Annotated in this window: 53 protein-coding genes and 1 pseudogene (1 of these 54 running past the window's edge); 23 read left to right on the top strand and 31 right to left on the bottom strand. The window is 57.7% G+C overall.

What is annotated here, in order from left to right; translation table 11 throughout:
- From SLH49_RS09135 to SLH49_RS09125, 3 genes are all read right to left on the bottom strand, one after another.
- Positions 1-195: the 5' portion of a DUF6455 family protein gene (locus tag SLH49_RS09135; protein WP_320268858.1), read on the bottom strand. Its footprint begins 60 nt before the window's first position; the window shows 195 of its 255 coding nt (coding positions 1-195); it begins with the start codon at positions 193-195; its stop codon lies beyond the left edge, outside the window.
- Between the two features lie 72 nt (positions 196-267).
- Positions 268-798, bottom strand: coding sequence for a hypothetical protein (locus SLH49_RS09130; RefSeq protein WP_320268857.1), 531 nt, complete (start codon positions 796-798; stop codon positions 268-270).
- Between the two features lie 75 nt (positions 799-873).
- Positions 874-1,233: a diacylglycerol kinase gene (locus SLH49_RS09125; RefSeq protein WP_320268856.1), complete on the bottom strand. Its 360-nt coding sequence runs from the start codon at positions 1,231-1,233 to the stop codon at positions 874-876.
- 132 nt (positions 1,234-1,365) lie between these two features.
- Between SLH49_RS09125 and trhA the strand changes: the two genes are divergently transcribed.
- Together trhA and SLH49_RS09115 are read left to right on the top strand one after the other, a co-directional pair.
- Positions 1,366-2,004, top strand: a complete 639-nt coding sequence (trhA, locus tag SLH49_RS09120) for a PAQR family membrane homeostasis protein TrhA (RefSeq protein ID WP_320268855.1) — start codon at positions 1,366-1,368, stop codon at positions 2,002-2,004.
- Positions 2,005-2,143: 139 nt separating this feature from the next.
- A complete protein-coding gene (locus tag SLH49_RS09115) occupies positions 2,144-2,440 on the top strand; it encodes a CBU_0592 family membrane protein (protein WP_320268854.1) in 297 nt (98 codons plus the stop codon).
- An 11-nt stretch (positions 2,441-2,451) separates the two neighbouring features.
- On the opposite strand, the gene SLH49_RS09110 is transcribed toward SLH49_RS09115, so the two are convergent.
- Positions 2,452-3,171 (bottom strand): M48 family metallopeptidase, encoded by a 720-nt coding sequence (locus SLH49_RS09110; RefSeq protein ID WP_320268853.1) that lies wholly within the window; start codon positions 3,169-3,171, stop codon positions 2,452-2,454.
- 103 nt (positions 3,172-3,274) lie between these two features.
- On the opposite strand from SLH49_RS09110, the gene SLH49_RS09105 reads away from it, so the two are divergent.
- Complete coding sequence (locus tag SLH49_RS09105; RefSeq protein ID WP_320237596.1) at positions 3,275-3,514, top strand: hypothetical protein; 240 nt, start codon at positions 3,275-3,277, stop codon at positions 3,512-3,514.
- On the opposite strand, the gene SLH49_RS09100 is transcribed toward SLH49_RS09105, so the two are convergent.
- The 4 genes from SLH49_RS09100 to SLH49_RS09085 are packed head-to-tail and all read right to left on the bottom strand — an operon-like array spanning position 3,511 to position 5,636.
- Positions 3,511-4,026 (bottom strand): DinB family protein, encoded by a 516-nt coding sequence (locus tag SLH49_RS09100; protein ID WP_320268852.1) that lies wholly within the window; start codon positions 4,024-4,026, stop codon positions 3,511-3,513. The genes SLH49_RS09105 and SLH49_RS09100 overlap by 4 nt on opposite strands.
- A gap of 44 nt (positions 4,027-4,070) precedes the next feature.
- A complete protein-coding gene (locus SLH49_RS09095) occupies positions 4,071-4,538 on the bottom strand; it encodes a hypothetical protein (RefSeq protein WP_320268851.1) in 468 nt (155 codons plus the stop codon).
- Positions 4,519-5,169, bottom strand: coding sequence for a CDGSH iron-sulfur domain-containing protein (locus tag SLH49_RS09090; RefSeq protein WP_320268850.1), 651 nt, complete (start codon positions 5,167-5,169; stop codon positions 4,519-4,521). The genes SLH49_RS09095 and SLH49_RS09090 overlap by 20 nt, the downstream gene beginning before the upstream one ends.
- A 14-nt stretch (positions 5,170-5,183) precedes the next feature.
- Complete coding sequence (locus SLH49_RS09085) at positions 5,184-5,636, bottom strand: hypothetical protein (protein WP_320268849.1); 453 nt, start codon at positions 5,634-5,636, stop codon at positions 5,184-5,186.
- Between the two features lie 79 nt (positions 5,637-5,715).
- Here SLH49_RS09085 and SLH49_RS09080 point away from each other — a divergent pair, with 79 nt between their 5' ends.
- A complete protein-coding gene (locus SLH49_RS09080; protein ID WP_320268848.1) occupies positions 5,716-6,153 on the top strand; it encodes a MarR family winged helix-turn-helix transcriptional regulator in 438 nt (145 codons plus the stop codon).
- A 13-nt stretch (positions 6,154-6,166) separates the two neighbouring features.
- Here the strand turns inward: SLH49_RS09080 and SLH49_RS09075 are convergent, their stop codons facing one another.
- From SLH49_RS09075 to SLH49_RS09060, 4 genes are all read right to left on the bottom strand, one after another.
- Positions 6,167-6,631, bottom strand: a complete 465-nt coding sequence (locus SLH49_RS09075; protein WP_320268847.1) for a CAP domain-containing protein — start codon at positions 6,629-6,631, stop codon at positions 6,167-6,169.
- Positions 6,632-6,698: 67 nt separating this feature from the next.
- Positions 6,699-8,036, bottom strand: a complete 1,338-nt coding sequence (locus SLH49_RS09070; protein WP_320268846.1) for an 8-oxoguanine deaminase — start codon at positions 8,034-8,036, stop codon at positions 6,699-6,701.
- Entirely contained in the window at positions 8,029-8,832 is an 804-nt protein-coding gene (locus tag SLH49_RS09065) for an inositol monophosphatase family protein (protein WP_320268845.1), read from the bottom strand. The genes SLH49_RS09070 and SLH49_RS09065 overlap by 8 nt, the downstream gene beginning before the upstream one ends.
- Positions 8,833-8,909: 77 nt before the next feature.
- Positions 8,910-9,281 (bottom strand): helix-turn-helix transcriptional regulator, encoded by a 372-nt coding sequence (locus SLH49_RS09060; protein WP_320268844.1) that lies wholly within the window; start codon positions 9,279-9,281, stop codon positions 8,910-8,912.
- 271 nt (positions 9,282-9,552) lie between these two features.
- Here SLH49_RS09060 and SLH49_RS09055 point away from each other — a divergent pair, with 271 nt between their 5' ends.
- Positions 9,553-10,512 (top strand): NADPH:quinone oxidoreductase family protein, encoded by a 960-nt coding sequence (locus SLH49_RS09055; protein ID WP_320268843.1) that lies wholly within the window; start codon positions 9,553-9,555, stop codon positions 10,510-10,512.
- Here SLH49_RS09055 and SLH49_RS09050 read toward each other — a convergent pair.
- Complete coding sequence (locus SLH49_RS09050) at positions 10,502-11,380, bottom strand: LysR family transcriptional regulator (protein WP_320268842.1); 879 nt, start codon at positions 11,378-11,380, stop codon at positions 10,502-10,504. The two genes, SLH49_RS09055 and SLH49_RS09050, sit on opposite strands and share 11 nt — an antisense overlap.
- Positions 11,381-11,494: 114 nt before the next feature.
- Here SLH49_RS09050 and SLH49_RS09045 point away from each other — a divergent pair, with 114 nt between their 5' ends.
- Together SLH49_RS09045 and SLH49_RS09040 are read left to right on the top strand one after the other, a co-directional pair.
- Positions 11,495-11,719: a DUF1127 domain-containing protein gene (locus SLH49_RS09045; protein ID WP_320237583.1), complete on the top strand. Its 225-nt coding sequence runs from the start codon at positions 11,495-11,497 to the stop codon at positions 11,717-11,719.
- 164 nt (positions 11,720-11,883) lie between these two features.
- Complete coding sequence (locus SLH49_RS09040; RefSeq protein ID WP_320268841.1) at positions 11,884-12,621, top strand: Bax inhibitor-1/YccA family protein; 738 nt, start codon at positions 11,884-11,886, stop codon at positions 12,619-12,621.
- 978 nt (positions 12,622-13,599) lie between these two features.
- On the opposite strand, the gene SLH49_RS09035 is transcribed toward SLH49_RS09040, so the two are convergent.
- From SLH49_RS09035 to SLH49_RS09025, 3 genes are all read right to left on the bottom strand, one after another.
- Positions 13,600-14,214: a TIGR02466 family protein gene (locus SLH49_RS09035; protein WP_320268840.1), complete on the bottom strand. Its 615-nt coding sequence runs from the start codon at positions 14,212-14,214 to the stop codon at positions 13,600-13,602.
- A gap of 18 nt (positions 14,215-14,232) precedes the next feature.
- On the bottom strand, positions 14,233-16,215 hold the full coding sequence (locus tag SLH49_RS09030) for an aminopeptidase P family protein (protein ID WP_320268839.1): 1,983 nt from the start codon (positions 16,213-16,215) through the stop codon (positions 14,233-14,235).
- 62 nt (positions 16,216-16,277) lie between these two features.
- Positions 16,278-16,505, bottom strand: coding sequence for a phosphopantetheine-binding protein (locus SLH49_RS09025; protein ID WP_320268838.1), 228 nt, complete (start codon positions 16,503-16,505; stop codon positions 16,278-16,280).
- 50 nt (positions 16,506-16,555) lie between these two features.
- Between SLH49_RS09025 and SLH49_RS09020 the strand changes: the two genes are divergently transcribed.
- On the top strand, positions 16,556-17,353 hold the full coding sequence (locus tag SLH49_RS09020; RefSeq protein ID WP_320268837.1) for a class I SAM-dependent methyltransferase: 798 nt from the start codon (positions 16,556-16,558) through the stop codon (positions 17,351-17,353).
- A 23-nt stretch (positions 17,354-17,376) separates the two neighbouring features.
- Here SLH49_RS09020 and SLH49_RS09015 read toward each other — a convergent pair whose 3' ends face one another.
- Complete coding sequence (locus tag SLH49_RS09015; protein ID WP_320268836.1) at positions 17,377-18,735, bottom strand: aminotransferase class III-fold pyridoxal phosphate-dependent enzyme; 1,359 nt, start codon at positions 18,733-18,735, stop codon at positions 17,377-17,379.
- The gene (locus SLH49_RS09010; protein WP_413785276.1) at positions 18,728-23,065 is read right to left on the bottom strand and encodes a non-ribosomal peptide synthetase; all 4,338 of its coding nucleotides are present in this window, start codon (positions 23,063-23,065) and stop codon (positions 18,728-18,730) included. Before SLH49_RS09010 ends, SLH49_RS09015 begins: the two co-directional genes overlap by 8 nt.
- A gap of 119 nt (positions 23,066-23,184) precedes the next feature.
- On the opposite strand from SLH49_RS09010, the gene SLH49_RS09005 reads away from it, so the two are divergent.
- Complete coding sequence (locus tag SLH49_RS09005; RefSeq protein WP_320268835.1) at positions 23,185-24,879, top strand: thiamine pyrophosphate-binding protein; 1,695 nt, start codon at positions 23,185-23,187, stop codon at positions 24,877-24,879.
- Here the strand turns inward: SLH49_RS09005 and SLH49_RS09000 are convergent.
- Entirely contained in the window at positions 24,876-25,922 is a 1,047-nt protein-coding gene (locus tag SLH49_RS09000; RefSeq protein WP_320268834.1) for a GMC oxidoreductase, read from the bottom strand. The genes SLH49_RS09005 and SLH49_RS09000 overlap by 4 nt on opposite strands.
- A 349-nt stretch (positions 25,923-26,271) precedes the next feature.
- Here SLH49_RS09000 and SLH49_RS08995 point away from each other — a divergent pair, with 349 nt between their 5' ends.
- Genes SLH49_RS08995 through SLH49_RS08975 form a run of 5 tightly spaced genes read left to right on the top strand, consistent with a single transcriptional unit; the run spans position 26,272 to position 33,827 of the window.
- Positions 26,272-27,135, top strand: coding sequence for a phytanoyl-CoA dioxygenase family protein (locus SLH49_RS08995; RefSeq protein ID WP_320268833.1), 864 nt, complete (start codon positions 26,272-26,274; stop codon positions 27,133-27,135).
- A 34-nt stretch (positions 27,136-27,169) separates the two neighbouring features.
- On the top strand, positions 27,170-30,424 hold the full coding sequence (locus SLH49_RS08990) for an amino acid adenylation domain-containing protein (protein WP_320268832.1): 3,255 nt from the start codon (positions 27,170-27,172) through the stop codon (positions 30,422-30,424).
- The gene (locus SLH49_RS08985; RefSeq protein WP_320268831.1) at positions 30,421-31,713 is read left to right on the top strand and encodes a condensation domain-containing protein; all 1,293 of its coding nucleotides are present in this window, start codon (positions 30,421-30,423) and stop codon (positions 31,711-31,713) included. Before SLH49_RS08990 ends, SLH49_RS08985 begins: the two co-directional genes overlap by 4 nt.
- Before the next feature lie 20 nt (positions 31,714-31,733).
- Positions 31,734-32,552: a phytanoyl-CoA dioxygenase family protein gene (locus tag SLH49_RS08980; RefSeq protein WP_320268830.1), complete on the top strand. Its 819-nt coding sequence runs from the start codon at positions 31,734-31,736 to the stop codon at positions 32,550-32,552.
- Positions 32,553-32,570: 18 nt separating this feature from the next.
- Positions 32,571-33,827, top strand: a complete 1,257-nt coding sequence (locus SLH49_RS08975; protein WP_320268829.1) for an MFS transporter — start codon at positions 32,571-32,573, stop codon at positions 33,825-33,827.
- A 23-nt stretch (positions 33,828-33,850) separates the two neighbouring features.
- Here the strand turns inward: SLH49_RS08975 and SLH49_RS08970 are convergent, their stop codons facing one another.
- The 4 genes from SLH49_RS08970 to SLH49_RS08955 are packed head-to-tail and all read right to left on the bottom strand — an operon-like array spanning position 33,851 to position 37,680.
- Positions 33,851-34,927: a Xaa-Pro peptidase family protein gene (locus tag SLH49_RS08970; RefSeq protein WP_320268828.1), complete on the bottom strand. Its 1,077-nt coding sequence runs from the start codon at positions 34,925-34,927 to the stop codon at positions 33,851-33,853.
- Positions 34,924-35,382, bottom strand: a complete 459-nt coding sequence (locus SLH49_RS08965; RefSeq protein ID WP_320269777.1) for a GAF domain-containing protein — start codon at positions 35,380-35,382, stop codon at positions 34,924-34,926. The genes SLH49_RS08970 and SLH49_RS08965 overlap by 4 nt, the downstream gene beginning before the upstream one ends.
- Positions 35,383-35,442: 60 nt before the next feature.
- Positions 35,443-37,038, bottom strand: a complete 1,596-nt coding sequence (locus tag SLH49_RS08960) for an ABC transporter substrate-binding protein (RefSeq protein ID WP_320268827.1) — start codon at positions 37,036-37,038, stop codon at positions 35,443-35,445.
- 21 nt (positions 37,039-37,059) lie between these two features.
- Positions 37,060-37,680: an XRE family transcriptional regulator gene (locus SLH49_RS08955; RefSeq protein ID WP_320268826.1), complete on the bottom strand. Its 621-nt coding sequence runs from the start codon at positions 37,678-37,680 to the stop codon at positions 37,060-37,062.
- An 85-nt stretch (positions 37,681-37,765) separates the two neighbouring features.
- Between SLH49_RS08955 and SLH49_RS08950 the strand changes: the two genes are divergently transcribed.
- The 4 genes from SLH49_RS08950 to SLH49_RS08935 are packed head-to-tail and all read left to right on the top strand — an operon-like array spanning position 37,766 to position 41,221.
- Positions 37,766-38,779: an ABC transporter permease gene (locus tag SLH49_RS08950; protein WP_320268825.1), complete on the top strand. Its 1,014-nt coding sequence runs from the start codon at positions 37,766-37,768 to the stop codon at positions 38,777-38,779.
- The gene (locus tag SLH49_RS08945) at positions 38,776-39,678 is read left to right on the top strand and encodes an ABC transporter permease (protein WP_320268824.1); all 903 of its coding nucleotides are present in this window, start codon (positions 38,776-38,778) and stop codon (positions 39,676-39,678) included. The genes SLH49_RS08950 and SLH49_RS08945 overlap by 4 nt, the downstream gene beginning before the upstream one ends.
- Positions 39,675-40,496, top strand: a complete 822-nt coding sequence (locus SLH49_RS08940; protein ID WP_320268823.1) for an ABC transporter ATP-binding protein — start codon at positions 39,675-39,677, stop codon at positions 40,494-40,496. The genes SLH49_RS08945 and SLH49_RS08940 overlap by 4 nt, the downstream gene beginning before the upstream one ends.
- Positions 40,493-41,221, top strand: coding sequence for an ABC transporter ATP-binding protein (locus SLH49_RS08935; protein ID WP_320268822.1), 729 nt, complete (start codon positions 40,493-40,495; stop codon positions 41,219-41,221). The genes SLH49_RS08940 and SLH49_RS08935 overlap by 4 nt, the downstream gene beginning before the upstream one ends.
- 71 nt (positions 41,222-41,292) lie before the next feature.
- Here the strand turns inward: SLH49_RS08935 and SLH49_RS08930 are convergent.
- The 7 genes and pseudogenes from SLH49_RS08930 to SLH49_RS08900 form a co-directional block, all read right to left on the bottom strand.
- A pseudogene (locus SLH49_RS08930) lies at positions 41,293-41,525 on the bottom strand (IS5/IS1182 family transposase); the annotation flags it as partial.
- A gap of 170 nt (positions 41,526-41,695) precedes the next feature.
- Entirely contained in the window at positions 41,696-43,309 is a 1,614-nt protein-coding gene (locus SLH49_RS08925) for an ABC transporter ATP-binding protein (protein WP_320268821.1), read from the bottom strand.
- Positions 43,306-44,370: a hypothetical protein gene (locus tag SLH49_RS08920; protein ID WP_320268820.1), complete on the bottom strand. Its 1,065-nt coding sequence runs from the start codon at positions 44,368-44,370 to the stop codon at positions 43,306-43,308. The genes SLH49_RS08925 and SLH49_RS08920 overlap by 4 nt, the downstream gene beginning before the upstream one ends.
- A complete protein-coding gene (locus SLH49_RS08915; RefSeq protein ID WP_320268819.1) occupies positions 44,370-45,203 on the bottom strand; it encodes a hypothetical protein in 834 nt (277 codons plus the stop codon). The genes SLH49_RS08920 and SLH49_RS08915 overlap by 1 nt, the downstream gene beginning before the upstream one ends.
- Positions 45,204-45,205: 2 nt before the next feature.
- Positions 45,206-45,808 carry an aspartyl/asparaginyl beta-hydroxylase domain-containing protein gene (locus tag SLH49_RS08910; protein ID WP_320268818.1) on the bottom strand — a complete coding sequence of 201 codons (603 nt, stop codon included), beginning with the start codon at positions 45,806-45,808 and terminating at the stop codon, positions 45,206-45,208.
- Positions 45,809-45,987: 179 nt separating this feature from the next.
- Complete coding sequence (locus tag SLH49_RS08905; RefSeq protein WP_320268817.1) at positions 45,988-46,671, bottom strand: winged helix-turn-helix domain-containing protein; 684 nt, start codon at positions 46,669-46,671, stop codon at positions 45,988-45,990.
- Between the two features lie 613 nt (positions 46,672-47,284).
- Entirely contained in the window at positions 47,285-49,720 is a 2,436-nt protein-coding gene (locus SLH49_RS08900) for an FAD-dependent oxidoreductase (protein WP_320268816.1), read from the bottom strand.
- 182 nt (positions 49,721-49,902) lie between these two features.
- Between SLH49_RS08900 and SLH49_RS08895 the strand changes: the two genes are divergently transcribed.
- On the top strand, positions 49,903-51,429 hold the full coding sequence (locus SLH49_RS08895; protein WP_320268815.1) for a trimethylamine methyltransferase family protein: 1,527 nt from the start codon (positions 49,903-49,905) through the stop codon (positions 51,427-51,429).
- On the opposite strand, the gene SLH49_RS08890 is transcribed toward SLH49_RS08895, so the two are convergent.
- Positions 51,426-52,400: a LysR family transcriptional regulator gene (locus tag SLH49_RS08890; RefSeq protein ID WP_320268814.1), complete on the bottom strand. Its 975-nt coding sequence runs from the start codon at positions 52,398-52,400 to the stop codon at positions 51,426-51,428. The genes SLH49_RS08895 and SLH49_RS08890 overlap by 4 nt on opposite strands.
- Before the next feature lie 170 nt (positions 52,401-52,570).
- Between SLH49_RS08890 and SLH49_RS08885 the strand changes: the two genes are divergently transcribed.
- From SLH49_RS08885 to SLH49_RS08870, 4 genes are read left to right on the top strand one after another with little or no spacing between them, the layout of a single operon-like run.
- Positions 52,571-53,914, top strand: coding sequence for an ABC transporter substrate-binding protein (locus SLH49_RS08885; RefSeq protein WP_413785291.1), 1,344 nt, complete (start codon positions 52,571-52,573; stop codon positions 53,912-53,914).
- Positions 53,915-53,974: 60 nt separating this feature from the next.
- Positions 53,975-55,216: a sugar ABC transporter permease gene (locus tag SLH49_RS08880; RefSeq protein ID WP_320268812.1), complete on the top strand. Its 1,242-nt coding sequence runs from the start codon at positions 53,975-53,977 to the stop codon at positions 55,214-55,216.
- Positions 55,213-56,421, top strand: a complete 1,209-nt coding sequence (locus tag SLH49_RS08875; RefSeq protein ID WP_320268811.1) for a carbohydrate ABC transporter permease — start codon at positions 55,213-55,215, stop codon at positions 56,419-56,421. The genes SLH49_RS08880 and SLH49_RS08875 overlap by 4 nt, the downstream gene beginning before the upstream one ends.
- Complete coding sequence (locus SLH49_RS08870) at positions 56,421-57,668, top strand: MGH1-like glycoside hydrolase domain-containing protein (protein WP_320268810.1); 1,248 nt, start codon at positions 56,421-56,423, stop codon at positions 57,666-57,668. The genes SLH49_RS08875 and SLH49_RS08870 overlap by 1 nt, the downstream gene beginning before the upstream one ends.
- The last annotated feature ends 3 nt before the right edge of the window (positions 57,669-57,671 follow it).

The raw sequence follows: 57,671 nt of genomic DNA, 5'->3' as shown, positions 1-57,671 counted from the left end.
CAAGGTCGGCATACGGCTGAGTTTCCGATCGCATTTCTCGACCTGCGTGCAGCCACGGCAGCCATCAATCATGTCAGCATAGAATTCCACATCGATCTCGCCCTCATCAAGCGCGGTCGACAGATCCACTTCGCAGGCTTTGGCCATTTTGATGACCCGCCAGAAATGGTCGCGTGGTTTTCCCAGGGTTTGCATGACACCTCTCCTCGTGAGCAGATAGGTGTCAGCTACCAAAGGGCGCGGATCGGGTCTTTGCGCTAGATCAAGTCAGTGGGCATAACCGATGCCGGTGGCAATCGCCTGCGCCAGCGCCAGCTCGGCCCAAGTACCGCGCCCGCCGCGCATGCGGATTTGCGTCAGTTGCACCTGCGCCAGCGCGACCTCGCCTGCCTCCACATGCCCCTGCCCCATATAGGAGCGGACAAGCAGGTTATCGGGATCAGCAGCAAGGGCCGCCCGGTAATAGGCCATGCCAACAGCAACGCGCCCCGCCTTGCGATGCGCGAAACCGTAATAGGTCAGGGCCAGCGGCGCATTGGGGTTTTCCAAACTGTCCAGCACATCGAGAGCAGCTACATATTGGCCCGCATAGGCCAGCTCGCGCACGTCATTCAGACGCGCATTGTCGTCATTTGTGCTGTCTTCGGGGGCGGTGCAGCTTTGCGTCGCGATGTCCCAGACCTGCCCATCGCTGCATGTCTCTGTGGTTTCCGAAGGTGCCGGCGGGTCATAATCATCACCCCCCACTGCCAAAGCAAAGGTCGGGGCCAGAACAAGGGCCATGGCAGCAAAGCGCATCACACTCTCCGTCTTGTCAGATTAGCGGAAAGCTAGCGCGCGATTGGCGTGAAGAAAGTCCTTATCCATGACCATTCACACGATCAGCCCGACAATTACGCAGACCCAGGCCACGCCCACTGCCGCAGCCGTGACCGCCACTGCGGCAGAGCCGCAATCCTTCGCCTGTTTCGCCGCCTCGCGCCGTTCAGTGCTGATATCATCGACGATGCGCTCTATCGCCGTGTTCATGCATTCGGCCGCCAACACAATGATCCCGCCCATCAGCAACAAGGCCCGCTCACCCGCGCTCAGCGGCAATACGAATGCAAGCACGGCAAAGACCGCATTCGCAACAAGCCACTGGGCCAATGACCCTTCGGTGCGCGCGACGTGGAGAAACCCCTCCCACGACCAGATGGCCCTTTGGCGCACGCGCATAATCTGTTGCCACATCACTGCTATCCTTTTGGGCTATCGTCACGATCAGCGCAGCTTGGGGGATCGCGGCACGCCTGCCAAGTGACCTAACGAAACAATTGACCAAAGGTCACACAGGCTTAGCCTTTCAAAAATATAGGAGCGTCCATGTACCCGGAATACGCAAGGTCTGAACGGATTGCCGACGGCACAGTGCATGCAATTGGCGTGATCGGGGCCATTGCGGGTGCCGTTGTTCTGATTGTGTGGAACGCAGGCATGGCAACGCCGGGGCAGATCACCGCGATTTCCGTTTACGGTGCGACGCTGATCGCCACCTTCGTGGCCTCGGCCCTTTATCATTTCAGCCCGTCAGAGGCTTGGCGCCCGACCTTTCGCCGCATCGATCACGCCGCGATCTACCTCAAAATCGCGGGCACATATACACCGCTTGTCATGATGATCGGCAGTTGGTTTGCCTATGCGATCCTTTGCATCGTCTGGGGCATGGCGGTCTTAGGCATGGCGCTCAAATTATTTTTCTGGCGTACACCCGGACGCCGCGATCCGCTGCTATATCTGGTGATGGGCTGGTTCAGCCTCGCGCTGATCTGGTCGCTCTGGCCCGTTGTGCCAGGCGCTGCCATGGTGCTGATCGGTCTCGGCGGGCTTTTGTACACGCTTGGGGTCATCCCATACTCTTTGGAACGACTGAAATACGCGATGGCGATCTGGCACGGCTTTGTGCTCGCCGCCTCTGCCTGTTTCTTTGCGGCGATCTTTCTGGGGATGTCCGCAATTCTGTAGAGGTCAGGAAAGCCTGACCTGACAGACCGCACATCCTGACCTAACGTCACCATCATTATTTGGAAGAAGCCATTTCATTCAGGCAAAAAGTATGTCGCGGCGATTTTCGCGGCGGGTGAGTAAGCGTTTGGATAGTTTATTGAGCATAGGGCAACAGGGGGTCGCTGACGCTATTGGCGTTGCAGGGTTTGGACTATACGTCCTTAACTACACCCTGCTGACCTTCCGGCGCATTCGGACCGAGCATGTGGCCTATTTTGTCATAAATGCCACCGCAGCTGGCATGGTGCTAGTCGGTTTATCGGCATCGTTCAACCTCGCCTCGGCACTGATCCAGATATTCTGGCTGATTATTTCACTGACCGCGATTGTCATCCGACTGCGCGCGCAAACGCCGCCCGGTGGCCTTCAAACCTCCGGCGACGCGCCACACTAGGTGGCGCCGCGCTAAAGCCCCGCAGCCGTCCGCTGGACAGTGCGTAGGCGTTCGGCATTCGGCGGATGGGTGCCAAGGAACTGGTTGCCCGGATCAGGAATGCGGAAAAAGAACTGCGCACCCCGCAACGGGTCATACCCCGCCTCAGCGGTGATCCTGGTGCCCAACGCATCAGCTTCCAGCTCAAAGTTCTTTGAATAACTGCGCGCGCCAACCGTGGCCCCAACCCGCTGCAACGTATCGGTCCCACTTGCATCGACGCCAATGGCAGACGCCGCAATCCCACCCAGCAAAACGCCCAGTGTCGCATTGCTCTGCGAGCGCGGGATATGGCCCGCAATATGATGCGCTGCCTCATGGGCAAAGACAAACGCAACCTCATCCTGATTGCGCGCCTCGGCGATCAGCGGCACGTTAAAGCCGATGATCGGGCGGCCATCTTCATCAAGCGTCTGGAATGCATTCGGACCCGGCGCAGGGCGCTCATCCACGACGATCTTGAAGTCGCAATTCAGATTGGGCGCCTCTCGGCGACAATACCGTTCGGCCACGGGTTCCATCCGCCGCACCACAGCATTGAAATTGTTCATCGCCTGCCGGCTTGAAAGCCTCGGGCCCGCGGGCACCTGCTCAAGCGGGGCGATCTCGGGCCCGGTATCCACCGGGACAGGCGCATCACATGCCGCCAAAAGGGCCAGCGCCAATGCACAAGTCACAGACACAATCCGCATTCAAAACTCCATGACGTCCAAATTGCCGATGTACCATATCATCTGGCCAAGATCGGGCCAGCCCCTGATTGCACCTGTGGCGGGGCGTCGCTAGGCTACTGGTATGTTTACCATTGAACACGACTATGATGCGACAGTGATCACCCTTGTTGATGAGGGCAAAGCCCCTTTGAAAGAAGACGTGATCATCAACGGGTTCGACGATTGCATCACCCTGACGCAATACGATCCGCGCATCGACGATGTGGTGCGGATCACGCTGTCCTTCAGCCAGGTGCGCGATCTGGAGGCGGCGCTGGACCTGCCGGAAGGCATTTATCAGCTGCGCAAGAAAGAGCCCTAGACGGTATCCAGTAGCAGCAGCATTTGCAGGTCGGTCGGTTCCGGCGTGGCCCCCGCTGCTGTCAGCATGGCATGGATCTGGCCGCGATGATGGGTCTGATGATTGAACATATGGGCTAGGTTGAAGCCGAGATTGGTCTCAACCTCATCATCGCCACGTCGCCAGGACACGGCGCGCTCAAGGTCGGTCTGGGTCAGTGCATCTGTGAATGACAGGATGTCCTCATCCAGCGCCGCGCGTTCGGCAATGAATTGCGGCCAGTCATGCGGTGCGTCGGTATAGGGATGGCGCGCATTGATCTGCGCCTCGATTTCACGATCACCACGCAGGCGCGCCAGCCAGATGCGATCATCCCAAAGCACGTGGTTGAGTGTTTCCGCAATCGAGCCAAAGAAGGCACCGCGATCCTGCCAGCGCGCCGCGTCCGACAATCCGTCAGCCGCCGCAACCAGCGAACGGTTTTGCCAGTGATTGTAGCGCGCCATCATACGGGCGAATTCCAAGGTGATCATCGCAGGCTCCGGTTATTCTGGGTCAACGTCTACGCCCAGCGCGGCTAATGCGCCACAAACTTGAGCAAGCTGACCAATCCCGCGATGCCGCCGGTCACGGCGACCCCTACAGCCATGCCAAACATGGTGCCACTGACGCTCCATCCAATCCGCGCGCCGAAATAGGCCAGCAGCCCAAAAACCAGGATCTGCGCCAGAAGGAGCGCCATATCACCGCTGATCACGCCTGCCGCCGCCAGCACAAAGGCCAACGTCGGCCCATTCGCGGCGATCAGCACCGTTTGCGCGTGCTGCCAAACCTCTCCGATGTCCGACCAGTTGGCAGACTGGCCCGATTGCAGAACCCGCTCACAGATTTCCGCAAAAGCCTTGGCGAGGGCGACTGCAAATACCGCGAGAAACAGCATGATCGCCTGCCGTCCCGGATGTTCGATGGGCGGATGCACCGCCAGAACGGTTATGGAACCATAGACAACGCCAAACGCAGCCTGATCAATCTGCCGGGTTGTCATCCGACCATTTTTCGTCGTGATGGGTTCCGTCGCAAAACGGTTTGTTCTTTGACAACCCACACCGGCAAAGCGTGTATTTCGCGCGGCTGGCGCCTGCACCGTTGAACTCCGCCTCGAGCGGGATGTTCCGGATGCGGTAAGGACCGTCTTTCTCAATCTCAATCGCGACGTCGCCAGTGGTCATGTGCTGCTCCGGCACCTGGCCCACAGCGACGCGCAGTGCGCCTGACGGGCAGGCCGCGATAACGTCGAGTATCTCGGTCAGTTTGCCATTTCCCGGTTGGATCCACGGTTTGGCGCTGGGGCCGAAGACCGCATTGGCGCGCGCCTGGCATTCTGCCGCATGGGTGCAAAGAACCGGCGTGTAGCTGATGGTGACCTCGGTCCCATCAACATCGCCGGAATACGCAATCGGCGTGTTTCGCAAAGCACTGCGGTCAGAGGTGCTGGAAAACGCGATCTTGGTATGAGTGCCATCGCAGAACGGTTTGTTTGACGAGGCACCGCACCGACACAAGGCAATGCGGGGCTTGCTCTCGGCTTCTTGCGTGAACGCCCCAGTGAGCGCTGGTGGGTTTTCAACGATAAGCGGCCCGTTTTCAGCGAGCGTTACTTTTGAGATATCTGTCATTGCTGCCTCCCCGATCAGGTTGAAGGTTTCGTCGCGTTTCTGTTCGTCAACCATACCCAAAAGCTCAGCAGAATCGCAGTGCCAGAGACAAAGGTCATGACCGTTCCGGGAAAGAAGTTCACATATCCGGGCAGATCAACGAACAGAAGATATCCAACATCGGCCAACCCACCGACCATGCCTGTCACCCAGATCGCTGTCATGTTCCGCCGCCAGATCAGGACACCGCCAATGATCGTGGCGATGCCGAACCATCCCAAATTCCAGCCATGCTGGTTCAGGATGCCGCCCACGGCGGGATGATAATCGGCCGTCAGCGCGTCTGCGTCTACCGCATCGGCAATGGCCGAGAACCCACCCGAGGCATCGCTCATCAACACGATCACACCCGCAAGAAGGTGGACGAGCCCCCAGATGACCCACAATATCGCGGCGATCTTGAGGGCGGTGGCTTGGGCATTTCCCATGTCGCATCTCCTCTGGAATGTTTGCAGCCAAACGCGGCGTCCGCTACGTTCCCGCTCTCTGATAAGACAATAAGTGGACATGGTCAACAAATTGAGCGAAATGCAGGATACCGAACTCGCACTTGTCATCGACCGCTTCATGCGGCGGATCCATTTCGGCCTGCAAAGACGTGCGCCCGATTTTGATCGCAAGGCCGTGGGGCCAGGCGGTGGCATTGTTCTGATGACGCTGGCGGACATGGGATGCACCAGCATGCATGCGTTGACCGATCGCGTTGCACGGGACAAATCGCAAATGACCCGGACGATCCGGTCGCTAGAGACCAAGGGCCTTGTCAAACGCGAAAACTCGCAGGCAGACGGGCGCGTCAGCCTGGTATCGCTGACAGCCGAGGGCCAAATGGTCGTGAACGAGTTGACGGAAACGGTTGCCGAGGTCGTCAATGAAATCCTTGAGCCGATTTCAACGGACGAAAAGCAAACGCTCAGAAAACTCTTTAGCCAGATCGATTGCTAGGCGCGCATGCGGTCTAGCAGTCGCTAGAGAAAAGCAGCACCCAGGTATTTCCACTGCGCCCGAGCCCGTATTCGGTGTAGCGTGCGCCCAACATGTTCCGGCGATGCCCGGTCGAGTTCTGCCATGCTGCAAAAACGGCCGCCTCCGACGTTTGTCCCTGCGCAATGTTCTCGGCACTTGCGCCGGGCTGGCATCCGCTTGCCGCCATCCGCTCGGTCATCGTATTACCATGCGGCCCGCCCGGCGATTGGTGCGAGAAATATCCTCGCGCCTGCATATCCTCTGCATGGCGCCGCGCAGCCTGCTGCAACTTCGGATCGGGCACAACGGCCCCCCTGCCCTGCGCCGCGCGGAACGCGTTCAAATCCGTTGCAAAATTTCCAGTGGGCCCCATCGCATCAGACATCTGCGTCGTCGCAGGCGCTGTCTCACAGGCGGCCAGCGCGCAAAAGGTCAGTGCGACAATTGATCTTTTCATGCGCGGCTCCATTCATCATTTCAGGCAGCTTACGCGACAATGGCCGAAGAGAAAGGTTGCGCGCCCCTCAATGGGCAAGACCTTGCGCAAGCATGCTCTGCCGGGCGATCACCTTTGGCAGATCAAGCGTCTGTAATCGGCCATCGCGCACGATCTGCCGCCCTTCGACAAACAGGTCGCGCACCTTCTGCGGACCTGCCAAGAGAAGTGCCGCAGGATCCCAGGACCCCGCGTTTTCAATGGTTTGCGCATCCCAAATAGCAATGTCCGCGCGTTTGCCTACCACAATCTGTCCGCAATCGTCACGGCCCAGAACAGCCGCACCACCCCGCGTCGCAATCTCCAGCGCTTCGCGCGCCGACATCGCATCAGCCCCCAGCGCCACACGCTGCAACAACATCGCCTGACGCGCCTCGGCTGCGAGATTACCGTTATCGTTGCTGGCCGATCCATCCACGCCCAAGCCCACCGATACACCGGCATCGCGCATGGCGCGCAAAGGCGCGATGCCTGACCCCAGCCTGCAATTCGAACAGGGGCAATGGGCCACCCCAGTCTGACCGCGTGCAAAAAGGTCAATCTCCTGCGCGTCCAGCTTCACGCAATGGGCATGCCAGACGTCATCCCCGATCCAGCCGAGCTCCTCCGCATATTGGCCCGGCCTGCAGCCGAATTTCTCCAGCGAATAGGCCACATCTTCATCATTCTCGGCCAGATGTGTGTGCAGCATGACGCCCTTGTCGCGCGCCAGGATCGCCGCATCGCGCATCAGGTCAGGGCTGACCGAAAACGGGCTGCAGGGGGCCACGCCCACGCGGATCATCGCGCCCAGCGATGCATCATGATGGGCGTCAATGACGCGAATGCAATCCTCCAGAATGGCCGCCTCTTTCTCGACCAGCGTGTCAGGCGGCAAGCCACCATCACTTTCGCCGATGCTCATCGCACCGCGCGTGGCGTGAAAGCGCAGGCCGACCTCCTGCGCGGCAGCGATGGTGTCGTCCAGCCTTGCGCCGTTAGGATAAAGATAAAGGTGGTCCGATGTCAGCGTGCAGCCCGACAGCGCCAGTTCCGCGAGGCCAATTTGCGCCGAGACAAACATCTCTTCGGGGCCAAAGCGCGCCCAGATCGGATAAAGCCGCTGCAGCCACCCGAACAGCAGCGCGTCCTGCGCGCCGGGCACCGCGCGGGTCAGGGTCTGGTAAAGGTGATGATGCGTGTTGACGAGGCCGGGCGTCACGATGGCCCCGCTTGCCTCCACGATCTCTGCATCGGGCGCGATGATGTCCGGACCGATTTCCGCGATGATCCCGTCTTTCAGGAGAATATGTGTGTCCTGCAATTCCAGCCGCGCATCGTCCATCGTCAGGACATGGTGCGCATTGCGGATCAGGATGTCAGGCACGCAAAGTCTCTTGCAGGATCGCCATTGCGGCGGCGTGCAATTCCGGCGTTGCCGCAGCAAGCGCACGCCCGCCATCATGAACCGGGCCACCCTCCCAGTCGGTGACAATCCCACCCGCGGCGTGGATCACAGCGATCGGGGCCTGAATATCATAAGCATTCAGCCCGGCCTCAATCACAAGATCGACCTGACCCGCCGCCAAAAGCGCGTAGCCATAGCAATCCATGCCATACCGCGTCAGTTTCGCGCGGCCCGCAACGGTGTGAAAGGCGCGCCCCTCGTCCGCTGTGCCAACCTCAGGAAAGGTTGTCAGCACCGTCGCCTCTGCCAGCGGGCGGCTTCGCCGCGTAGCAAGCGGGCGTGTTCCAAGCGGCCCGGCGCATTCGGCCACGCCAAAGCCGCCGGCAAACCGCTCACCGATATAAGGTTGATCAATCAATCCGAATAAAGGCCCGTTCGCGTCAGCGACAGAGATCAGCACACCCCATGTGGGTGTGCCGCTGATATAGCCGCGTGTGCCATCAATCGGGTCAAGCACCCATGTCAGACCACTTGTGCCCGATACGGCTCCGAACTCTTCGCCCAGGATCGCATCATCTGGCCGCTCCTGCGCCAACACTGCGCGCATCGCCTCTTCCGCAGCGCGATCTGCAACCGTGACCGGATCATATTCTCCGCCGCCTTTGTCATCAGGGGCGAGTGATGCACTCCGAAAATGCTGCAAGGTCTGGGGCCGCGCCGCATCGGCCAACATATGGGCGACACGGATCAGATCAGCCTTCAGGACGTCATCCATCACCATTGCTTGCAACCCTTTCTGCGCCACCGCACCCATTCGCGGTAAGCGGCACAGACAAAAGGGTCAAGCCCGGATCAGGCAGCCTCGCTCAAAACGCGGGCCAGATCGAACAGACGACGACGTTGATTTTCGGGGATTGCATAATAGGACCGCAACAGCTCAAGCGCCTCTTTATCCGTCAGGATATCACCGGGCATGTCACCGTCGCTTTGATCCGCTGGGGGCTGCGTATCAAGACCTTCGAAAAAGAACGACACAGGCACGTTCAGAACCTTGGCGATATCCCACAGACGGGAGGCACTCACCCGGTTCATGCCGGTTTCGTATTTCTGGATTTGCTGGAACTTGATCCCCACATTTTCAGCCAACTGCTGCTGCGTGGTTCCGCTCATCCAACGGCGATGGCGAATACGCTTGCCTACATGAACGTCGACTGGATGTTTCATATTACTCTTTCCTTAGTTTGGAAGCTTACGGCAAGTGTGACGCCGGTACTGGTTGCAAACTGCTTACGCGATACACGTGCGTCATTTCTTGCCACACATCGCGTGCATGGCACTATTCCAACTTAACACGCAACGGTTGCAGCCACTGACCTGAACTAAAGGATAGGTTCGCAGTGCAACTTTTTGCGGGACGCCTAAAATGCAGCCCTTTCGCCGTCACTAACGATATGATGATAAAGGTTAACAAATTCATACCAAAAGGAATCCCCTGATGCGCGCCTTCCAAGTGCAGTCATTTAATACTGATCCGACCGTTGTCGATGCCACGCGGCCCGAACCGCAGCGCGGTGAGGTTTTACTGGACATTCAGGCCTGCGGGCTGAACTTCGCAGATCTACTGATGGCGCAAGGCAAGTATCAGGACACACCCGAGCCGCCCTTCACGCTCGGCATGGAGGTTTGCGGCACCGTGATCGCCCAAGGCCCGGACGTGACAACACCCGCAATCGGCACAAAGGTCGTAGTTTTCGGTGGGCAAGGCGGCATGGCGGATCAGGGCACATTTCCCGCAGTCTTATGTCGTCCGGTCCCCGATGATATGGCGCCCGAGGTCGCCGCCGGCTTTATGGTCGCTTACGGCACCTCGCATCTTTCGCTAGTTCGGCGCGCGCGATTGAAGGCGGGAGAAACGCTGCTGGTGCTAGGTGCCGCTGGTGGTGTCGGGCTGACGGCGGTCGAAATCGGCAAGGCGCTGGGGGCCACGGTGATTGCCGTGGCGCGCGGTGCGGACAAGCTGGCCATTGCCAAGGCAGCAGGCGCCGACCACCTCATCGACAGCGAGAGCGATGATATCAAAGCGAAGGTCAAGGAACTGGGCGGCGCCGCTGTCGTCTACGACCCGGTTGGCGGTGACGCGTTCAAAGCCGCACTTGGCGCCTGCAACCGCGAGGCGCGGGTGATCGTGATCGGCTTTGCCAGCGGCGACGTGCCGCAAATCCCCGCCAATATCCTCTTGGTCAAGAACATCACCGTGATCGGTTTCTACTGGGGCGGCTATCTGAAATTCAACGCCGCGACGCTGACCGACAGCCTGTCCGAGCTGATGCAATGGTATGCCGATGGCCGCCTGAAGCCGCATATCAGCCATGTCATCCCGCTGGATCAGGCGGCGGAAGCGCTGGAACTTATGCGCACGCGCAAGTCGACCGGAAAAGTGGTCGTCACCCCATAGCGACCGCGCGCAAGGGTGGCGGGCTGACATAAGTTTGCCGCACGATCTCGGCCAGTGCCGCGCTGACCGCATCGTCCTGCTTCAGCCGATACATGTTGATCTTTTGCGAGGGTAAAGGCGGCAAGGCGCCACCGTGATGGATCACCTCCGTGTGGCGCGGCAGGCATCCTTCAAGTGCGACATGCACACCCAGATCGGCACTCACTGCCGCCTCAACCGCATTGTCGAGTTCCGATTCGACGGCCATTTCCCAATGGACGTCATGCGTGTTCAGCGCTTGCAAAACCCCACTGCGGAAGATGCAATTGCTGCAAAACGCAATCGGCAATGGCTTGCGGCGCCAGGCAGAGCCACCAATCGCGCCAATCCACAAAAGCGGCAATTCCACCAGCACCTGACCGCCCGGACCGCTACGTTCTTCTGTTGTCAGGATCAGATCAATCTCGCCCCGGCCCAACATGTTCAAAAGCCGCCGCGTCGGGGCTGAGACCAGCTTCACCTGCATGCGCGGAAAATCCGCCGCAAAGCGCCGCAAAGCCTGCGGCACCCACGGATAGATAATGTCATGCGGCACGCCCAGCTTGATCTCGCCCTCGTATTCGGTAGCGGTCAAGCGGCTGAGCGCCTCGTCATTGACCGACAGGATCTTGCGCGCATAGCCCAGCAATTGCTCACCCGCCGGGGTCAGCCCAATTGTACGGGCGCTACGGTCAAGCAGTGAAAGGTCAAGCGACTCCTCAAGCCGTTTCAATTGCATCGACACCGCCGACTGCGTGAGGTTCAGCACACCTGCCGCGCGCGTCACACCGCCCATCTCGGCTACGGTGACAAAGGACCGAAGGGCCGTCATATCCAGATTTCGCAACATATCACATTCCCTGATATTTAAAATATCAATCATTCATTTTCATTATGCACTTCGCTGCTCTACATATCAAGCATCAAGATGATTCAAGACAAACATATCACGAAAGGATAGGTTATGACTGTTACTGTCACGCATACACGCGCCACTTGCGCAACCACGACCAAGACACCTCGCGGCCTGTTGGCCCGCGTCGTCGGCATGATCGCCGTCCGTCGGCAACGCAACGCATTGAAAAGCCTTGACGATCACTTGCTGCGCGACATCGGCCTGACCCGCGACGAAGCCCGGATCGAGGCGGAAAAGCCGCTTTGGGACGCGCCACAATACTGGTCAAAATGATCCCGTTTCGGGCCATAAAGACGACCGCCTGCGACATTCCCGCCCAAAACAATCGGAAATGTGGCATTTGAGCGATGAAAGGCTTGAAAAAACAGGGGCGCACGCCAATATCAGCACCCAAGGATGCCGATATGCGGCGCCGCTGTTTTTAACTGGAGGTTTACATGGCTCAAAATGAGGCAATCAGAACGGTCGGCGGGGTCCGCGCGGCCGCAATCGACGAGGGTCTGCGCGCTCATATGAACAAGGTCTACGGCATCATGTCCGTAGGTATGCTTGTAACATTTGGTGTGGCATGGGCAGTTGGTACTGCACCCGCCCTGCTCGCGATCTTTCGTGATCCGATCACACTTCAGCCCAATATCCTTGGCTGGATCGTGATGTTCGCGCCGCTGGCAATGATCTTTGGCTTTGGCGCCATGATCAACCGGTTCTCTGCCGCAGCAGCGCAGACGTTCTTTTACGTGTTCGCCGCTGTCATGGGTCTTTCTATGGCCTGGATCTTCGTGGCCTTCACCGGATTCTCGATCGCACAGGTCTTCCTGATCACATCGATCGCCTTCGCCGGTCTTAGTCTTTATGGCTACACGACCAAAAAGGACATCTCGGGTTGGGGCGCGTTCCTGATCATGGGTGTGATCGGCCTGATCGTGGCAATGATCGTGAACCTCTTCCTGCAATCGCCAGCGATCATGTTCGCGATTTCGGTGCTTGGCGTTCTGATATTTGCAGGACTCACTGCTTATGACACGCAAAAGATCAAGAACGACTACATCGCGCATGCCGCGCATGGCGACCAGGAATGGTTGGCAAAGTCGGCGATCATGGGTGCCCTGAACCTGTATCTGGACTTCATCAACATGTTCATGTTCCTGCTACAACTCTTGGGGAATAGAGAATAACGTTCTTCCTAGCTCGGCTTTTGAAATGCCCCACCTAACAAGAAGTTAGGTGGGGCATTTTCTTTTTCCAAAGCGGCTCACGAATATCTCAGTCGCGCTTACAGGCTCACAGAACAAATGAGGTGTGCAGTCCAACGAAAACACAGAAAACTACTTCGCTTAAACATTAAGTAAAAACGCGCACCGGCCTAGATCCTACTTTTGATTTAGGTTGCTCGCCAATGGTTGAGCTACATCAAAGGCACGAATGAGCCATGTAAGCCAACGGCTCGATTTCATCGCGACAGAGTCTAACATCACAAGCCAACTGATAGTAGCACTAGCATAGGAAAAGTGCGCAGCTTTCTTTAGCGAGCCTATAGGTTATCCGGACCTAATGGCTGAAAGAAGACGGAAAGCACGGAGACCTCATCTATCTCAGCGGTCCTCACCCTCGGGCAACAAGCGCTTCGATCGGATCGGGCGAATTCAATACTTTCGGGAAGGCGACGATGAGATGGGTCGTAGAGTCGATGCTGGTCAACGGACGCCACCGGTCCGAGAGCATCTTCGACTTCGTGCAGAGGATCATCGCCGTCGCACGATCGAAACAGAAACGGGACGCGCAGTTGGTGAGAGTAAGGTGTAAGGATGTTCAAGCGAGGTGATGAGTTCACGCTAACCTGCTCCGGTTGCCCCGAAGAACCCTTATAAGCTAAGCAACGAGGCTTGCCGATAAAGCTGATCATCTAGATCAGCACATTCGTCAACCAGGTTTTGAGGGAATGCTGGAGAGGAGCTGACAACAGCCATCAACGTCAAGCCTACAGGGAGGTATCACGAAACGCTATAACTAGTCATCGGCCCTCATCACCGAGGACACGGCTATCATAAGCGACTAAACTAAGCACTTGAGGACTGCGGCCGGTTTGTCCGTCATATTCTAGAGCCAGGTGATTTTGCTGTCAGTAAAAGGTCGCAGCTTGTACCTTGCAGAACTCAGCTCTCAGCGAACCGCAGGTTGCAAGCTACCGAAATGCGCCGGCCGGGTTCACTGAATGGGTGCACCATATGTTGGAGCCAGCTTGGGAACAAAAGCATCCGCCCCGCTCGAGGCGCGACGTACTTTCGAACCTCAAAAGCACTCCCGGGAATACCCACGAGGACTGCAGCTGGGCGGGGGTCCAAAAACTCTATCGCCCCTCTCAGCGGCTCGTCCGAGCAATGATCCGGCACCGCCACATAGTAAACACCGGACCAGATACACCCCCGATGGCAATGCATCTCGTTATAGTGCATCTCGCCGTTCACGTTGGCCCAAGCTTCGATCTCGAAACCAGCGTGATCGGTGGAGCCAGCACGCCGCATAACCTCATCCGCGAGATTGAGAAAGCGACGCATCAACGCGCGGACAACCCTCTGCTCACTGTTCTGATAAGTCTTGGGCGAATGCCAACCGCCAACATTTGTAAAAACGCCGGGGTCTTCTACAGCTCCGGACTCGTCGAGGATCAAGCGCTCGAGTTCCGAGTTCAGCTCGGCCGCATCGTCGTCGTCATGACGCATAAGAAAAGTTGGGAAGATCGTCTCGAACTCTGCCGTGCCGACGTTCATATCCACGCTCCCTTTGGATCAAACCGGTTGAGTTGTGGCAAGCAACCAATCCATCGCCGCACCTTCCAAGTAAGGTTCAACTGTCTTGACGACATATTGATGGTAGTTGTTCAGCCATAAACGCTCCTGAGCGCTAAGGATCGCGGTGTCGATCAGAGCGGTGTCGAATGGCGCGGCGGTTACCGTCTCAAATCTGAGGAATGGCACGTCATCCAGCCCGTTTATATCTGCATACGCGATCATTGTGTTCTCATGCCGGATACCAAACGCATCGCGCAGATAGGCGCCGGGCTCATTGGACAAGACATTGCCGGCCTGAATGGGGCGCGATCCGGATTGTGCGATCACAACACGACCTTCATGCACTGCCAGGAAACTTCCGATACCGTGGCCGGTTCCGTGATCGAACTGGACGCCTTCCGCCCAAACTGGCGCACGGGCTATGCCATCGAGTTGCGCACCGGTCGTCCCTTCGGGAAACCGCGCAGTTGCCAAGGCAATGTGCCCGCGCAAAACAGCCGTCGACAGCCGTACAACATCGGCAGGCGGCGGTCCGACAGCTATGGTGCGTGTAATATCCGTGGTTCCGGAAAGATACTGCCCGCCGCTATCAATGAGAACAGGTTCACCAATAGCCAACCGCCGACTACCCGTCTTTGGTGGGCTATAGTGGATGATGGCGGCATTTGGTCCGGATCCCACAATCGGGGAAAAGCTAACACCGCGAAAGGTTGGATCCTCAGCGCGAAAGGCCGTAATGGTCTGGGCCAACGTATATTCATCGGGTAACGCAGCTGGATCAAGCTCTGATAGCCAGTGCAGGAACTTGACCACCGCTGCACCATCACGCGCAAGTGCCTCATGAAAGCCATTGCGCTCAGCCTCGGTCTTAACCTCGCGCATCTGGAGAATGGGATCATCCAGGTGCACCGGTTTAGAATCATCATCGCTGAGACGATCAGCAACCCAGGCTGAAACCCGGTTACGGTCATATCCAACAGACCGCCCCGCACTGGCAAGCTGGTCCAGCGCGTCACCAAAGCCATTATAGTCCTGAATCGTGACAGAATTACCGAGTTGCTGCTCCACCGCACTCGAAAGCTTAGCGCGCTCGATGAAGAGGTCCGCATGACCATCTGCATGAAATACCGCGTAGGCCTCCGGCACCGGGGTCGTTTCTGTATCGCCGCCCCGAATGTTGAACGTCCATGCGATTGCTTCAAGTTCGGTCACCACAAGGCTATCGACACCCGCAGCGGCCAAGCTTCTGCCGAGTTCCGCGCGTTTGTCATCGCTCGTGCGACCAGTGTATTGTATTGGATGGGGCACTACTGCTCCGAAGGGACGCGCCGCACGATCAGATTCCGGCCAAAGCGTATCTATCGGGTGCTCATCAAGCGGGACCAATACATGACCGCTATCACGTTTCGCAGTCTCGATTTCGGATGGACTGTGTAACTTTGGATCGAATCCAACGCGCGACGCTTCCGGCAGAGCGTCCTTCAGAAACACCCACATAGGTGGTTTGAGGTGATGGCGCGGAACAACCGACGTGCCCTCAAGTTCCTGATCGGCCTGGACGACGTAGCGGCCATCCACGAAAAGCCACGCCGCATCCTTGGCAATGACCGCCGTTCCCGCAGATCCGCTGAAGCCGGTTAGCCATTCAAGCCGCCGCGCATAAAAAGGCATATCGCGAGAACCATGATCGTTGCGTTGGGGAACGATGACTGCGTCAATGCCTCTGTCTTCAAATCCTTGACGCAAGGCCCCAACGCGCCTTTGATCACGTTTGATCTCGGGGATTTCGACCGCACCTATGTTGGCGAGGATCTCAGTGCGTAGCGGGTCCGGCAAATCCGAAAACACCACATCACACCATTCCGGCCGCCATTTTGCACCTGGAACGACCGAGACGCGATCCAGCACCGACGTCAGATCTCCCGTCAATGATGGCGAGGCATATGGGGCCAAGCGCTCAAGCAAGCCTTTATCAATCACACAACGGTCCTCTTTTCGTTCATTGTCCCGTTAGCCCTTCTGAACTGCGCCGTGGATCATATCTAGGCTGAAAGTCCGCTGCAGATCTCATCCAGTTCCGGGAGCGTACTGACGAGGATATCCTCTGTGCAGACGCGTATTCCGAAATCCTCTTCCAGCCGGTTTGCCAGCATCACGGCGCTGAGCGAATTCCCACCGAGTTCCAAAAACATCGCATCTTCAGGAAGATCTGTGATATCAAGGAGTTCTCGAGCATATTCCCGGACTGCATTGGTAATAGAGTTGGTCATACTGAACGCTCCATGGTTCTGCGATAGGTTGAGCATAGGCATCTGCATTTATGACGCAAGAAGACAGATCTACCAACAGAGGTTGGCCATCGGCACCCCTCAATCCGATTGAGGAAAGCGCCATTCTGCAAGCCTTTTGGCGCGCAAATGCCGATTTCGAGGACCCTGTCGCCAAACGTGTCGTGGCGCATCTCGTGACCGAGGAGATGGCCGAAAAATATCGCGCCGACAACAGCGTCTACGCAGAGATACATCTCGCTTCGCTCAGGGCTGCCGACAAGGCGCTTTCTGCCTGGGCCGACCGTCAGGATGCACCGTCTATCGTGTTGCTTGGCGGTGGTCTTGACGGTCGTGCTGAAAGGAGATTGTTGCCCATAAAAGGCAAGATCTACAACATAGACACGCCGCCTATCCTCGCGCGATACGGGGCCCTGACCGCGACGGCGCCAATCCCTTCGGTTGCTGTGCCGGCCAGCCTGACCAAACCAGACGCGCTTCTTTCTGCGTTGGGTACCGCAGGGTGGGAGAGTACAACGCCCACCTGCTTTATCGCTGAAGGCGTTTTGGAGTTTACTGGCCCGGCCCGAATGCTGACCCTTCTTAACGCGCTCATCGGGCGCGCCGCACAGGGGAGCATGATACTGCTTCAGGCGCTCGACCCTTGCTTGGTCGTTTATGCGGAGCAAATCGGAGACGAAACCTTCCCCTGGCGCAAACTGCCGGATGCTGGTGCACTTCTTCAGCAGATCGAAGGAGCAGAGGTTCTGGAGCTCTCGACCGATGCACCGACTTTGGATGGTCCGGAAAGTTCGGTCGCACTTTCTCATGTTTATCAATTGAACATCTAAGCGCGCCTGTGAACTGAAATGCATCATGCTGCATCCGCTGCACGGGCAAGCCGCGAAAGCTTTGCCTGGTTTGTCTCCAAAACCGAAGCGAAGCGGTCGGCAAAAAAGTCGATGTCGCCCTCGGTCAACGCGAGTGTCGGATAGGCCCGGCAAAGAGGACACATCATGATCCCGGCGCCCTGCAGCATCTTGGTCAACTGGCCATCAGCCAGCGTTGCGGCAAGGCTGCCATAGCGGCGGCTTGAACCACTGGCCGCTCCAATGTGAAATACCTGCGCGGCACCAAAGCGATTGATATGCAGCGGCACCGACAACGCCTGAGCTATCTTCAATGCAGTCTCAGCCAACTGTGCGCTTATCTCGTCGATCCGGTTGAACGTGGCAAAGCTGTCCTTGTTCAGGATACCTAGCGTTGAGGTAATCGCACGCAACCCCAGACCATAGCCGTTGTAGGTGCCTCCATGTGCCACCCGACGCTTAGCATAAAGCTCCATGATCTCAGCACGCCCCGCCAGAACCGATATGGGTATGCCGTTCGAAACCGCCTTCCCGGTGACAAACATATCGGCCTCAAGCCCGATGGCCTTTTGCCCACCACCAGAACCTAGTCGGACGCCGGTGATCACCTCGTCCGCCACCACTAGGACGCCGTTCGCACGACATAGACGGACCATCTCTGCAACATTTCCGCCATCCGGCCGGACGCCCCCGCCGTTGATACAGACAGGTTCAAGCAGCACGCAGGCCAGATCATCGGCATGCTCTGTCAGTATGCGCGACCAGTTACTGTCCTCGAAAGAAACAAGAAGGCATTCTCTCTCCAGTACACCCTCGGCCCGGCCATCGCTTTCAAAAGGTCCGTTTGCTTGTGGGTGAGTCTGACCGTCATCCCCCATCTGCCCTCCAAGCAATAGATCGCTTGATCCATGATAATGTCCCGAGAACCTCATGACTTTACTGCGTCCAGTATAAGCCCGGGCCAGTCGGATCGCGTTCGAAACCATTTCGGTTCCTGACAGACCGAACCGCAATACCGGTGCCCAGCCAAACCAGCGATGCAGAGCCTCGGCGGCCTCCAGTTCTAAAACTCCGTTTACAATATGTGCGGCCGTTGAGAGTTGCCGTGCCAACGCATCGTTGAACGCCACATTGCCGTGGCCCAAGATCAGGCTGCCAAATGCCGAAGACAAATCAAGATATTCGTTTCCGTCAATGTCCTCTACGCGAGCACCTCGTGCCTGCGAGATCCTGATCGGGGCGGGTTCGGTTGCAGCCCGGAAATTGCTATGTACGCCTCCGGCAAGGACCTTGGCCAACGCCGCGTTGTAGGCATCGCCCCGAGGTGTGGCATATTGAGGCACGCTTATGGACGTACTAGACATGAAGCAAAGCCTCATCGTGAAGATGTCGGATCAAGTCCGAAGCAAGATCAGGAAACAGATCCGCGACCGCGGGATGTACACCAACGCGCAGCGTCAGTTTGTCAGCATACAAAACCGAGAGGATCGTCAAAGGACCAGAGAACGTGAAGTCCGGTGGATCCCAACCTTGGTGCGCATCAACACTGCGAAGCGGGCCTTTGGTCTTCTCTGAGAATTCGGGTGCTTCGAATAGGCTGAAAAAGGCGTCTGGCAAAAACGCCGTGTAACTGGCGAATATGCTGTTCTTTATGCCTTGCTCGATCTGTCGGCGCAGTGGGACGAAAGCTAAACTCTGCGCGTCGAGCATCTCACTTTGGGTGCTTCGGCACCCATCCTGAAGGCTACTGGTCTGGTTGACGTCCACGATAGAGTGGTTCGCCAGCGGTCCCACGACGTTAAGAAGCCGAGGATCGTTCCGCGCCGTGATCGAGAATTCGACTCTGAGGGTGGATGCGTCCAAACAGCGAAACAGCGCGCGAGCAGTCAGTGTCATAACTGCGGTGAACAGGGTTGCACGGCATGCGCGTGCCAGTTTTCGCCACCGGGCAGCCTCGATCGGGACCGATCCGACGGTCACACATTGCGGCTGCGCCTCTTGGGCGGCGACCAGGTTTCGCTCCGGCCAGGGGGATGATGTCTTGGGCAGAACTTTTCGCGCATCCGCGGCCTTGTCCATCAAGCCACGCTTCGCGACCAGCGCCTCCCAAGCCGCGTAATCGATGTAGCTAAGAGCTGGCGGTGGGGGCAGAACCAGTCTTTCGCCGAGTTCGGCGGCCAGTAAACGATGAAATTCCCGGCGCACGAGATGCAGCGACTGTCCGTCATGCGACACATGATCAAGGATCAAAAGCAAGATTGCGGGCTTCGTTCCCTGTCGCAGCAGAATGGGCCTCAGCGGCCCACACCGCCAAACATCGTTTCGAACGGTTAACTCCGCTTGACAGCGAGCTTGGGCGCTTTCGCCAGCCTTAAGGTCGATCACACGCACCTTGGGCAAGGGCACGATGGTCATAATCGGCGGAGTCGATGTTCCTGCGTCCTCAAAACCCGTCTGCAGGACTGGATGACGTGACGCTAACGCCGCCACCGCCCTGTCAATCATTGCGGGTTCAACCGGGACCAACAGTTCGAAGACCAGCGGTAGTGCTGGCAAATTCTGGTCACGTTCCGACAGGGCCTTAAGATGTCGGCACTGGGCATTGCTTGCCGAAACCGGCTCCGTTGCACGTTCAAGTTCCGGCAGATCGAGAAGCTCTCCTTCTGCTCGACCGTCCCGCAACTTGACAGCAAAATCCCGAAGCGAAGCGCTTTGTAACAAAACGCGAACCGGAACGTCCCGGTCCAAAATACCGGCAAGCCTGCGACTTATGTCGACCGCCGCCAGCGAATAACCACCAACTGCGTAGAAGTTTGCATTGAGATCAATCCGGTCCTGTCCGAGAACGTCGCAAACCGTGTCCAGCACCAATTTCTCGATCTCGCCTCCTGATTGATCGCCGTCTGGCATCATCTCTGCTGCCAGCGCCTGTAGGCGGACCACATCTGTCTTTCCATGTGCTGTCGCAGGCATCTCGGGCAGTATCATCAGATGAGATGGGACCATGTAGGCAGGCAAACGGCTCATTAGGCTCTCGCGGACCGCTTCGCGGAGCTTCTGTGCCGAGCTGCCAGGATTTTTGGCCACGATCGCCGCGTGCAGCTCTGCGCCTGCTGTTTTTCGGAGCACAAATACCGCGCAGTTATCAACCTCGCCCGATGCAAGGGCTGCCGCCTCGATTTCAGCAGGTTCTATTCGATAAGCGCCAACCTTGATCTGACGATCGCCTCGCCCAAGAAAGGAAAGCTGTCCGTCGGCCTCTAGACGAACCAGATCACCAGTGTGATAGACTAAAGCGTCACTGTCCAAGGGATCTGGCCGGAACGTATTTTTCGGCAATGGTTTGACATAGCCCATCGCAACACAAGGTCCGCCTATCACAAGTTCGCCCACGACGCCCGGGGGGCAAGGCCGTCCCTGCGGGTCTACAATGGCAACGCGTGTACCGGCCACTGGCGTGCCAATGGGAATATGAAGTCCCTGATGTGTCGGGTACCCCTGCCAGCCTGTGGTCCAGACCCCCGCTTCCGTTGGCCCGTATCCGCCATAAAGAGAAAGATGCGGGGCGTGTTCGAGACATCTGCGGAAGTCATCGGCCGAATTGACATCACCCCCAACAACCAGTGTTCGCAACCCGTTCAACATGTCAGGCCGGCGTTCTATCAGATCATGAAAAAGCCGCGGCACGATACTGACAAAGGTCGCGCCCGAACGTTTGATTAAATCAGCCAAATCATCGGTGCTTGATGTCTCAGTCTCGGCAATAACAAGGCGGTCGGCAACGAGAAGACCGCTGCACATCTCAAACAGTGAGACATCAAATGTAGGCGGGCATGACGACAAGACGATGTCATCTTCATTGATGCGCCAGGCACCTGTGTCGCCAAATACTCGGATCAGGCCTCTCTCGGTGCAGCGGACGCCCTTAGGTGTTCCGGTCGAACCTGACGTGAAAAGAACATAAGCTTCAGCCTCAAGATCCTCGGTCGCAGGCTCGGGCGGGGCAGGCTCTGTTGCGAGCGAACGACTATCGCCGTCAACTGTCATAAAAAGAACTGGGCACGGCAACTGAACAACAGCGCTGCCTTCGCAACAAAGCACAGCGCTCAGCTCTGCCTCCTCTGCAATAACGCGTAATCGTTCGGGTGGCGCTGTCCGGTCGAGCGGAACGAAAGAGCAGCCGTGCCGCCTGATGGCAAGCTGTGCGAGCGGCAGAGATGGGGATTTTGGGGCAAGGATACCGACGCGACTGCCTGCAGCAATGCCTGCCTTTGCAAGCTGTTCGTGTAGTCTGTGAACATGCCGTCGGGCAGTTGCGAAGGTCATCGGACGGTCCCGCCAGACTATCGCAGTGCGATTCGGTTCAGCGACAGCGCGCCTTTCAAACCTTGACACGAAACCCTGACCCCCCGCAGAGGGCTCCGGGCCGGTCACCCATGCCTCGATTTTGGAAAGCGTATTCGTTTTGGTAATCGGAAGGTCACGACAAGCGATCGTGGGGTCCGCCAGTGCCGCATCGAGAAGTGTCTCGAAGTGGGAGATCACGGCATTCGCATCGACCTCGCCCATAATGCGGCGGCCAAAGCACAAAAGCATCCGCCAGCCCTTGGGCTCGTCATATAGAAAAACATCAACATCACCAATCGCCCCCGATATCGGACGGTCAAAATGACGAAAATGATACCGGCCAGAGACAACATCCGTCTCGCCCCCCTGATGCACTCCGAAAGTGAAGAAGCCACCGCGGTGGCTACTTTGAGTGACATCATCAGAGGGCTGGGCCGTCACCCTACGGGTGTGCCCGACATGTTCTGCGAAAGACCGCGTCTCGTCCACATCGAAGGCAACATGGTGTGCTTGGTAGATCGGTCCAACGACATTTTCTAACGCCTTGGTTTCGCGTGCCGCTCGGATGGACAGCAAAGGAACAACCCCTGTTCGGGTGTAGCGGACAACAATAGCAGTCCAAGCCGCGAGCAGGATCAAATGGGGCGTTGCACGCAATTGCTTCGCGGCTCCCATAAGCCTCGCGCCGAAATCAGGGTTAAGTCGTCGCTCGACCCGGCCCGCAGCCTTTGCTGGACTTGCCTCAGCGCGTGCGGTCGACGGCCAATGGATCTCGATCGCGTCTTCGCTCTGCTCCGATTGGTGTCGCGAAGGCCGGGTGGCCTGTGCATATGTGCGATAGTCAGGCGCTGGCTCCAGCGTTTCCGAACGATTGCTCAGAAGTGCTATCAATTCAGACATTAGAACCTTCATCGACCAGCCATCTGCGATCGTATGATGAAGGAAAAACAGCAATACAGTCTCACCACTTGGGCTGTCGCAACGCCTTACGCGCCAAAGTGGGCCCTTGGAGGTGTCGAACGTCAAAGCAACGAGCCTATCCGACAGCTGATTCAGCGCCTCTTGGAAAGGAGTTGTGGTGTCGGACGGCAATTGCACGTGTTCATAATCCACATCAATCTGACGCGCGACATTGCGCACAAAAATGCTACCCTGCGTAGAGAAATCACTTCTCAACAACTCGTGACGATCAGATAATCTCTGCAAAGCACTACTTATTTTTTCATCATCAATTGGCGGCGAAAAGCTCATTTGATGGGCGATGCAATATCCGGGCTTTGTGCCCTGTGTCGCTTCGTGTAGCAGTATATCGAATTGTTCCGGGGAAACTGCGCTGTCGTTTGACATCGGCAAAGCTCCTCGAATACCTGCGAATAGTTGCGAGTGTTCAGGAAATAGAACTTTTATTCAAGCAAATTTGCCCTGAACCGTTCATACGGGCAAAGATCAACCGATAGGAGATCTTGATGAAGGCAAACCACTATCTTGCCGAGTTTCTGGCACGCATCGGCGTGAAACATGTATATCAGCTTTCCGGCGGCATGATCGCTCCACTGCTTGACGCCGTCGGAGAGCATCCCGACCTGAGGCTGATCGACATCGTACACGAACAATCGGGCGGCTTCGCTGCGGATGCCGAAGCACGCCTGACCAATGTTCCCGGCATCGCCATGGGCACCTCTGGCCCAGGGGCACTTAACTTGGCAACGGCGATGGCCACCAGCTATTATGACAGCGTGCCTATGTTGTTTATCGGAGGACAGGTTCAAAGCTATCTGCAAGTAAACGGCAAGGCCACGCGCCAGTCGGGATTGCAGGAATGCCCCTTCGGAAATGTGGCCGCGCCGATTTGCAAGGCGGTCTTCCAGCCAAGCTCTGGCAAGGACGTGCCAAATTCTTTGGCCCGAGCTTACAAAACTGCGATGTCAGGACGTCCGGGCCCGGTCCTACTTGATTTTCCCTTTGACTGCCAAATCGCAGAAACAGAGGCAGAGTGCCTAAGCGACCCAGAACCGATTGTCTTGGACAGTCCGAAACCTGAAACGGTCGCCGCGTGCGCAGATATGCTCCGCGCGGCAGAACGCCCGATCATACTAGCAGGTGGTGGTGTCCGCACAACAGCCCGCGATGCCGTGCGGTCCCTGTCGCGAGACCTAGGCCTGCCGATGGTCACAACCATCTCGGCACTTGATGCTGCCGATCCAACTGTGGAAACCTCCCTGGGTCTTTGCGGTACTTACGGAACGCGACGAGGAAATCTGGCCTTGAGCGAGGCGGATGCGGTGCTTTGTATTGGCTCACGTCTCGATCACGGCGTGATTGGTGCGGATCCCGCAGGCTTTAGCCGGCGAATATCTGTTTTTCGGGTCGAAATAGACGAAGGGGAAGCCAACGCGCGACAAATAAAGGCCGATGTTGCACATACCGATGCCGGTGTTTTTGCAACAGCATTGCATAGTTCGCTGCGCGACGGAGAATTCGTACTGCCGGATGCTTGGCGCCAGCGATTGCGCGTGTTGCGAAAGGAAATGTCCGATACCACAGAGCGGCCACAAGGGGACAGCATTGATCCAAACCGGTTTCTCGCTGCGCTGGGGAAGGCATCCTTTGCCGCAGGGAGTTATTGTGTCGATGCAGGCCAGCATACATGGCACAGCGCCCAATCTCTCAGACTAGAGCCGAACCAGCGCTACATCAGCAGCACCGGTCTTTGGGCCATGGGATACGGCCTACCGGCCGCAATTGGAGCGGCGCTAATCACTAAACGCCCTACCGTGGTCATTGCGGGGGACGCTGCGGTGCAGCTTAACATACAAGAGGCCGCAGTGATTGCCAGAGAGCGCCTTCCGGTCAAAGTTGTCATACTGGACAACAGTGGCCATGGTATGGTGCGACAGTTTCAGGATGAATTCCTCGATAGCCGGCATCACGGAACACAACCGCAACCTCCTGACCTAAACGCCGTTTTCGCCGCCTATGGTTTTATTGAACGTACAGTATCAAAAAGCGAAGATATCGCCGAGGCGCTTGACTGGCTTTGGGAGTCACCAAACACTCCAGCTGTTCTTCGGGTAATCATCTCCGCACAAGAACACGTACGACCAAGCGTTCCCTTTGGTCAGCAGCTGCGAAGTATGAAACCTGCATTTCAGGAAGGCTAGTCAATCACACAGTCCTGATCCCCCGCAACAGCGCGAGCCGTTCCGATGGCCATTGCCACTGCCGCAAGCATCGGATTGCGCGCATTTGGCGCTGGAAACCGCGCAGTGCCAGCGACCCAAAGGTTGCGCATACCATGTACCCGACCGCAAAGATCAGTAACACCCTGCCCTACAGCCCCGCTTCGCAAAGTTCCAAAGGCATGGGACGCAGCACCAAGGGGCAACAGCCGTGGAGTACCCATGCCTCGCGCCACTCCAAGATGATCGCAGGTCGCCTTAAGATGCTTCAACATGACAGAAAGATCGTCCTCTGAGGCGACAGCGTTCGCCATGTCGACCCTGCCCCCCCAAAGCCCAGTTACCTCATCGGGGGTGGTGTCAAAGCAAAGCCTGTTGCCGACATTCGGCTCTGCGGTCATATACCAATACAAAGCTAGGTTGGCAGGTCCATGCGCAGCTGGCGGCGCTAATATAAGTGCGTGCACGCCAGCTGGTGCAGCCGATAGGCAGGCCGCGCCCATCTTCAGGCCGCCATCTGTGATTGCATCGTAAACCATGTACCCGTCAGGCGACAAATCGCTCAACCGGGCCGCTGCCAGCGGATGATCTGAGAGATACTGACCAACCGGAAACCCGTCTTCAGCAGAAAGACCCGACGCATGAAGCAAGGCCGCACTGCGGAGCGGATCAGCGGCGACAACGACCTGTGATGCATAAAGCTGTTCGATTTCGCCGGTGCTGACGTCAACCACCTCAACGGACGTCACCTGCCCCCCTGAATGAACAAAACGACGTGCACGACACGATCTGATTTCTGGCATTTCAGACGCCCGCGAAACGATGTCAGCCGGACCCGCCACCGGCCCCGTTGGGCCATGCGGTCGCGCCATGGCCATTGGATGATAGTCGCCCTTCGGAGCGGCACTGACCGAAGCTCCCAACCAATCCTCGGCTTGGTCGTAGAATGGATCCAGCGCTGTCCGGGCGAAAACGTCACCGATTGCGCTGCACACATCCAACCGACATAGAACGCCGGTCCACAAAACGGACGCTCCTCCTCTAGAGAGTGAAACATGAAGTGCGGGTTGTTTTGAAGCTGCGTCCGCGGACAAAGAAGGCACTGGCAAAAGATGTGCTGAGAGCATTCGATCCAGCAGCGGGCTGCCGAAACGCAGGCGAGGATCCGTCGAAAAATGGCTTGGAAAAGAAGCGGAGTTGACCAGCCCAGAATCGATTAATAGTATCTTTTTGCGATAAAGACTAAGCTCTGTTGCAACCGCTGCGCCAACCATACCGGCGCCAACTATGAGTATATCGGATTCCTGCGTTCTATTTGCTTTCATGAGCTGTGTTCTTTGACGCCCCCTAGGGATAGAAAAAGAGTATCTAATTATGCCGGAACACACATACGCTAATGGGCAATTTCCGACAAACGAAGATATAGATTTCTACAATAAAAACGGATTCGTCGTCGCGCATGGTTTGCTGTCCCCTGACAATATTGACGATGCTCTTTTCGGAATTGATCGCTACTACGCCGGCGAACGCGACTGGTCGCTACCCGTTTCCGGAGGCTTTCTGGACTGGAAGGCCGAACACGCCGACGGATTGCGCATAAACGACTATGTTTCCCTTCAAAATGGGGAATTGCGCGATCTTGTGATGCGACCCGCGCTTGGCGCTGCCTTCTCTGCACTAAGCGGCGCTTCGGTGATCCGGCTTTTTCATGATCAGTTGATCTCAAAGTCGCCTTCCTTTGGCGCCGATACAGCCGTAGGCTGGCATGTAGACGGAGCGTACTGGAAAACATGCACCTCCGATCGGATGCTTACCGCATGGATTCCGCTTGTACCTTATACGGAGGAGATGGGGCCCATCCACTTCATCCCTGGCAGCCATCTCTGGGAGGGGTTTGGCTGGATGACAACCTTCAATGAAAAGGATCTGGACGCGCTGCTTGAAAGGGTGGCCGCCGAGGGTCAGCCGACGGAACCCGTAGCTGTGATGCTGGAACCGGGGGATGTCAGCTTTCATCACGCAAAAACAATTCACGGAAGTCCACCCAATCGCGGCGCGGCACCGCGAATCGCTCTGACAGTACATGTCCAGGACGGCGACAACCGATATATGTCGTTCGAGGATTGCAGGGGAGCAAAGGCCGTTCACGTCAACGATGCACTTTGTCGTCAAGGCGCGGATGGCCTGCCCGATTACAGCGACGACGAAATCTGCCCTCAAGTGTGGCCCGCAGCTTAGTGTCCGTGGGCCCTAATCTTTTCAGGATAATTCGATGAACGTACAACTGGCCCGATCTGAACATGTTATTCCTCCTAGCCTTCCTATCGCGGGAAAGCGCTCGCTCGCCTATTGGCCAAAGACGATGGTCACTTCAGCGCGCGACTCTCTGCCGTCGGCTTTGCTGCCTGAAACTGGCCATGCGCAACTGGCGCGGCTCGCCGCAGCGATCCAAATTGTTCTGATCAGAACCCATCGAGACGACGACGCCCCCGTCGGAGTTGTAATGCCTGTTGGCGACATCATCCGGATCGAAGCGTCGAATGACTTACAGGCAAAAGTTGGCAAATTGCTCGCAGAGGCAACGACAAAGATCGATGAAAGCCCTGCTCAACCGCCCGTCGAACCCAAAGAGTCGGTGAATAGCGACTTTGCTATTGCCGTGGCTCCCGATGAACAGGCAATCCCTAACGTCCGTCAGGATGCAACCGTTTTCTTTGACGCTAGTGAAGATCGGCTAGCTTGCTGTCATAATTCCCGGCTTTTCGATGCTGATACCGTGGTTCGCTTTCTCGATCACATTGCTGGCGTTTTGAGAATCCTCAATGACGCTCCAGACACTACCGTCGGAATGATAAATATTCTGAGCCAAGCGGAAAGCGACCAAATCGCGGCGGTAACCTGCCCTGATCCGCAGCCATTGCCGGAGGCTGGCACGGTTCAGGCGCTCTTTGCCGAGCAGGCTCGAACGGCGCCCAATGCCGTAGCAATGATCTTTGAGGGTCAGAAAACCACCTACGCCGAACTAGATCAGCAGCGCGCGGCCATCGGAGTCTGCCTACGGCGCCATGGCTGCGTCAAAGGTGATCGTGTCGGCGTCTGCGTTCCACCCGGTCCCGAACAGATCGCGGCTTTGCTTGCCGTTCTTGGGATCGGTGCAACTCCTGTGCCTGTCGATCATACTTTCCCACACCAACGGCTTTCCATGATCGCCGAAACGGCCAGACCCAAGGTCTTTCTGAGCGCAGACAGAATGCGCAACGTCGTTGAGGGCTTTGGCGAGATCGTCTTGATGTCTGAGGCAATCGCGGAAAGCGTAGAGGATCTGAGCGTCGCAGGAGACATAAATGATGCCGCTTATCTCCTCTTTACCTCAGGTTCTACCGGTCGTCCCAAAGGCGTCCTGGTTGGCCAGCGCACTCTGGTAAATCTGATTGCATGGCAAAACGAGCAGACGCCAGCTACTGACCGTCGCACACTCAATCGCTCGTCCATGGCGTTCGATGTGGGATTTCAGGAAATCTTCGCCACACTTTGCTATGGCGGGACACTTGTCATCAGCACCGAGGCGCAACGCGCCGATATCGGCGCATTGCTAAAAATCCTTGCAGAACAGAAGATTCACCGGTCATTCTTGCCACCCGTTGCGCTCCTGCAGATTGCCGAGCTTTATGATGAAGCGTCCGACGACCTCTCCACATTGGAGGAAGTCATAGTCGCGGGTGAACGAATGACGATCACGCCCCCTGTGGTAAAAATGTTTCGGACATGCCCAGCACAGCTCATAAATCAATATGGCCCGACCGAGACACATGTCGCCACCTCTCACACCTTGTCTGGGGCCAGCGTTCGCTGGCCGCTGACACCCCCAATCGGAAAGCCAATCGCAAATGCGCGCATCCATATCGTCGATGCAGCAGGAATGCGCTGCCCGATCGGAACAACCGGGGAGATTGCGATTGGGGGGTTGCTCCCAGCGCTGGAATATGTCGATGCGCCTGAAGCGACCGCAACAAAATTCGTGCCAGACCCGTTTCCCGACGCGGCGGCCGACGGGCGGATGTATCTGACGGGTGATTTCGGGCGACTTTTGCCATCTGGAGAGATCGAGTTCGTCGGGCGGCGCGATGATCAGGTGAAGTTGCGCGGGTATCGGATTGAGCTTGGAGATATCGAGGCACATGCCTGCGATCTGCCCAATGTGGGGTTGGCGGCTACGCGGCTTCAATCAACGGGTGCTGGCGACTCCGATACTCTGCTATGCCTATATCTACAAAGCACCGATGGTGCTGCACTGGATCTGACGGCGCTGCGTGCTGATCTGGCCAAGGTTCTGCCGCGCCACATGGTACCGGCCCTACCAGCGATGCTGCAACTTGATGATATCCCGCTAAACAGTAACGGAAAGATCGACCGATTGAAGCTGCCGCAGCTTGAGCTTGTGCAGTCCGAGGGCGATGAAGAGGCGACAACCCCACGGGAACGTGTACGTCAGGTCTGGCGGCGTCATCTGCATGTGGACGACATTAGCGAGGAGGCAGCTTTTGCCGATCTGGGCGGTCACTCTCTTACGGCAATCCAGGTGGTCTCTGCCGTGAACCACGGTTTCGGGATCAGCGTCCCTGTGGTGGCACTTCTTAGGGGCGCGACCTTTGGCCAGTTCGCCGACGTGGTCGAGGACTATATCCGGCGCAAGGGTGGCGGCGAAAGCGCTGCCACTCCGGCATCATCGGGACCAAGCCTTCAAAGCACTGAATTGCCAAAGATTGGAAGGATACAAACTCCCTATCCATCGGAGACACGGCACTATTACGACGAGATTTTCGTGAACGGCGCCTACTGGGTCGGTGGCGCGCGTATCCCAGAAGGTGGAACCGTCATAGATGTCGGCGCAAATGTGGGTATGTTCACGATCTTCGCGCTGGTGAATGCCAAAGCGCGCAACGTGTTTGCTCTCGAACCCGTCCCGCTGCTGGCGGATGCGTTCCGGGCCAATGTTGCCCCTCTGGCCGACAAAGCGACGCTAGTTCAGATCGCAGCTTCAGACAAGGATGGCCGCGGAGAATTGACGACATATCCGCTAATCACGGGGATGTCTTCGCTGCGCCCAGATATCGCCAAGGACAGTGCGTTACTGACCGGTCTTCTTGGACGGGCACGCGCCCGTGATGCCGAGACCGACACCGTCCTTGCGCCGGTCGAGGGCAGCCTGGTCGAAAGCCGTATGTCCTCCGAAACAGTACCTACCGAGACCCGCCGTCTTGCCAGCCTTCTGGAGGAACACGGCGTTGATCGGGTCGATCTTCTAAAGGTCGATGTGCAGCGCGGCGAGGATCTTGTTCTGGCAGGGCTTGACGATGCGGCATGGTCCAAGATCGAGCAAGTTGTCGTTGAGCATCAGGAACCCTCGGGCACCGGTGGTGTGATCGCTGAAATACTCGCGTCGAAAGGCTTCTCGGTCACTAGCGTGCAGCACGAGATGCATCTGGGCACCGAGGTGTACTACACGACTGGTCGAAAGGAACCATGATCACTGAAGCCCAGGACCGCCTGCGCGAGATACACGCAGAGCTTGCAGACCCGTCCGTTCTGAACCTTTCGTACACGCTTGGACTTGAGGGGACGCTTGATGTTGATGCGCTGGCCTGGGCATTCGACAGGATTGCGGAGACGTTTCCGAGTCTCGGTGCCGTTGGCGGTGAGGAGTTGTTTGGCTGGGAGGACTTCTCAGACCCAAATGTCCAAGTCGGGCTAACCGACGCTATTGTCGAAGTTAGACGGTATCGGTTCGACATCGATGGCGATCCGTTGTTGGTCGCCCGGTGTTTGACATTGAGCCCGTCGCGCCATGTTCTAGTGATCGCTATTCACCATTCTGCAGCCGATGGTTGGTCCCTATCTACAATCGCTCGGGCTCTTGGGCGCTACTACGCGGCACTTCTTCAAGGTCAAGAGGCGGAAATCGACACCGTTCTGAACCCAGCCGATACCGCCCCCGCGTCAGAACAGCGGTTGGTGCGGGAACGCGATGAACTGTCAGGGAATCTCTCCAACCTCAATCTCTCCGCCAGCCAACCGTTGGCAAACAGCGCCGGGTCAGAGCCATTGGTGCGGTTCACGCGCAGCTATTTACCCAACTTTGCGGAGGCGATTGAGTCTGCAGCAAAGAAGGTCAAGGTGACGGCGTTCGCGGCTATTGCCGGTACCGTTGCTCGTCAGGTCATCGAAGATCTGGATCGTCAGGAAGTTCTGGTCGGCACAACTATATTAAACCGCCATTCCTCGTCAGATCTGCTGGTGGATGCACCACTTTACCAAGGCTCGCTTTTCCGCGTCGCCCGTACCTACGATTGGAAAGATATCGGCGGCCAAGTGGCCGCGGCCTCGAGTCGCATGCTGCCCTATGATGAACAACTCGAGATCGCAGGTGCTGTGATGCAAAGCGATGCGCCGGTCACGCCCCCTCTGTTCGTCTTTGCCGATACCCATCCTCTATCAGCACTCACGCTCGAAGGTATCACGGTTCGGTTCCTTGATTCCTCCGACAAGGAAGACCAGCCATTGCCAGCTATCCGCATGGCCGATATCGTCTTTTTCTGGCGATCCGGAGCGGGTGGTGCAACGGGCAACCTGATTGTTCCGGCCTCGCTTAGCCCCATCGGCAAAAGGCTTATCGGCAAGATTGACGATGCCCTCAAGGCACTGGCCGGCAACACCTTCGCCGGACCAACGGTTGTGAAGCCCTGGGCACCTGGTCTTGTCGCCCGTGATGCCCCGTTGGTTGACGGGCTTAGCCCGGTTGGGCGGATCGCTATCTAGTCAGTTTATGGAGAATAGACATGGTTGGACCTGAGGACATCTCGCACTATCGAGCCCACGGGTGGTGGCTGAGCCCGCCCATCCTGTCCGAAGATGTGCTCGACACACTCGCTTTCGGGATCGAACGCTACCGCATTGGCGAACGGGACCGACATCTGGCGGTCGATCTTGGCGGTGATGGCGAAACCGAAGTTGTGGCGCAACTCGACTATCTTTCGCTGCAGATCAACGAATTTCTCGATGCGCTTCTGTCATGTCCCGTCGGCGAAATGGCCGCTGCCTTAGCCGAAACGGAAAGCGTACGTATCTTCCATGATCAGGTCGTGATCAAACCGCCCTTCGACCCATCCCGTAGCGCCAAGGTCGGGTGGCATAGCGACCGAGCCTATTGGTCGTCCTGTAGCTCACAGTCGATGATCACCGCATGGATTCCTCTTGAGGATGTTCCCGAAGAAAAAGGGCCTCTCGCCGTTTGGGATGCGAGCCACACATGGCCTGAAACCGAAACGCTCCATTCATTTGGCGATCAGGACCTTCGAACGATCGAAGCACGATTCACAGACAAAGGTCATGCTCCGCAGGTTCGGACACTACCGATGAGACGCGGCCAAGTCAGCTTTCATCATTGTAGGTTGGTGCATGGAGGGTATCCCAACAAGTCCTCAGAAGACCGTATCGCCTATGCAATCCACATGCAGGATGACGCCAATCACTACGTCCCGCCAGCAGCGGCATCGGGTCGAACCGGCCACATAAACGACCTGCTCTGCCGCAAAACTGCCGACAACAAACCAGACTACGCCGACCCCGAGACCTTTCCACAGCTTTGGCCCATCTGACCGTACGGAAGGTCAGATTTGATCCCTCATCCACCCGAACGCAAGGTCTTGGCCTTTCCGGTCTTTTTAACTGCCTCAGCATTGTTGCGTGTCGCGGATGGCATCGCTCTGGTCAGCATTCCTTGGTTTACCACACTACTAACCTCCGATGCCGCACTAATCGCTCTGGTGCTCGGCATTACGCGGGTTCCTTGGCTGATCCTCGCCGTTCCGGTCGGTGTCTGGATCGATAGGCACCCCCGCAGGATGTTGCTTTTGGGATCAATTGGTATGAGCGTCATCATTCTGCTGATCCTAGCGCTACAAGCAAGCATGATCCCAGATAACGATGGTCCTGCAACTGCAGTGTCGGCATCGCTTCTTGGCTTTTTTACGTTGATCTTTCTCGGCGGCGCCACACAAGTGATGCGCGAAACGGTAGAACAGACCGTTCTTCCTGATATCGTTTCATCTGCGCAACTCGAACGTGCCAACGGGCGACTTCACGCGGCCTACCTGATCTGCGGCTCTATCCTAGCACCGCCGGTGGCCGGCTACCTCTTCTCAATCGACTATGCGCTTCCATTTTCGGCTCAGGCACTGCTCTTGACCTGTGCGGCACTGCTTTTGTGGCGGATCCCTATCTCCCGTCCGTTCAGAGCTCCTACTGACAACAATTTCTGGGCCGATTTGATCGCAGGTCTTCGTCTGGTGGCGGCTAACGCCCTTCTAGGCCGCCTCGCGCTAATTCTCGCTGTTTTGAACGCCGCGACCGGTCTTGCCTTTGCGCTATTGGTCCCGTTCGTCCGCGAGACGCTTGTGCTGGATGCTTGGACCTATGGTCTCGTTCTCATGATCGCCGCGACCGGCGCATTACCTGCCGGTTTCTGTGGACATTGGTTCGTCCGCGTTCTGTCGGCCCGCCGAACCTTTATGTTTTCCCTTTGTTGCTTTCCGATAGCATTGGGTCTGCTCGCGACAGCCGGCGACCTGCCAACAATTATTATCGCGCTCTTTATTGAGACATTCGCCTCGGTCCTTCTCAACATGCTTACGATTTCCTGGCGCCAGCGCTTGGTCACACCAGCGATGTTGGGCCGCGTGAATGGCGCCTATCGGATGATCGTGTGGGGCGGTCTTCCCATCGGTTCGTTTCTGGCTGCTGGGCTGATCGCCATGCTAGCGCCATCCTTTGGAACCGAATGGGCGCTTCGGCTATCGCTTGCGGCAAGTGCGTTGGTCTGCATCTTTGTCAGCGGCGCCGCTTTCATTCTGATGCGCCGGCACATGCCCTAGCCCCAAAAACGGATGGGCGGCTATCAGGCCACGTGAAGCGTACGGGGCAGCTCGGACAAGATCTGGCAGCCTTTGTCGGTGACCACGGCGACCTCCTCCAGCCGAATCCCGAAGCGGCCTGGAAGATAAATGCCCGGTTCGACCGTGAAGACCATTCCCTCTTCCAACATCAAAGGGTTTGAGGCAGAGATATATGGCGGTTCGTGGACCTCGCTGCCAAGGCCATGGCCGGTACGGTGGGTAAAGTACTCTCCGTAACCAGCCGCCGCTATGACGTCGCGCGCCGCTGTATCAACTGCCCGACATTCGACCCCGGGACGGATGGCATCGAGGGCCGCAATAACCGCGGCATCTACAATGCTGTGGACTTCCGCATAACCTTCGGGGGGCTCATCCAGACAGGCCATGCGGGTGATATCCGAATAATAGCCATCCTTGTACCCGCCAATATCCACAACGATAGCTTGGCCCGGTCGGACGACAGTATCGCCAGTATGGTGATGCGGATAGGAGGAATTGACGCCCGCGCCCACAATGGAAAAAGCCGTCCTCGCTTGGTGTCGTTCAAAGACATCTTTGGCAACTTCAGCCAGCGCATGTTCCGTCGTTCCGTCTCTGATCGCACCCCGCAGAGCGGTCTGTGCCAGGTCGGCGATCAGCGCATTTTCCTTCAGCGCCGCCAGCTCATCTGCGTCCTTCACCATGCGCAAAGCGCCGAGCGTGTCGTTCGCAAAAGCGTGCGCGACGTTGGGTAAATCATCAAGAACCATTAGGGCATGATCTGCGCGCATGGCCTCGTCCAGCGCGATCCGGCGCGGGCGTGAGCCAACCGCTTCTAGGCCAGTCCCAAGTGCTTTGCCCGGCCCGTCCGCATCGTGCCATTCCCAAAACGGCAACTCCGTATGCTGGCGCACGTCACCGGCGTTCAGCGCGGGCATCACAAAACCGGCTTGGTCCAACCCCACAAGCAGAAGACAGGCGCGTTCGTCAGGATGCGGCATAAAGCCCAGAAGCCAACGCATATGCGCCCCTGGCGCTAAGGCGACCAGATCGGTGCCCGTCGCCTCCATCCTGGCACGTAAACGGTCCAACCTGTTCATACTCGGTTCTCCATGGATACTTTATCAAATGCAGTAACAAGCGCCGCGCGATAGTCCGCGACCACTTGATTAAGAGCGGCGACGCGATCCTCAGTAAAAATGTCCCGCGCGCCCAGAACATTGACCGTGCCGACCACCTTGCCGTCAGCCGAGATCGGGATATTCAAGGCAGCCTCGCAGCCCAAAGCATTGATAAGGGCATGATCAGCAAAGTAGGGGGCGAATTCGGCCGTGCTGTTCGCGACAAAAACCTCACCTCTGTCAATCACCTGAGCGGTCCAGGCGTTCGCACTGACGGGTTTGATGCCGGTTACCGGATAGTCGGTTGGATTTGACGAATAGACCCGCCGTGCAAGCCGTCTGTTACGGTCGAGGATCGTGACGGTGAAAAGCATCGCTCGGGATGCGTCTTCAACAGCGCGATGTAGCGCGGCAAAAATATTTGCGGGACCCATGCTTTGCCTTATGCAACTGCACTCCGAGGGCGGCATGATCCGCCCCCGGTAGTTTCGCCATCAGTTCTTTTCGGTCAGACGATAAAACACATAGTCAGCGCTTGCGCCATTCACGTAACCCTGCACCTCGTCGGCCATGGCAACCTGCTTGATGGCCTGAAACATGACAACGAAAGGGGCCTCCGTCTGCATTGCCTGTTGCAGCTCAACATACATTTGGTTGCGTGTATCTGGATCGCGCTCTGCCAGGGCAGCCAGCGTTTTCTGATTGACCTCCTCAGGTGGCATCCAAGCGTTGCGCCAGGTGGTGGTCGAGACATAGGCGTCATCGGAGTTATCAGCATTGTATGCAAACGCCTTGGCGTTCGAATGAGGATCCATGAAGTCGGGGCCCCAGTAGAGGAGCATACTTTGATGTGTACGCGCACGATATTTGGTGATCACCTGTGCACCAGTACCGGGCAGAATATCAAAGTTGATCCCAGCGGGAGCGAAGGTTTGCTGCAGGCTTGCGGCGATATCAGTGAAAGGCGCCGAGTTAATCACATCAAGCTCGATGGTCACCGGAAGCTCCATGCCGCTCTCGGCCAGAATGGCCTTGGCCTTTTCCGGATCATATGTGAACGGGGTGTCAGTTAACGCGCCCGGGAACCCTTCAGGCCAGAAGGCCTGATGAACATCCATTTGCCCAGCAAGAAAGCTGTTCGCCATGCCCTCGTAGTCGACCAGATAGCGCGCTGCCTCCCAAAGAGCGGGATTGGTCAGCGGTTCATGCTTCTGATTGAAGCTGAACCAGTGAACGGCCGTTTGCGGATAGGTTTCCACCCGGATACCGTCACTGCCCGACAAGCCTTCGATCTGGTCGGGGGTTAAGTTCTTGGCCATGTCCACATCGTTCGCCTCAAGGAGAAGACGTTGTGTCGCCGCTTCGGCCACATGTCGGATCAAAACACGCTCGATCGCGGGCGCGCCGTCCCAATAGTCAGAATTTGCGGCAAGCATGAGCACCTCGCCGGGCGCGTATCTGGTAAGTTTGAATGGACCTGTTCCGGCGCTGTTCTGGTTCATCCATGCGTGACCCATGTCGCCGTCGACCTCGTTTGCCATAGCAGTTTGCATATCGACCACGGATGCGGGACGCGATGCCAGTACATTGAGCACGAAAGAAGGTGCGAAATCCCCGACCCAGCGGGCGGTCACGGTGTTGCCCTCGGTCGTAACCATTTCTTCGATGTTTTCGGCAGTCCAGCCTAAATTACCAAGGATGAAAGCCGGTGCCTTGTTCAGAACCAGAACCCGTTTCCAGCTGCCCACAACATCTTCAGCACGGAAGGGATTTCCTGAGTGAAAAGTAACGCCATCGCGCAGGGTGAATGTCACGGCCTTGGCTTCGGCGTCGATCTCCCAGCCAACGGCCAATCCAGGCGCCAGCGTCGTGGTGTCTTGCGCGCCATATTGGACGAGTTGATCATAGGTATTCGTGACATATTCACCAGACGAAAACTCGTAGGCTGTCGCAGGATCAATAGTGACGATATCGTCAATATTTTGAGCCACCACAAGTGCATCTTTCGGAGTTTCTGCAATTGCTGGCGCGCTGCTGAGCGCGATCAGACTGATCGCGAGGACTCTTACAAAAGTCGGTACAAACTTCATAAATCTCTCCCGTTGGTATGGTTATGTTTGCGACGGCTCCGGCTGCAGCCGCTTGACGATTGGCCCAATCATTCGGGGCGATGTTCCGGTCCAAAGCAACCGGGCTGGCGCTTCGCCGATATTGGCGAAGGAATGCGGGACATCACCCATAAAGTGCAAACTATCGCCAGGATGCAGCACAAGCGTCACATCGGCCAATGTCTGCTTAACCGTGCCGTCGAGCACCACGATCAACTCCTCCCCGACATGAGCGGTGACTTCCGACGCATAGCCTACAGGAATATGGATGATCAGGGATGACAGCGTTCCTCCGGGCAACACTGTCGAAATGCGTTCGTAGTGCAGCGAGGAGTCCGCCAAAGCAAATCGGTCCCGCTCACCAGCCCTTGTCACGCTATCCGCCGGGCGTGGAGTGGCAACAAAAAAATCGATGTCGACATTGAGCGCGCCGGCGATACTGGCCAACGTACCTAGGCTAGGCGTTGCAAGATCGCGCTCCACCTGGCTGAGAAAGCCAACAGAGATGCCCGCCTGATCTGCCAGCGCTTGCAACGTCAAGCCCGCTTTGCGCCGCAAGTTGCGAATCCGTCCGCCGAATGCTGGCGGCTGGGCTGGCTCGGAACGTCGCTGTGATTGGAACATGATTCCCCCTGCCATCAAAACCGTAGTAAAAAAATTTTGATCAGTCAAAAATTCTTTGCTAGATTGATAAAAAACGGAAACTTCGTTGACCCGTCTCCTGCCTGCCCTGAACCTTCTTTTAACTCTCGTCCTGACATTCCTCGGGCTGTTAGCGATCACCTTCTTTATAGGTAGGGTCGTACCGATCGACCCGGTCATTGCGGTGGTCGGAGACCGCGCGAGCAAAGAGACCTATGATGCGGTTCGTGCCGCGTTGGGGCTGGACGACCCGCTCATCGTCCAATTCGGGCGCTATGTATGGCAGATATTGCTTGGGGATCTTGGCGTATCCGTCTCGACAGGTCGGCCGGTCGCTACAGATCTGGCACGGGTCTTTCCTGCAACCTTGGAAATGGCTACGATTGGAATTATCATCGGGGTCGCGCTGGGGGTTCCGATGGGCGTTTTCGCAGCCGCCCGCCAGGGCTCTTGGATCGATCAGGTAATCCGGGTTATCGGGCTTGCGGGATATGCCATACCGGCGTTTTGGCTGGGCCTTGTAGGGCTTGTTGTGTTCTATGCTCAATTGCGTTGGGTGGGCGGACCCGGTCGGATCGATCTCTTTCTTGACGGCATGGTCCCGGTAAAAACCGGGCTCTTGCTGGTCGACAGCGCAATTGATGGCAATGGAGAGGCATTCCAAAGCGCGGTCTCACACATCATACTCCCAGCGACAATCCTGGGCTTCTTCGCACTTGCCTATATCGCCAGAATGACCCGCAGCTTCATGCTGGAACAACTCTCGCAAGAGTACATCATCACCGCACGGGTCAAAGGCGTACCAGAGCGGTTGATCCTCTGGCGTCACGCCTTTCGGCCGATCCGGGTTCAACTGATTACGGTGATCGGTCTTAGCTATGCCGGGCTTCTGGAGGGCTCGGTGATGATTGAGACAGTGTTCAGTTGGCCCGGCATCGGAAACTATCTGACCACCGCCTTGTTGAACGCTGACATGAATGCCGTTCTGGGCGCCACGCTTGTGATCGGCACGGTATTCATCGCGATCAACAAGGGCTCGGATTTGCTTTACTGGCTGTTGGACCCGAGGGCACGCATATGATCTCGCGCGCGTGGATCTTGTCAGATAATCCCGAAACACGTCTGCAATCTCAACTGGGACAAGCATGGCGATTGATGCGGACGCTAGCACGCAATGGCTTGGCGATGGTCGGCCTTGCAATCGTGTTAGCGCTTTTGCTGATTGCGGCCTTCGCGCCTTGGCTAGCCCCCTATTCGCCCGTGGAGGGTGTTCTCGCAAACCGCCTTCAACCCCCGTCTGCGGCGCATTGGATGGGAACGGACGAGCTCGGCCGAGACATCTTGAGCCGTGTAATCCATGGCGCGAGGATCACATTGTTGATCGTACTTTTGGTCGCTGTCATCGCAGCGCCGCTGGGGCTGTTGATTGGCGTCGTTGCCGGGTATTTCGGTGGCTGGATTGACCGCATCCTCATGGGTCTGACAGACATTTTTCTGTCGCTGCCGAGGCTGATCCTCGCGCTGGCCTTTGTGGCCGCGTTGGGTCCCGGCATAGAGAATGCGGTAATCGCTATCGCCATAACCGGATGGCCGATCTATGCGCGGATCGCCCGTGCTGAGGTTCTGACGTTCCGCAACTCCGAATTTCTGGACGCGGTTCGCATGCAAGACGCCTCGGCTTTTCGCATCATAAGGTTCCATGTGATCCCGCTATGTCTGTCTTCAACCATTGTACGCGTCACCCTGGACATGGCTGGGATTATCCTGACGGCCGCAGGGTTGGGTTTTCTGGGGCTCGGCGCGCAGCCGCCCTTGCCGGAATGGGGCGCGATGATCTCGCGTGGGCGTGCCTTTATCCTTGATCAGTGGTGGGTCGCCACGATGCCGGGCTTTGCGATCATCATTGTTTCTCTAGGGTTCTGTCTTCTTGGCGATGGTTTGCGGGATGTGCTTGACCCTAAAGGCCGGAGCCGCGGATGACATTGCTAAAGGTCGACAACCTGCGCGTTACATTCCCGTCAGATCACGGTCCGGTGGACGTCGTGCGCGGTCTTTCTCTAACACTGGGGCGGGAAAGGTTGGGCATTGTGGGCGAAAGCGGTTCAGGAAAAAGCATGACGGGCCGCGCCATCTTAGGGCTGATTCCACCGCCGGGCAGTGTCACAGCGGACAGGCTAGAATTCGAAGGCACCGACCTCCGAACCCTGTCCGAACGGAGGTATCGCGAGTTGCGCGGAGCGCGCATGTCGATGGTTCTACAGGATCCCAAGTTCAGCCTGAACCCGGTGATTACAATTGGTGACCAAATCGCCGAAGCGCTAAAAGTACATCGGTCGCTCACCGCCCGTCAGCGCCGTGTGCGGGTTCTCGAGGTTCTCGAAGCCGTGCGGATCCGAGACCCAAAACGCGTTGCACGGCTCTATCCCAACGAAATATCGGGGGGTATGGGTCAGCGAGTCATGATCGCGATGATGGTGGTTCTGGAACCGGCCCTCATGATTGCTGATGAACCCACAAGCGCGCTGGATGTGTCCGTCCGGGGACAGGTGCTCGACATTCTCGACGATCTGGTGCGGCGGCGCGGAATGGGTCTGATCTTAATTTCGCATGACCTCAACACGGTCGCCCGCTGGTGCGACCGCATCATCGTGATGTACCAAGGTCGCGTTGTCGAGGAACTTGGGACCGGCCAACTGGAAGCGGCAAAGCATCCTTACACACGTGGCCTGCTGTCCAGCGTACCCCGAATAGATGAAACGCGGGATCGTCTGCCAGTTCTGAATCGGAGCACGCTTTGATCAGAGTAAGCGATCTAACTGTGCGTTTCGGCCAGACAACTGTTCTGCACAATGTATCTTTCTCTGTCACAGGCGGCGAAAGCTTTGCGCTGGTCGGCGAAAGCGGCTCGGGCAAATCCACGATCCTCAAAGCGCTTGCCGGACAGATCACCAACTGGAGCGGAGCTCTTGAGATTGCGAATGAGCCGCTCTCACCGGGGAAGCGCGCACGTCTGGCGCGCAAGGTCCAGATGGTGTTTCAGGACCCCTACGGCAGCCTTCATCCGCGCCACAGTCTTGACGATACGCTATCAGAGCCGCTGATCATCCACGGCCTGCCGGATCGCGATGCCCGCGTTCTCGCAATGCTGGACGCCGTCGGCTTGCCGCGACGCTTTCGCTTTCGTCTGCCACATCAGCTTTCAGGGGGGCAGCGCCAACGTGTCGCGATCGCCCGCGCACTGATGCTCGACCCACCCGTTCTGCTCTTGGATGAGCCGACCAGCGCTCTGGACGTCAGTGTGCAGGCCGAGATCCTCAACCTGCTCAAGGGTCTTCGCGAAGAGAGGCAATTGACCTTCCTACTTGTTACCCATGATCTTCCCGTGGTGAGCTTTCTCTGCGATCGGCTCGCGATCCTGAAGTCGGGCCGGATCGAGGAAGAAGCCCGTGTCGATGCTTTGCGCGCAGGTCGGTTCGAAACGGGCTACGGGCAGGAACTGGTCAAACGCTCTCGCGATGGCTGATCATAGGGGCTTAATGCCAGGCTGCTTCGAGAAAGCTGCACATCGCGCTAGTACACTTCTAGATACCGGACTCATAACCAGTATATGAACGTTGTGGCGAAAGTGATGGTGGACAGGAAGACCTTCGGGCACCGGTCGTATGGATTGCCACGCGGCACCAGTCTTTGAGGCTGCCGAACATGATCTAAATCTTACCGCGCCTTTTGTAGCGGCGCTTGTCATACTTCACTCGTTTCTTTTGCTGCTTTCGACTGGGGATGTAAGGGCGTATCCCCTGGTCACTCAACGCTTCTCTGGACCAATCCTACTCAAGACGCGTCAATCATCGAGGCGAGGTTTCCCGCGCGACTTGGGGAGGGAGGGTACAATGCCCGCTATCTGCACGTCTGTGAGCCGGAAAAGATCATACACACTCACTGCTCGTTTTTCGAACCGCGAATTATGCGGCCTTGATGAAAACAACCTGTCCTGACGCTAGGCTGCGCTCATCGCAACTTGGGTGACCTGCTCTACGCTTTTTTGCAGAACTAGCGGAGGCTCCTTGAATTGCTGCGCAGTGGGCTCTGCCGCAACAATGAGCGCGGCGGTCTCACACTGATCGAAATGATCGATCAAGAGTGCCAGGTTATCGCCACACAGCCCAATCTCGTCAGCGTCCACCAGAGCCAGCTGTGATCGTGAAATCAAGCCACGGGCCAAATACAGGCGGGTATGCTCGCTCGCGGTAAGATTGCGCGCCCCTTCGGACACCCGGGCATCAAGCCCACCGAGCCGTTCCGCCAACTCCGACAGGCCAGCCAAGTCGATGATCGCTTCAAGTTCGTCATCCTGCGCCGTCCTGCCGGTCCCCAACATCAATGCGCGACGAAGAGAGCCTTTGAGCATTGGTGCCTTAGACCCAAGGTAAAGGACCGTGCCACTGGTCAGGGCTGCAGGATCAGTTCCCAATATCTGCAGCTTACCCTGAGAGGGGGCGCCCTCAAGTCCGGAAAGCGTCAGGAGCAGGCGGCTCTTACCACAGCTTGCAGGTCCAGATACGCGCCGCACCACGCCACGCTCCAATCTGAGATCGATCGGCGCCAGACCCTGAAGGCGCAGTCCATCAAGATGGATTGCAGGCGCATGTGGAACGGGCGTTACCTTGGCTAAAGTACGAAGGCGCGGGCTCGCGAGTGCCGCATCAAGCTTGGCTAGCGCGACAGCATAAGCTTTCTGCCGGTCACGTACATCGGCAAGATGGCGTAAGGGCCAGACAATCAGCGCTAGCGCTGTCAGGGCTGCCACTGCGTCCGCCACGCCAAGATCAAGTCTCAAGCAAACCCAGAGGCACAGCGCACCAGCTGTTCCGGCTGCCGCATCAGGCATTGCGCGTACTGTTTCTCCCAGCCACGCGCGCCGAACCGCCGCGCGCATAATGCCTTGTGATTTGTTGTCCAGAAGGCGCAATTCGGTTTTGATCCGCCCTGACCGGCGTAGTGCGATCCCTTGTGGCAGCCGCTCGGCCATGGCAGCGGCAAGGCGTGCCCTTTTGCTGCGCAGATCCGCGTGGGCCTCACCTAAGGGATTGCCCAGCCAATAGATGGCCGCCATCACAAGGCCAATGGGTCCGGCAGCCACCATCGCCAGGCGCGGCTCCAGCAAAAAGAGAATGAGAAAGGCCGCCGGTATCGTGACGCAAGCCGAAATGAGCCGCGTCAACCCGCGCGCGACCCAGCCCTTAAACGCGGTCAGGTCGCCAACAAACCGCAATGCCGTCGCGCCCGCTCGTCGCTCGGCCATCGCACTAAGCGGCATTTTTGTCATATGCAGAAACAGGGTGCGCCTGATTGCAGCGGCATAGCTTTGGCCAGTCCGCTCTCCCAACGCACCCTCACCAGAGCGCAGCGCAAAGATGGCGAGCCCTGAAATTGCAATGGCCGCGAGCGCCTGCACCGGTATGGTGCTTTCATCCGTCCGCAATGCGCCGATGACGTCGCGCGTCGCGAAGGCGGTCACGACCATGGTGACCGCCTGACCAAGTGCGAGGACGACAAGCCCAAGCATACCGATCCAACGCTTTTCGCCAGCGATTGGAGGCCGTTGGCTCATGCCGCACCTTCCCGCTCGGCACATGCGAGCAGTCCGTTTAGGCACAACGCGGTCGCCGGGTCTGCCAGAGTTTCGCGCGAGAAGACGGGCAAGCTCAGCTGTTCCGCCTCGGCCACCGCAAGTGGAGCTTGTGTCATCAGACCGGACAGCGCAATCGGCGCGATCTGCGCCTCGGACGAGAGCCAATGCAGTGCACCCCGCGCGGCAAGCGCACCGGGGGCAGCCAACACAAAGGCATCGAAGAGAGCCCGGTAACCGGGTCGTCGCAAAAGCTGGGCGGTTTCCACCTGACTCACACCATCGGCCAGTTCGACGACGGCGATGTCGCAATCCGTCGCAGCGGTCAGCAGTGTTCGCGTCGCGATTTCAAGGCAATCCAGGGGCTGCCGGTAGGTCGAGGCCAGGCCAGCATCGGTGAAGTCCAAGACCTTTGCGGCACCTGCCGCTTCATAATGATGCACGTCACCAAAGGATCCTGTTCCGGTCGCTTTAATCGCTGCCACCATTTGGCCCGACCGTGCAAACCCGTTGATCAGCCCAGCCGCAGCGGCTGTTTTTCCGGCATTCATTCCAGTGCCGAGTACGCCGATCACGCGACGCGGGCGCGGCCCCTGCACTTTGTCCAGCGCAACGTCTGCAAGGTTGATGACGCGGCCCTCGCCATCCGCAACGCGACCAATCACCGACAGGCGCGTCGGGCGACCGACCCTACCGTTGCGCGTACGCATGTGACCCACGACGCCGCCACCGGCCAGCAAGTCAGCGCCATCTGCCGACAAAACGGCGATGCCTTCAAACTGGTCTTCGGCAAACCGATCACCGCAGGCCAAAACCACACGATCCTTGGGAAATAAGATGGAGAAGCGCCCATCGTGCAGTTGCAATCGCTTGTGGCTGCCGATCTCCTGCACCTCAGCCAGCACGAGATCGCCAGTCTCGGCTGCTGCGAGGTCATGATTGAGCAGTTTGATGTTAGACCGACGGACCCGGCGTGTCACAAAACTCCATTTGGCACCGGCCAGAAATGGTGCCGCCGATACATTGATGTCAACGATGTGCATTATGCAACCTCTTCAATTTGATGCTTCCCCAGCTTGGGAAGCGTTTTTGATTTTTCCGAAACAACTGGAACGAAGGCTGAAGCAAGCCCACCATTGGCCACACAATCTGCAAAACCGTGTCCGCAGTTTTCCATCAGCTGGAAACGGATGTTTGGACGGACTCGCTCCCGTCGTGCGGCGCGTTTCATTGCGGCGGCCCAACTGCGCGCGCGTTGGACCCTGTTTGCGCCCTGCTGAGACACGATATCAGCGTCGTTACGCAGGTTTTTATCCTGCATAACGTCCAAATCTCCCACCATCACGACTACTTCTCTTGCAAGAAACCGCCCAATGTTGGCGCGCAAACGAAACGCGAGGGCATTTCCGCCTAGGTTCTCCATCCCGACACCCAATGGATAGGATCCGCGCGTATCCGGGAAAGTCCACCAACCCGGCGCCACAACACACAGCCGTCGTACATTTTCGGGGTAGAGCCAAGTGAAACGGTGCGCAAACTGCGCTCCGCCTGAAAAACCCGAAATGTCCGGCGGGGCCGCGCCAATCCAACCCTCATCTCGCAGGACCCGCAAAAGCGCGAGGAGCGCCCAATCGGACCGCTTTTTGCACGCGGCCCGCTGATAGTGCGGCCACGAGTTGCGGTCGAAAACCGGCAGGATGATGGTGCGGCCTGTGACATCTGCCTGCCGCGCCAGCAAGTCGGCCATAAGCTCAACTTCGCGGTTCAGGCCGTGTATCGCCAGAACTGGCGGCGCCTTTGCGCTTGTCTCTGGTCGGATCAGCCAGGTTGAGGGGAGAACACCGGGAACACCCGGTCGGAAATGTATCTGTGCCATCTTCACGCTGCCTTTTCGTATTTCGCGCGCGCCGCAGCCGTTGCTGCTGAAGCACGGCTGCGCATTTCGGCTGGAAGCAGATCGAAGATGATGTGGATCCGGTCTTCGTTGCCGTCGTTGAAGGCTTCATGCATCTGGTCGTTGTCAAACCACCACAATTCGCCTTCCTTCATACGAACTTCCTCTTCTCCTGCTTTCAGCCACGATCCGGCAGAGGATTTCAACACGAAGTGATAGCGACCGCGCAGGCGATAGTATTCGCCCCGGTCGATATGCGGGTAGACACGCTTGCCCGCAGGCAAGCAGACGATCTTGGCACGGCTGAGATCTGCATCGAGTTCGGCAGACACGTCCTCCAGAAAGGCACGTGCAACCGGGAAATTGACCGAACCCGTCGTCCAGCGGCTTTCGTGAACATCACGCCGCGCGCGCCCAAGGATCATGGATTTGCGCAACCCTCGCAACGGCACAGCAAGCGCCTCTCGTTGCACGGCGATCTTTTCTTGACGGCCCGTCGCGTTGGCCCAGGCGTCATCGACGGCGGCGATTTCTGTTAAGAACGGTTCTACGGGTACATTTACACGAATTCTTTTGAAGTACTTCATATCGCTCTCCTTGCTGTTGGACACGGCCCACCACGGGCAGTGCTTTAAAAGACGCGTCTCCGACCCTTCCAGATTTGATTTAGGATCGAAGCTGACGGCGGACTGACAGGCAGATACCGAACAGTTCCGTCGGCATAATTTTGCTTTCCGGCACGGTTTGTGACATTCCATCGAAAGGGTCATAGGCGGTCTCCCTCAGCGCTCTTCAGGCTCCACCCAACCCCGCGATGCGCCACGATGCGGGCCAGGCATCCCGCATCCTTCAGGCTGCGTCGTAACCGGGACAGGACCGCTTCAATCGCGTTCGAAGTCAAAACCGCATCGGGTCCGTAAACCCGGGCCTCTAGCCTCTGACGCGGGACGATGTGAGGGGCAAACCGGACAAGCAGTGTCAGCGCCGCAAGCTCGCGCCGCGACAGCGAAAGTGGCGCGCCGGCGAATGCGGCGTATCCTGCTTCCGGACTGATAGTCAGGCCCGCAGCACGAAACATTTTGCCGGACGGGCCCGCCATCTTATCAACCATGGCTTGCATGCGAGACGTCAGTTCTGGCATCGCGACAGGGTTCGAACCCGCAGCCATCGGGCACAGCGCCTCATTCGACTTTCGCCCCACCAACGCTTCATTCGGGACAAGCGCAATGATGGGAATATGGGCGCTATCTTGCTGCTGGTCCAACAGCCTTTGCGCCGCACGATCAAGTCGCGAAAGATCGACGATAGCGAGGTCGTATTGATCGTCCGCATCGTGGTCGGGGCATTTGCCGGAGTGGCACTCGACCTCAAAACGAATCCCCTTAATCAGAAGGCGGGCCGGAAAGGTTGTGGGTTGCGTATCGGATCGCCTGATGAGGAGCAGTTGCATGGTCGTCTCGCCTTGTTGGTAGGGGTCATCGCGATGTGCCGTGATGTTGCTGCGATAGTGGGAACCCGGCCGCGAAACGCCATAATCGGCGGGTTTAAAAACTCAAAAAAGGGGCCGCATATAACGTTTGTTTACGCGAGCCTCCGGGCGGTGAAATCTCAGAAAATCCAACGTTACTTGGCGTTGCGCAGGCCTGCAGATGGCACATCCGTGCTTCGCGCTAAGCGTGTAAATGCTTAATGACAGCCACTCCACAGACCGGCGCGTTCTCCGTCATACTCCTTCGGTTTATGAACAGATTGCCGCCGCGTCATGAACACCGATCGTCAGGCTTTGTGGTCAGGCTCGGATTGACCGAAAACCGGCCTTTGAAAACCTGAAAAAGTCGGCGATTGAGGCATCGCGGGCCTCTTCCGAATCAACTGAACGAGAGAAATTTTCGGATCTCCCGAATACATCTTGAAAGGTAGGCGCCTAAAGAGGGGCTTGAGGCGGCTTGTTTTGACAGGCGCTCAAACCAATAGCGGCATCAAACCCTACCACGAAGGAACTTCGCTCAGACCGCAGTCAAACATCTCCCGCACTTTGCGCCCTTCGCTCCTGAGCGCGGATCCTAACCTCGCATCAACGCGTGTCCCGGATCGTAAGGCGAGGGCGCGATTACAGCTGCCGGCACCATCTGACCGCATAGATCCAGTTCCATCACTTCGCCAATCGCTGCAAACTCCGGCGCCACAAATGCAAGGGCGAGGTTCATTCCGACCCGATGCCCCCAAGCGCCTGATGTGACGGTGCCAACAACCTTTCCTTCCAGCATCAGCGATGCGCCATCATGGGCTGGTTCGCGTGTTGAGGTGACGTCGAGCGTGACCAGTTTCCTACACGCACCTTCCGCATGCCGACGCAGAAGTGCGTCCTTGCCCACGAAGTCGCCTTTATCGCGCTTGACGAAGCGCTCCAGCGCCGTCTCGAACGGGTCAAATTCGGTCAGAATGTCGGCTTTCCAGTGGAGGAAACCTTTCTCAAGCCGCATCGACTCAATCGCCCGCGCGCCGAAGAGCTTTAGGCCATGGGCCTCACCCGCCTGGCGCAGCGCCAGATAAGCGGCGTAGAGCGAGGCGTTGAGCACGTGGATTTCATATGCTAGCTCGCCTGAAAAGCTGACTCCCATGACGGTGGCCGGGGCGAAGCCGATGAAGCATTCCCGGACCGAGAGCCATGGAAATGCCTCTGCCGACCAATCAGCGCGGCTGACCGCCTCCAGCACCGCGCGCGACTTCGGCCCCGCAAGAACAAGGATCGTCTGGTCATTTATCAGGCTTCTCAGCTGGACATCCTCATCCGGTCGGACATGCGCCGTTAGCCAGTCCAGATCATGCCATTCCGCCGCCGCCGCTGAGCCATACCAGACCCGCGCTGGCCCGCGATCCGAGGCGGGAAGATTGGCAATCGTCGCCTCACATTTGATCATGCCCTGATGGTTCAGCAGGTAGGACAGCCCGACCCGCCCGTCGCGCTTGGTCATGTTGCCGCAAATCATCCGGTTGAGAAAGGCATGCCGGTCGGCACCGGTGATTTCGATGCGGTTAAAGCCGTTGACCTCGGTCAGGCCGACATTGGTTTGCACGTTCTTTACTTCAGCGGCGACCAGATCGAAGGTTTCGTCAAAATCAAAGCCGAGCGTCGGTTCGAAATCGGCATGTGGCTTGATGTAATCCAGCCGCTCCCATCCATTGACGACCGTGAACGCCGCTCCCTCCGCGGCAAGCACCGGCGTGAGCGGCGTTGTTTTGGCCATCCGTCCTGCCGGGCGCTCTTCGTGTGGGAAGTGAAAGCGGAACTCGTTCTGGTAGTCTTCGATGGCCTTCAGCGCGGTCAGTTCGACATTTGCATGTCCCGTGAACCGCCGTGGATCAAGACACCAGGTGTCATAGCAGGCTTCCCCATGCACGATCTGCTGCGCCAGTAGCCAGCCGTGGCCACCCCCCTCGCCAACCCCAGCACGCAGGCCGATGATACAGAACGCATTGCGCTTGCCGGGGATCGGCCCGACAAGCGGCGCGCCATCGATTGTGTAGGTGATTGGCCCATTCACAATCCGTTTGATCCCAACCTCGGTCAAGGCGGGCATTCGCGCGAACGCGCCCTCCAGCACATCCATCACCCGATCCAGATCATCGGGGCAAAGATCATTGGCAAATGACGGGCTGATCCCGTCCATGCCCCACGTCTTGCAATCCTGTTCGTAGAACCCGACCAACAGCCCGTTCTTTTCCTGCCGGGCATAATAGTCCGAGATCGGACAGCGCAGCAGCGGCATCCGGTGCCCCGCTGCGGCGATGGTCGGTATGTCTTCGGTCACGAAATACTGGTGCTCCATCGAAGCAACCGGGTGATGCACACCCATCATCGCGCCCACTTCGTTCACGCGGTAGCCGCATGCATTCACGACGATATCCGCGTCGATGTTTCCTTGCGTCGTTTCCACCGTCCATGTGTCATCTGCATGCTGCGTCAGGCCAACGACCTGTGTGTGGCGATAGACCTCGGCCCCGGCCTTACGGGCATGGAATGCGAGTGCCTGACACAACTGTGCCGGATCGATATCGCCATCTTCGCCGTCCCAGAGGCCTCCCAACAGGTTCTCCGTCGAGATCAGCGGATGGCGGCGGGCGCATTCGGCGGCGTCAATGACCTCGAACTCAACACCCATACCGCGCGCCATTGAGGCGAAATGCCGATAGCCCTGCATCTGCGCTTCGGTATTGGCCAGCCGAATACCGCCATCACCGTGATGATAGCCAACCGGGTAGTCCGGATCATCGCGCAGCTTCTTGTAGAGCGCGATGGAGTGCGACTTCAGGCCAACCATCGTCTGGTTCATGCCGAAATTCGTCACTTGCGCTGCCGAATGCCAAGTGGTGCCAGAGGTCAACTCGTCCCGCTCGATCAGGACAACGTCGCTCCAGCCTTCCTGTGTCAGGTGATAAAGTGTCGAACACCCCGCGATGCCCCCGCCAATGACCACGATCCTCGTGCGCGATTTCATGCAATATCTCCGCCGTTCCCCGCGCCGAGACAGGGACGGGTTTTGGCGGGGGTGACAACCTGATTTTATAATTTTCTATTTTTTAGAAATACGAATCCAAAAATTTCGAAATATACGCTTCGCGATTGCCGTCTCCTGGAATTCCGGACCTCTTTGCGACACCACTGATCAGGATGTTGCTTATGGCGCAGCGACCCAAACGCGCAGGGCGGGTAGAGCGGATTGCACGACGCATGGCAAAGCCCGTGTTCGACCCTTGTCCGCCAGGCCAGCTTGGCGGCGCCTACAAACCTCTGACCAAAGCGGAACTGGATCGCATCTTCGATACCGCCCTTCTTCTTTTGGACAATCTCGGGCTGGGCGCAGTTCCGGATCGGCTGCGGGCCGACCTTCTGGCAGCGGGTGCCCGCGACAATGGTGCGGGCCGGATCCTTTTGCCGCCACCTCTGGTGCAGGATGCGATTGATCAGGCCGCCAAGACCTTTGTGCTACATGGCCGTGATCCGGCACGTTCGATTGAGGTTGGTGGCAACCGCGTCCACTTCGGAACCGGCGGTGCTGCGGTACAGACGCTTGATCTGGACACCCGCACCTACCGTCCTGCGACGCTGAAGGACCTGCATGATTTCACCCGGTTGCAGGATACGCTGGCCAATGTGAGCTGGTATACACGCTGTTGTGTTGCCACCGACGTGCCGGACATTTTCGACTTGGACGTGAACACGGTCTATGCCTTGTTGCGCAACACGACCAAGCCTGTCGCAACCTCATTCACCCTCGCCGCGCACGTAGCGCCTATTGTCGAAATGCTCGACATCGCGGCTGGCGGTGCGGGCCAATTCGCGAAACGTCCGTTCCTGAAGGCACATATCAGTCCGATCATTTCGCCACTCGCATTTGGAGAGGATGCTGTGGATGTGGTCTATGCATGCATTCGTCACAACATCCCCATCTCTTGCATCACGGCAGCGCAGGCTGGCGCGACAGCACCGGCCACGCTCGCGGGATTTCTGGCGCAATCTCTTGCCGAAACACTGGCGAGCCTTGTGATGGTCCATGCGATCCAGCCCGGTTTTCCGATGATCTTTTCAAACTGGCCGCTGGTGGTTGATCTGCGCACCGGCGCCTTTGCCGGGGGGAGCGGCGAAACCGCATTGCTTAACGCAGCCTCTGCGCAGCTTTCCAACTGGCTGGGCCTTCCATCCGGTGTCGCTTGCTCCATGACCGATGCCAAGGCCATCGACGCGCAATACGGGATGGAAAAGGGGCTGACGTCGCTCGCCGCAGCGCTTGCCGGTGGGAACCTGATTTACGAAAGCTCAGGCATGACCGCGTCGCTTCTGGGGGCGAGTTTCGAGGCCTTCGTTCTGGATGATGAGATGCATTCGCACACCTACCGCATCCTGCGCGGCATTGAAGCGAGCGAGGACAATCTCGGCTATCAGGCCATCATGGATGCCGTCCTTGGTGACGGGCACTTTCTGGGCGGCGCGCATACCCATGCGGCCATGGAGCGGGACTATTTCTACCCCTTACTAGCCGACAGGCAAGAGCCGCGCAGTTGGGCCGAAAGCGGCGCGCAAGATGCATGGGACCGGGCCCATGCGCAAGTCCGCGCGGTGCTGCGCGACAATCAGCCGGAATATCTGACCAACGAACAGGATGATGCGATCAAGGCGCGCTTTAACATCCTGTATTCGCCATCCTAGTCGATCAACGCGAACTGATCCTGCAACCATGGCGTCTGTGCAATGGTCGTTGCGATGACATGCGAGTCTAATGAGGCGCGCAGCTTGCGGTTCACGATATCCACCAAAGAGCGTGAACAATCCGGTGTGACCACCAGCGACAGCGTGCGCGAAAAACGCTTGCCTGGAAACGGATGCATGGTCAGCCGGGGCTGAAAGCGCTGTGCCCTGGCAAAGAGCAGTGGCGTCGTGATGGTCCAACCGGCCCCCGACGCCACCATCGCCATCAGGGTCTGGTTGCTCCCGCATTCAAACTTGTCCGGCAGCGACACGCCCAACCTGCGCAACTGTGCCTGTATTTGCCGCGCGATGATCAACTCGCTTGAGAATTGCAGAAACGGCAGTTCCGCGCGCCTTGCAACGATGTCATCGGGCGAGGCGGCCGCCGTTTTGGGCAGGACCATGATAAACGGATCGCGCAGCAATGGCTGGTCTTCCAAATCGCGCATCCGCTCATGCGGGGTGACTGTGATGCCCAGATCAAGCTTGCGATCACGTAACATCCCGATGACCTCATGACTTGAGGCTGTGTGATAGAGAAAGGCACAATCGGGCATCAGATCCGCCAGATGCACGGCAAGATCGGGCGTTACATCACTGTCGAGATCCTCGATCATACCCAAGCGAAGATAACTAGCGCCGGCCAGATCACCATTCGTCGCCTCGGCCTTTGCCTTGCGGATGGCGTGCAGGGCCACATCAATGTTGCGCAGAAAAACCTGCCCCTTTGGCGTCAAGACCATGGGCCTGCGGGTATGGTTGAAAAGCTCTGCGCCCAGGTGATCTTCAAGACAGCGCAGATGATGCGAGACGGTGCTGATCGCAAGGCCGGTCTCATCCGCCGCTTCTTTAAGCGACCCACTGCGGGCGCAGATCTGGAAGATCTCCAACCATTTCAGACTAAGCCCTTTGGGCGAGGAAAGTCTGGACATGAAAAACGGGCCCGGCATCAGAAAACGTGCCCTGAAAGCTTCCGCCATTTGGCACGCCATTGCCATCGAATTCGGAAAAGCTGCCCAACGCCCATCATGCAGAAGACTTGCCAAAAGGCATTTCGCGCGGCTTTTATGGGTGCAGGAGAGGAAAAAGTGGGGAGGAAATGATGAAATCTCAGATGGTGCATTTGGGACTTGCGGCGGCATTGGTGCTGCCTGCTACGATACTGCAAGCGGACACGATCCGCTTCTGGACAACAGAAGAACAACCCGAACGTCTCGCGCGGCAAGAGGCGTTGGCCCAGAAATTCAATGCCGCAACCGGGCATGAAGTGGAGGTCATCCCGGTTTCGGAAACTGATCTGGGCACGCGCGCGACAGCCGCATTCGCCGCTGGCGATCTGCCCGACGTGATTTACCACACGCTGCAATATGCCCTGCCATGGGCCGAGGCGGGCATTCTGGACACTGGCGCTGCAACCGATGTGGTCGAAGACCTTGGTGCCGATACATTTGCACCCGGCGCGCTGGCCATGGCCGATTTTGAGGGTGATTATGCCTCGGTCCCTGTCGACGGCTGGACCCAGATGGTTGTTTATCGTGCCGACCTCTTTGAAGGCGCGGGATTGGAACCGCCCAGCAGCTACGACAACGTACTTGCCGCGGTCGAAGCGCTGCATAACCCGCCCGAGATGTACGGCTTTGTCGCAGCAACCAAGGTCGATGAAAACTTCATGAGCCAGGTGCTTGAACATGTGTTCTTGGCCAATGGGGTGTCACCGGTTGGGGACGATGGCTTTCAGGAATTAGATGAGGCCGCCACAACCGAAGTTCTTGATTTCTACAAGGCCATCGCAGAGGCATCGCCACCCGGTGAGCTCTACTGGGATCAGTCGCGCACTCTCTATTTCTCGGGCAATGCGGCGATGATCATCTGGTCGCCTTTCATTTTGGATGAACTGGCTGGCCTGCGCGATAGCGCCCCACCCACGATCAACGACGATCCGACGTCCAGCGAACTGGCCAGCAAAACCGGTATTGTGACGAATTTCTCAGGCCCCTCGAACCCCGATGGGGCCGCTTGGGCAGACATCCGCTATCTTGGCATCACGAGCGACGCCAATACCAATGTTGCGATGGAATTTGTCGAATTCTCAATGTCGGAAGGCTACACCGAAACGCTGGCGATCGCGCCGGAAGGCAAGTTCCCGGTGCGCAACGGCAATGCCGACAATCCTACTGCATATGCAGAGGCCTGGGCCACGCTTGATATGGGCGTGGATCGTCGCGCGCCGCTCGGTGACCTCTACGCGCAAGAGATGATTGATGAGATCGTTGGCGGCCTGGATGTGGCGCAACGCTGGGGTGTTGCTGAAGGTCAGCTTGCTCTGTCGAGCCGCATGATCAACAGTCAGGTGATCAACCGGATTGTCCGGCAATACATTGATGGTGAGGTTGATGCGCCCACTGCGGTGGCCAACCTCAACGCTGAACTCGGCGCCATTGAGTAACGACGACGGGTTCGGGCCGGGCGGTTGTCGCCCGGTACTTGCATCCCGGGTCGCACGACCATGGCACTGACTTCAGAACCGCAGCCACCCACGGGCACGACACCGCTTGCAAGGCGGCAGGCCCGTTTGGCTTATGGCCTCCTTGCCCCGACACTCTTCGCGGTTTGTCTCGTGGTTGTGCTGCCGCTTCTTGCGATCTTCTGGATCAGCGTCAAACCTGTCGCGCTCGCCGATCTACGGCCACCAACGGCCATCGCGCGCGAACAGTTTCGCGGATCGGGCGATGACATGCGCATCGAATACCGGTTACGCAATTCGAGTCAGGACAAGATCGTCGCAGACGTCGTCCTGACAGACACAATTCCTGATGTTGTCACCATTCGCGGTGATCTTCCCGCCGAATGCATGTTGGACGAAAATGTCCTCACCTGCCGTGTGGACGAAATGGAGGGCGGGTACAATGAACGGCTGATTATCCCCGTTTCAGCGGACGACCCGGATACGGCTGAAGATATTGTTGAGGACAGTGATCCCGTCGTTTCTGGCCGTGGTGACAACATCCTCATCAACGCGACCTTCACACTCGAAAATTTTGCTGACGTCTTTGACGGTGGCGAGTTTTGGAGCGTTCTTTGGGTGACCCTGTTTTACACCTTCTTCGGCACGATTGGCGCGATCATCCTGGGGCTTTTTGCGGCGCTGCTGCTTGATCGCCAGTTCCGCGGACAGGGATTATTGCGCGGGCTGTTCCTCTTCCCTTACGTCGCCCCGATCATCGCGGTCGCCTTCACATGGATTATCCTGTTCGATCCGTTTTCGGGCAGCGTCAACGCGCTGCTTGTTCAGATGGGCGTTGTTGACAACGCGATCAATTTCTTCGGGCAACGGCCCTTTGCGCTGATCATGGTGACGGTTTTTGCGATGTGGGGCTACTTCCCCTTATGCTTCCTCTTCATCCTCGCGCGCATGCAATCCATTCCCGAAGACATGTACGAAGCCGCTGAGATGGATGGCGCGAGCCCGTTTCAGATGTTCTGGTATCTCTCCATCCCGCAGCTTTTGGGCATCCTTTCAGTTCTGTTCCTTCTGCGCTTCATCTGGACCTTCAACAAGTTCGACGACATCTTCCTGCTGACCGGAGGCAATGCCGGGACGCGCACTCTGACCGTGAACGTCTATGAACAGGCCTTTGCCGTCTCAAATATCGGTGCGGGCGCCGCTGTTGCAGTGGTGATCTTCTTCTGCCTTTTGCTCTTCAGCTTCTTCTTCTTTCGCTTCATCAGTCGGGAGGAAGGGCTATGAAGGCGCTTTATCACGGCAATATCACGGCGGTCCTGCTTGGTGCCTTCTGGATGGTCATTCTGTCCACAACCGTCGCCGTCACCATGTCTTTCCTGACGGGCGAGCCGTTTCGGCCAGTGATCTGGCTGTCACTGGCATGGGGTGCCGCGCTTGGATTGATCACGCTTTACACGCCGCTTGGTCGGTTGGGACCATGGGCCGTGGCCATTCTGATCATCGTCGCAACATCATTCGGCGTCGGGCCAATCGTCATCGAGGCGTCACTCTATCAATCTGCCATTGCCGCTGTCCTTTTGGGTGTGTCGTTTGCCTGGACAGTGCGTTGGATCTTGCAGGACCTGCCCACGGGCATGCTGACCAGGCACGAGTTTGAGGCAGCGACCATCCGGTTCCTGATGGGCTTTGGCTATATCTTCTTTGTCGCCATCGTTCTGATCCCGTTCTACGTGATGGTCATGACCAGCCTGAAAAATCAGGCGCAACTCGTTCAAAACCCGCTCGACTTTTCACTTGATCTGAGCCGGGGCTGGGCGCTTTTCAGCAGCTATCAGGAACTTTTGACCGAGTTCAATTTCGGCTCTTACCTTTGGACATCCTTCTATGTCTCGGTTCTGACCGTCATCATCACACTGATGTTCTCAATCCCCGGCGCCTATGCCATTGCGCGCCTGCGTTTCAGGGGGCAGTCGGTGATGTCCCGCTCGATCCTGCTGATCTACATGGTGCCGATGATCGTTCTGGCCCTGCCGATCTATATCGCGTTTTCGATGACCGGCCTGCGCAACACGATCATCGGGATCATCATGATCTATCCCGTCACGACCATCCCCGTGGCGCTTTACATGCTGCAGGGCTACTTCCGTGGCCTGCCGCATGAGGTTGAAGAGGCCGGGCTGATGGACGGCCTGAACAGGTTGCAGGTGATCTGGAAAATCACCCTGCCTTTGTCCTTGCCCGCACTGGCAAGCGTGTCGCTTTATGTGTTCATGATAGCTTGGAATGAGTTCCTGCTGGCCTTCATGCTTTTGGATGACCCCTCCAAATTCACGCTGACCCGCGGCATTGCCAGCCTCAACTCGTCCGAGATCCCGCGACAGCATCTGATGGCAGGCGCGGTTATCGCAACAGTCCCGATCATGGCGATTTTCCTGGGGCTGGAGCGGTTTGTCACCAAAGGAATGACCGCCGGATCGGTCAAAGGCTGATGGCGACGGGACTGGACAGCCAGGCGCAAGACATCCTTCGCACGAATGATCGTGGCGGCTACACCGTGCCGACCGCGGGGCTTTATCCCTATCAGTGGAACTGGGATTCGGCCTTTGCCGCGCTTGGCTTTGCGCAGTTCGACATGGACCGTGCCTGGGTCGAGCTTGAGACGCTGTTCGCCGGTCAGTGGGACGATGGCATGGTCCCGCATATCCTGCATCACGTGGTCAATCCGGGCTATTTTCCCGGGCCAGAGGTCTGGGGCTGCAATGGCCCCAGCCCATCATCCGGCATCAGCCAGCCCCCGGTTGCGGGGACGATCGTGCGGAAGATTTATGATCTTGATCCGGTTGTCGGAGAGGCGCGGGCGAGACGCCTTTTCCCCAAACTTCGACGCTGGCATGACTGGTTTCTGAAATGGCGCTCTCACGAAGGAGCGATCTGCATCACACATCCCTGGGAAAGCGGGCGCGACAATACCCCGGATTGGGATGGGGCCATGGCGCGGATCGATCCCAAGGATGTGGGCGAATATGACCGGCGCGACACCAGCCATGTCGATAACGCGATGCGCCCGACACGCTACGACTACGACCGGTATATCTGGCTCGTTCAGCGCGGGCGGCGTCTGGGCTGGGATCAGGCACAAATGGCCGAAGACAATCCGTTTTTCGTGGCCGATCCGACGATGACATTCACCCTGCTGCGATCACATCGCGATATTTTGGCGCTAGGTGAGGCACTGTCCGAAGATGTGGCCGGCATGGCCGACGACATCGCCCAATTGGAGGCTGGCGCGGAGAGCTTATGGAACAACGATCTGCAAAGCTATGACGTGCGCGATACGGTGAACGGCGCTTGGGCCAACTGCATATCGAACGCGTCTTTCCTGAACTGGTATGCGGGCATCCCATCTGACGGTCAGGCCAAACACTTGGACCGCATAATGGATCTGGCGAAGTATCCCCTGCCCAGCCACGACCCCGCCAGCCCGAAGTTTGAACCCAAACGCTACTGGCGCGGGCCGACCTGGTCGATGATGAACATGATGATTGGCGAGGGGCTGATCGCCTTTGGGCTGCCACAGGGAGAACGCCTGCGGGATGCAACGATGCGGTTGATCCGGGATCATGGGTTCTCGGAATACTTCGACCCAACCGACGGGTCCCCCGCCGGGGGGCAATCATTCACTTGGACGGCGGCCATCTGGCTCGCCTGGGCAAGTCCCAACGCAAGGAGGGCGTAGATC

This window comes from Cognatiyoonia sp. IB215446 (genome assembly GCF_033963825.1).
Taxonomy (GTDB): Bacteria; Pseudomonadota; Alphaproteobacteria; order Rhodobacterales; family Rhodobacteraceae; genus Yoonia.
The sequence above is the reverse complement of the archived record's forward strand: the minus strand, read 5'-3'. Positions and strand labels throughout refer to the sequence as shown.

Bases quoted from the DNA above. Each gene is read 5' to 3' on its own strand.
- SLH49_RS08910 (WP_320268818.1), bottom strand. From the start codon at position 45,808: ATGAAGTACTTCAAAAGAATTCGTGTAAATGTACCCGTAGAACCGTTC.
- SLH49_RS09050 (WP_320268842.1), bottom strand. From the start codon at position 11,380: ATGTTGCGAAATCTGGATATGACGGCCCTTCGGTCCTTTGTCACCGTA.
- SLH49_RS08940 (WP_320268823.1), top strand. From the start codon at position 39,675: ATGACATTGCTAAAGGTCGACAACCTGCGCGTTACATTCCCGTCAGAT.
- SLH49_RS08895 (WP_320268815.1), top strand. From the start codon at position 49,903: ATGGCGCAGCGACCCAAACGCGCAGGGCGGGTAGAGCGGATTGCACGA.
- SLH49_RS09005 (WP_320268835.1), top strand. From the start codon at position 23,185: ATGAAGGCAAACCACTATCTTGCCGAGTTTCTGGCACGCATCGGCGTG.
- SLH49_RS09085 (WP_320268849.1), bottom strand. From the start codon at position 5,636: ATGGGAAATGCCCAAGCCACCGCCCTCAAGATCGCCGCGATATTGTGG.
- SLH49_RS09035 (WP_320268840.1), bottom strand. From the start codon at position 14,214: ATGAACGTCGGCACGGCAGAGTTCGAGACGATCTTCCCAACTTTTCTT.
- SLH49_RS09110 (WP_320268853.1), bottom strand. From the start codon at position 3,171: ATGCGGATTGTGTCTGTGACTTGTGCATTGGCGCTGGCCCTTTTGGCG.
- SLH49_RS08875 (WP_320268811.1), top strand. From the start codon at position 55,213: ATGAAGGCGCTTTATCACGGCAATATCACGGCGGTCCTGCTTGGTGCC.
- SLH49_RS08980 (WP_320268830.1), top strand. From the start codon at position 31,734: ATGGTTGGACCTGAGGACATCTCGCACTATCGAGCCCACGGGTGGTGG.
- SLH49_RS09095 (WP_320268851.1), bottom strand. From the start codon at position 4,538: ATGACAACCCGGCAGATTGATCAGGCTGCGTTTGGCGTTGTCTATGGT.
- SLH49_RS09020 (WP_320268837.1), top strand. From the start codon at position 16,556: ATGACGCAAGAAGACAGATCTACCAACAGAGGTTGGCCATCGGCACCC.
- SLH49_RS09010 (WP_413785276.1), bottom strand. From the start codon at position 23,065: ATGTCAAACGACAGCGCAGTTTCCCCGGAACAATTCGATATACTGCTA.
- SLH49_RS08905 (WP_320268817.1), bottom strand. From the start codon at position 46,671: ATGCAACTGCTCCTCATCAGGCGATCCGATACGCAACCCACAACCTTT.
- SLH49_RS09130 (WP_320268857.1), bottom strand. From the start codon at position 798: ATGCGCTTTGCTGCCATGGCCCTTGTTCTGGCCCCGACCTTTGCTTTG.
- SLH49_RS09125 (WP_320268856.1), bottom strand. From the start codon at position 1,233: ATGTGGCAACAGATTATGCGCGTGCGCCAAAGGGCCATCTGGTCGTGG.
- SLH49_RS09060 (WP_320268844.1), bottom strand. From the start codon at position 9,281: ATGAAACATCCAGTCGACGTTCATGTAGGCAAGCGTATTCGCCATCGC.
- SLH49_RS08955 (WP_320268826.1), bottom strand. From the start codon at position 37,680: ATGTTCCAATCACAGCGACGTTCCGAGCCAGCCCAGCCGCCAGCATTC.
- SLH49_RS09045 (WP_320237583.1), top strand. From the start codon at position 11,495: ATGACTGTTACTGTCACGCATACACGCGCCACTTGCGCAACCACGACC.
- SLH49_RS09015 (WP_320268836.1), bottom strand. From the start codon at position 18,735: ATGTCTAGTACGTCCATAAGCGTGCCTCAATATGCCACACCTCGGGGC.
- SLH49_RS08920 (WP_320268820.1), bottom strand. From the start codon at position 44,370: ATGCACATCGTTGACATCAATGTATCGGCGGCACCATTTCTGGCCGGT.
- SLH49_RS08990 (WP_320268832.1), top strand. From the start codon at position 27,170: ATGAACGTACAACTGGCCCGATCTGAACATGTTATTCCTCCTAGCCTT.
- SLH49_RS08870 (WP_320268810.1), top strand. From the start codon at position 56,421: ATGGCGACGGGACTGGACAGCCAGGCGCAAGACATCCTTCGCACGAAT.
- SLH49_RS08995 (WP_320268833.1), top strand. From the start codon at position 26,272: ATGCCGGAACACACATACGCTAATGGGCAATTTCCGACAAACGAAGAT.
- SLH49_RS08885 (WP_413785291.1), top strand. From the start codon at position 52,571: ATGAAATCTCAGATGGTGCATTTGGGACTTGCGGCGGCATTGGTGCTG.
- SLH49_RS09055 (WP_320268843.1), top strand. From the start codon at position 9,553: ATGCGCGCCTTCCAAGTGCAGTCATTTAATACTGATCCGACCGTTGTC.
- SLH49_RS08965 (WP_320269777.1), bottom strand. From the start codon at position 35,382: ATGGGTCCCGCAAATATTTTTGCCGCGCTACATCGCGCTGTTGAAGAC.
- SLH49_RS09025 (WP_320268838.1), bottom strand. From the start codon at position 16,505: ATGACCAACTCTATTACCAATGCAGTCCGGGAATATGCTCGAGAACTC.
- SLH49_RS09100 (WP_320268852.1), bottom strand. From the start codon at position 4,026: ATGATCACCTTGGAATTCGCCCGTATGATGGCGCGCTACAATCACTGG.
- trhA (WP_320268855.1), top strand. From the start codon at position 1,366: ATGTACCCGGAATACGCAAGGTCTGAACGGATTGCCGACGGCACAGTG.
- SLH49_RS08900 (WP_320268816.1), bottom strand. From the start codon at position 49,720: ATGAAATCGCGCACGAGGATCGTGGTCATTGGCGGGGGCATCGCGGGG.
- SLH49_RS08970 (WP_320268828.1), bottom strand. From the start codon at position 34,927: ATGAACAGGTTGGACCGTTTACGTGCCAGGATGGAGGCGACGGGCACC.
- SLH49_RS08985 (WP_320268831.1), top strand. From the start codon at position 30,421: ATGATCACTGAAGCCCAGGACCGCCTGCGCGAGATACACGCAGAGCTT.
- SLH49_RS08945 (WP_320268824.1), top strand. From the start codon at position 38,776: ATGATCTCGCGCGCGTGGATCTTGTCAGATAATCCCGAAACACGTCTG.
- SLH49_RS09075 (WP_320268847.1), bottom strand. From the start codon at position 6,631: ATGAAAAGATCAATTGTCGCACTGACCTTTTGCGCGCTGGCCGCCTGT.
- SLH49_RS08925 (WP_320268821.1), bottom strand. From the start codon at position 43,309: ATGAGCCAACGGCCTCCAATCGCTGGCGAAAAGCGTTGGATCGGTATG.
- SLH49_RS09080 (WP_320268848.1), top strand. From the start codon at position 5,716: ATGGTCAACAAATTGAGCGAAATGCAGGATACCGAACTCGCACTTGTC.
- SLH49_RS09105 (WP_320237596.1), top strand. From the start codon at position 3,275: ATGTTTACCATTGAACACGACTATGATGCGACAGTGATCACCCTTGTT.
- SLH49_RS09065 (WP_320268845.1), bottom strand. From the start codon at position 8,832: ATGGATGACGTCCTGAAGGCTGATCTGATCCGTGTCGCCCATATGTTG.
- SLH49_RS08880 (WP_320268812.1), top strand. From the start codon at position 53,975: ATGGCACTGACTTCAGAACCGCAGCCACCCACGGGCACGACACCGCTT.
- SLH49_RS08960 (WP_320268827.1), bottom strand. From the start codon at position 37,038: ATGAAGTTTGTACCGACTTTTGTAAGAGTCCTCGCGATCAGTCTGATC.
- SLH49_RS08890 (WP_320268814.1), bottom strand. From the start codon at position 52,400: ATGTCCAGACTTTCCTCGCCCAAAGGGCTTAGTCTGAAATGGTTGGAG.
- SLH49_RS08915 (WP_320268819.1), bottom strand. From the start codon at position 45,203: ATGGCACAGATACATTTCCGACCGGGTGTTCCCGGTGTTCTCCCCTCA.
- SLH49_RS09090 (WP_320268850.1), bottom strand. From the start codon at position 5,169: ATGACAGATATCTCAAAAGTAACGCTCGCTGAAAACGGGCCGCTTATC.
- SLH49_RS09040 (WP_320268841.1), top strand. From the start codon at position 11,884: ATGGCTCAAAATGAGGCAATCAGAACGGTCGGCGGGGTCCGCGCGGCC.